The organism is Alistipes timonensis JC136 (assembly GCF_900107675.1).
Classification (GTDB): domain Bacteria; phylum Bacteroidota; class Bacteroidia; order Bacteroidales; family Rikenellaceae; genus Alistipes; species Alistipes timonensis.
Genome location: NZ_FNRI01000010.1, coordinates 57,672 through 112,750, shown reverse-complemented (window position 1 = coordinate 112,750; position 55,079 = coordinate 57,672). Strand labels below are relative to the sequence as shown.

Annotated in this window: 43 protein-coding genes and 3 pseudogenes (1 of these 46 only partly in view); 13 read left to right on the top strand and 33 right to left on the bottom strand. The window is 54.8% G+C overall.

Going from position 1 to position 55,079, the window contains the following annotated elements; all coding sequences use genetic code 11:
* The 4 genes and pseudogenes from BLU78_RS12690 to BLU78_RS12675 form a co-directional block, all read left to right on the top strand.
* Positions 1–333 (top strand): annotated as a pseudogene (locus BLU78_RS12690) (MFS transporter); the annotation flags it as partial.
* Between the two features lie 527 nt (positions 334–860).
* Complete coding sequence (gene metK / locus BLU78_RS12685) at positions 861–2,165, top strand: methionine adenosyltransferase (RefSeq protein ID WP_010266173.1); 1,305 nt, start codon at positions 861–863, stop codon at positions 2,163–2,165.
* A 175-nt stretch (positions 2,166–2,340) separates the two neighbouring features.
* Entirely contained in the window at positions 2,341–3,825 is a 1,485-nt protein-coding gene (locus BLU78_RS12680) for a Do family serine endopeptidase (RefSeq protein ID WP_010266171.1), read from the top strand.
* A 57-nt stretch (positions 3,826–3,882) separates the two neighbouring features.
* Positions 3,883–4,743: a sigma-70 family RNA polymerase sigma factor gene (locus BLU78_RS12675; protein ID WP_010266169.1), complete on the top strand. Its 861-nt coding sequence runs from the start codon at positions 3,883–3,885 to the stop codon at positions 4,741–4,743.
* Between the two features lie 57 nt (positions 4,744–4,800).
* Here BLU78_RS12675 and BLU78_RS12670 read toward each other — a convergent pair whose 3' ends face one another.
* The 9 genes from BLU78_RS12670 to BLU78_RS12630 form a co-directional block, all read right to left on the bottom strand.
* On the bottom strand, positions 4,801–5,607 hold the full coding sequence (locus tag BLU78_RS12670) for a hypothetical protein (RefSeq protein WP_010266167.1): 807 nt from the start codon (positions 5,605–5,607) through the stop codon (positions 4,801–4,803).
* Positions 5,608–5,633: 26 nt separating this feature from the next.
* Positions 5,634–6,296, bottom strand: a complete 663-nt coding sequence (gene ung, locus BLU78_RS12665; RefSeq protein WP_010266166.1) for a uracil-DNA glycosylase — start codon at positions 6,294–6,296, stop codon at positions 5,634–5,636.
* A gap of 237 nt (positions 6,297–6,533) precedes the next feature.
* Positions 6,534–7,283, bottom strand: a complete 750-nt coding sequence (trmB, locus tag BLU78_RS12660; protein WP_010266164.1) for a tRNA (guanosine(46)-N7)-methyltransferase TrmB — start codon at positions 7,281–7,283, stop codon at positions 6,534–6,536.
* Positions 7,284–7,432: 149 nt separating this feature from the next.
* The gene (locus BLU78_RS12655; RefSeq protein ID WP_010266163.1) at positions 7,433–7,873 is read right to left on the bottom strand and encodes a hypothetical protein; all 441 of its coding nucleotides are present in this window, start codon (positions 7,871–7,873) and stop codon (positions 7,433–7,435) included.
* A gap of 4 nt (positions 7,874–7,877) precedes the next feature.
* Positions 7,878–9,317, bottom strand: a complete 1,440-nt coding sequence (locus tag BLU78_RS12650) for a PSP1 domain-containing protein (protein ID WP_010266161.1) — start codon at positions 9,315–9,317, stop codon at positions 7,878–7,880.
* Positions 9,318–9,355: 38 nt separating this feature from the next.
* Entirely contained in the window at positions 9,356–10,714 is a 1,359-nt protein-coding gene (locus BLU78_RS12645; protein WP_010266160.1) for an MATE family efflux transporter, read from the bottom strand.
* A 113-nt stretch (positions 10,715–10,827) separates the two neighbouring features.
* Entirely contained in the window at positions 10,828–12,879 is a 2,052-nt protein-coding gene (locus BLU78_RS12640) for a sensor histidine kinase (protein WP_010266159.1), read from the bottom strand.
* Between the two features lie 151 nt (positions 12,880–13,030).
* Positions 13,031–15,484, bottom strand: coding sequence for an ATP-dependent Clp protease ATP-binding subunit (locus tag BLU78_RS12635; protein ID WP_010266158.1), 2,454 nt, complete (start codon positions 15,482–15,484; stop codon positions 13,031–13,033).
* A 392-nt stretch (positions 15,485–15,876) separates the two neighbouring features.
* Positions 15,877–16,371 carry a metallophosphoesterase family protein gene (locus BLU78_RS12630; RefSeq protein ID WP_020692819.1) on the bottom strand — a complete coding sequence of 165 codons (495 nt, stop codon included), beginning with the start codon at positions 16,369–16,371 and terminating at the stop codon, positions 15,877–15,879.
* Positions 16,372–16,508: 137 nt separating this feature from the next.
* On the opposite strand from BLU78_RS12630, the gene BLU78_RS14145 reads away from it, so the two are divergent.
* Both BLU78_RS14145 and BLU78_RS12625 read left to right on the top strand, forming a co-directional pair.
* On the top strand, positions 16,509–16,670 hold the full coding sequence (locus BLU78_RS14145) for a hypothetical protein (RefSeq protein WP_155836582.1): 162 nt from the start codon (positions 16,509–16,511) through the stop codon (positions 16,668–16,670).
* A 20-nt stretch (positions 16,671–16,690) separates the two neighbouring features.
* Entirely contained in the window at positions 16,691–18,160 is a 1,470-nt protein-coding gene (locus BLU78_RS12625; protein ID WP_229096538.1) for a hypothetical protein, read from the top strand.
* Between the two features lie 52 nt (positions 18,161–18,212).
* Here BLU78_RS12625 and BLU78_RS12620 read toward each other — a convergent pair whose 3' ends face one another.
* Positions 18,213–19,487 carry a replication-associated recombination protein A gene (locus BLU78_RS12620; RefSeq protein WP_010266155.1) on the bottom strand — a complete coding sequence of 425 codons (1,275 nt, stop codon included), beginning with the start codon at positions 19,485–19,487 and terminating at the stop codon, positions 18,213–18,215.
* Positions 19,488–19,803: 316 nt separating this feature from the next.
* Here BLU78_RS12620 and BLU78_RS12615 point away from each other — a divergent pair, with 316 nt between their 5' ends.
* A complete protein-coding gene (locus BLU78_RS12615) occupies positions 19,804–20,112 on the top strand; it encodes a hypothetical protein (RefSeq protein WP_010266153.1) in 309 nt (102 codons plus the stop codon).
* 86 nt (positions 20,113–20,198) lie between these two features.
* Here BLU78_RS12615 and aspS read toward each other — a convergent pair whose 3' ends face one another.
* Positions 20,199–21,953 carry an aspartate--tRNA ligase gene (aspS, locus tag BLU78_RS12610; protein WP_010266152.1) on the bottom strand — a complete coding sequence of 585 codons (1,755 nt, stop codon included), beginning with the start codon at positions 21,951–21,953 and terminating at the stop codon, positions 20,199–20,201.
* Positions 21,954–22,278: 325 nt separating this feature from the next.
* Between aspS and BLU78_RS12605 the strand changes: the two genes are divergently transcribed.
* Positions 22,279–22,725 (top strand): nucleoside deaminase, encoded by a 447-nt coding sequence (locus tag BLU78_RS12605; RefSeq protein WP_010266150.1) that lies wholly within the window; start codon positions 22,279–22,281, stop codon positions 22,723–22,725.
* Between the two features lie 99 nt (positions 22,726–22,824).
* Positions 22,825–23,784: a tetratricopeptide repeat protein gene (locus BLU78_RS12600; RefSeq protein ID WP_010266148.1), complete on the top strand. Its 960-nt coding sequence runs from the start codon at positions 22,825–22,827 to the stop codon at positions 23,782–23,784.
* A gap of 102 nt (positions 23,785–23,886) precedes the next feature.
* Here BLU78_RS12600 and queG read toward each other — a convergent pair whose 3' ends face one another.
* On the bottom strand, positions 23,887–24,822 hold the full coding sequence (gene queG, locus BLU78_RS12595) for a tRNA epoxyqueuosine(34) reductase QueG (RefSeq protein ID WP_010266145.1): 936 nt from the start codon (positions 24,820–24,822) through the stop codon (positions 23,887–23,889).
* A 99-nt stretch (positions 24,823–24,921) separates the two neighbouring features.
* Here queG and BLU78_RS12590 point away from each other — a divergent pair, with 99 nt between their 5' ends.
* Together BLU78_RS12590 and BLU78_RS13890 are read left to right on the top strand one after the other, a co-directional pair.
* On the top strand, positions 24,922–26,589 hold the full coding sequence (locus tag BLU78_RS12590; RefSeq protein WP_010266143.1) for an AMP-binding protein: 1,668 nt from the start codon (positions 24,922–24,924) through the stop codon (positions 26,587–26,589).
* 587 nt (positions 26,590–27,176) lie between these two features.
* Positions 27,177–28,026, top strand: a pseudogene (locus BLU78_RS13890) (site-specific integrase); the annotation flags it as partial.
* Between the two features lie 46 nt (positions 28,027–28,072).
* Here BLU78_RS13890 and BLU78_RS12575 read toward each other — a convergent pair.
* From BLU78_RS12575 to BLU78_RS12540, 8 genes are all read right to left on the bottom strand, one after another.
* Positions 28,073–28,981, bottom strand: a complete 909-nt coding sequence (locus BLU78_RS12575; protein ID WP_244886512.1) for a helix-turn-helix domain-containing protein — start codon at positions 28,979–28,981, stop codon at positions 28,073–28,075.
* A 188-nt stretch (positions 28,982–29,169) separates the two neighbouring features.
* Positions 29,170–32,271 (bottom strand): DUF4906 domain-containing protein, encoded by a 3,102-nt coding sequence (locus BLU78_RS12570; protein ID WP_044106722.1) that lies wholly within the window; start codon positions 32,269–32,271, stop codon positions 29,170–29,172.
* Positions 32,272–32,306: 35 nt separating this feature from the next.
* Positions 32,307–33,995 carry a hypothetical protein gene (locus BLU78_RS12565; RefSeq protein ID WP_010266131.1) on the bottom strand — a complete coding sequence of 563 codons (1,689 nt, stop codon included), beginning with the start codon at positions 33,993–33,995 and terminating at the stop codon, positions 32,307–32,309.
* Between the two features lie 21 nt (positions 33,996–34,016).
* Positions 34,017–35,084, bottom strand: a complete 1,068-nt coding sequence (locus BLU78_RS12560; protein ID WP_026020859.1) for a FimB/Mfa2 family fimbrial subunit — start codon at positions 35,082–35,084, stop codon at positions 34,017–34,019.
* Positions 35,085–35,334: 250 nt separating this feature from the next.
* Positions 35,335–37,104 (bottom strand): Mfa1 family fimbria major subunit, encoded by a 1,770-nt coding sequence (locus BLU78_RS12555; protein WP_010266127.1) that lies wholly within the window; start codon positions 37,102–37,104, stop codon positions 35,335–35,337.
* A 68-nt stretch (positions 37,105–37,172) separates the two neighbouring features.
* A complete protein-coding gene (locus tag BLU78_RS12550) occupies positions 37,173–38,597 on the bottom strand; it encodes a DUF3868 domain-containing protein (RefSeq protein ID WP_010266126.1) in 1,425 nt (474 codons plus the stop codon).
* Positions 38,598–38,609: 12 nt separating this feature from the next.
* Positions 38,610–39,191, bottom strand: a complete 582-nt coding sequence (locus BLU78_RS12545) for a DUF3575 domain-containing protein (RefSeq protein WP_026020858.1) — start codon at positions 39,189–39,191, stop codon at positions 38,610–38,612.
* Positions 39,192–39,630: 439 nt separating this feature from the next.
* Positions 39,631–40,839, bottom strand: a complete 1,209-nt coding sequence (locus BLU78_RS12540; protein WP_026020857.1) for a site-specific integrase — start codon at positions 40,837–40,839, stop codon at positions 39,631–39,633.
* Positions 40,840–41,338: 499 nt separating this feature from the next.
* Here BLU78_RS12540 and BLU78_RS14370 point away from each other — a divergent pair.
* Positions 41,339–41,754: pseudogene (locus tag BLU78_RS14370) on the top strand (plasmid mobilization protein); the annotation flags it as partial.
* Complete coding sequence (locus BLU78_RS14310; protein WP_261797744.1) at positions 41,723–41,848, top strand: hypothetical protein; 126 nt, start codon at positions 41,723–41,725, stop codon at positions 41,846–41,848. The pseudogene BLU78_RS14370 and the gene BLU78_RS14310, both read left to right, overlap by 32 nt.
* 89 nt (positions 41,849–41,937) lie before the next feature.
* On the opposite strand, the gene BLU78_RS12530 is transcribed toward BLU78_RS14310, so the two are convergent.
* From BLU78_RS12530 to BLU78_RS12475, 13 genes are all read right to left on the bottom strand, one after another.
* Complete coding sequence (locus BLU78_RS12530; RefSeq protein ID WP_010266119.1) at positions 41,938–42,399, bottom strand: hypothetical protein; 462 nt, start codon at positions 42,397–42,399, stop codon at positions 41,938–41,940.
* Between the two features lie 82 nt (positions 42,400–42,481).
* Complete coding sequence (locus tag BLU78_RS14245; protein WP_231291007.1) at positions 42,482–43,546, bottom strand: hypothetical protein; 1,065 nt, start codon at positions 43,544–43,546, stop codon at positions 42,482–42,484.
* Entirely contained in the window at positions 43,479–44,303 is an 825-nt protein-coding gene (locus BLU78_RS14240) for a hypothetical protein (RefSeq protein ID WP_231291005.1), read from the bottom strand. Before BLU78_RS14240 ends, BLU78_RS14245 begins: the two co-directional genes overlap by 68 nt.
* A 40-nt stretch (positions 44,304–44,343) precedes the next feature.
* Positions 44,344–44,913, bottom strand: a complete 570-nt coding sequence (locus BLU78_RS12520) for a tail fiber domain-containing protein (protein ID WP_010266116.1) — start codon at positions 44,911–44,913, stop codon at positions 44,344–44,346.
* Positions 44,914–45,076: 163 nt separating this feature from the next.
* Entirely contained in the window at positions 45,077–47,074 is a 1,998-nt protein-coding gene (locus BLU78_RS12515; protein WP_010266114.1) for a TonB-dependent receptor plug domain-containing protein, read from the bottom strand.
* Positions 47,071–47,940 (bottom strand): DUF4249 domain-containing protein, encoded by an 870-nt coding sequence (locus BLU78_RS12510; RefSeq protein ID WP_010266109.1) that lies wholly within the window; start codon positions 47,938–47,940, stop codon positions 47,071–47,073. Before BLU78_RS12510 ends, BLU78_RS12515 begins: the two co-directional genes overlap by 4 nt.
* A gap of 3 nt (positions 47,941–47,943) precedes the next feature.
* Complete coding sequence (locus BLU78_RS12505) at positions 47,944–48,402, bottom strand: hypothetical protein (protein ID WP_010266105.1); 459 nt, start codon at positions 48,400–48,402, stop codon at positions 47,944–47,946.
* A gap of 70 nt (positions 48,403–48,472) precedes the next feature.
* Positions 48,473–49,504 (bottom strand): hypothetical protein, encoded by a 1,032-nt coding sequence (locus BLU78_RS12500; protein WP_231291003.1) that lies wholly within the window; start codon positions 49,502–49,504, stop codon positions 48,473–48,475.
* 30 nt (positions 49,505–49,534) lie between these two features.
* Positions 49,535–49,918, bottom strand: a complete 384-nt coding sequence (locus tag BLU78_RS12495) for a DUF3244 domain-containing protein (protein WP_231291001.1) — start codon at positions 49,916–49,918, stop codon at positions 49,535–49,537.
* A gap of 252 nt (positions 49,919–50,170) precedes the next feature.
* Entirely contained in the window at positions 50,171–51,832 is a 1,662-nt protein-coding gene (locus BLU78_RS12490) for a tetratricopeptide repeat protein (protein WP_143029407.1), read from the bottom strand.
* Positions 51,833–52,269: 437 nt separating this feature from the next.
* On the bottom strand, positions 52,270–52,470 hold the full coding sequence (locus tag BLU78_RS12485) for a helix-turn-helix domain-containing protein (protein WP_010266092.1): 201 nt from the start codon (positions 52,468–52,470) through the stop codon (positions 52,270–52,272).
* A gap of 530 nt (positions 52,471–53,000) precedes the next feature.
* Entirely contained in the window at positions 53,001–54,035 is a 1,035-nt protein-coding gene (gene asnA / locus BLU78_RS12480) for an aspartate--ammonia ligase (RefSeq protein WP_010266089.1), read from the bottom strand.
* 30 nt (positions 54,036–54,065) lie between these two features.
* Positions 54,066–55,079, bottom strand: the 3' end of a protein-coding gene (locus BLU78_RS12475; protein WP_010266085.1) for a glycosyltransferase family 117 protein. 2,193 nt of this gene lie beyond the right edge of the window; only the last 1,014 of its 3,207 coding nucleotides appear in the window; its start codon lies off the right edge, out of view — the gene reads right to left on this strand; it ends in the stop codon at positions 54,066–54,068.

The following is a 55,079-nucleotide window of genomic DNA, read 5'->3' as shown; positions in this document are numbered from 1 at the left end:
GGTGATGCCATGTGGGTGAACGTACTCTCGATGGTGCTGTTCGGAATAGCCATCGGCGTGCTGATCTGCTTCCTCGGAGGGCTGATGGCCGTGGACATCGTGCCCCGGAAGGCGACGGGAGCCGCACTGGGAATCGTCGGAATGGCATCCTACTGTGCCGCGGGAATTCAGGACGTGGCCTCAGGATGGCTTATCGATGCGAACATATCGGTAACGGCTGACGGAGCCAGGCACTACGACTTCGGACCCGTCGCGTTCTTCTGGATCGCGGCGTCCGTGATATCGTTCATACTGCCCCTGTTGAACCGAAAGAAATCGGCCGAAATAGGATAAAAACCATTGACAGAATTCGATACTCCGAAGTCGCCGATTGAAAGGATACCTTACAGATGGAAGTCCGCGAATACAAAAATGTAACGATCCGATAATTCGGATCGTTACATTTTCTTAATCCCGTTTTCGCGAAGAAACCGGGGATTTGTTATTGCATTCGGAGCGATACCTCTCCGTAGAAACGTCTGTCGATGAAAAGGTCGCCGGTCAGCCAGCCCCGGACCCGGACGTTGCGGCCGTGAGGAGCATGCACAGGGCAAAAAAGGAGCTTTTTCATAGAAGGCTGGAATGTTGTCGGAAACAAGGGTAGGAAAAAATCGTTCCATCCGGCCGCCGCAGGATGCGCACATTGTTTTGGATTCTCCGAAATTATACCTATCTTTGCGGTCCCGTCTGTCAAGCGGGGAAATGTGGAAAGATTTGACTGATTGCAAACCACAATAAAAAATCGCTAAAGCAGCACATTTTTTATTTCCAAGCAGCCAATTTTTCCCATTTTATACGTTTAACCATTAAAATGTATGAAAATGGGCTTTTTATTTACATCGGAGTCGGTGTCCGAGGGGCATCCCGATAAAGTTTCGGATCAGATTTCCGACGCAATCCTCGACGAATTCCTGCGCCGCGACGCCAACTCGAAAGTGGCGTGCGAAACCCTCTGCACCACGGGCCTCGTGGTCGTGGCTGGAGAAGTGCGCTCGGAGGCGTACGTCGACGTGCAGGCCGTCACGCGCCGCGTGATCGAGCGCATCGGCTACACCAAGAGCGAGTATCAGTTCGACTGCAATTCGTGCGGCATCCTGTCGGCCATCCACGAACAGTCGTCGGACATCAACCAGGGCGTCGTCCGCGAAGCCGAGGAGGAGCAGGGCGCCGGCGACCAGGGCATCATGTTCGGCTACGCCTGCAACGAGACCCGCGAGATGATGCCTGCGACGCTGATCCTCTCGCACGTAATCCTGAAGGAACTGGCCGTCATCCGCCGCGAAGGCGAGGTGATGACCTATCTGCGCCCCGACTCGAAGTCGCAGGTGACGATCGAGTACGACGAGGCGACGAACAAGCCGCTGCGCGTGCATACGATCGTCGTTTCGACGCAGCACGACGAGTTCATCCTCCCGGGAGAGGGCCGCAGCGAGAAAGAGGCGGAGAAGCAGATGCAGGAGAAGATCCGCGAGGACGTGCGCACGATCCTCATTCCGCGCGTCAAGGCGCGCCTCGAGCGGGCCGGAGACCAGTTGGCGGAGCTGATCGGCGACGACTACATCCTGCACGTGAATCCCACGGGCAAGTTCGTGATCGGCGGTCCCCACGGGGATACGGGCCTTACGGGCCGCAAGATCATCGTCGACACCTACGGCGGCCGCGGCGCACACGGCGGCGGCGCATTCTCGGGCAAGGACTCCTCGAAGGTGGACCGCTCGGCGGCCTATGCCGCGCGGCACATCGCCAAGAACCTCGTGGCGGCGGGCGTCGCAGAACAGGTATTGGTGGAGCTGTCGTATGCCATCGGCATCGCCGAACCGCTGTCGATCTACGTCGAGACCTACAATTCGCCCCGTCCCGAGGCGTTGAAGGGCATGACCGACGGTGAGATCGCCCGCCGCATCGGCAAGCTCTTCGACCTGCGTCCCGCGGCCATCGTGAAGCGTTTCGGGCTGAAAAACCCGATTTTCGAGGCCACGGCATCCTACGGACATTTCGGAAACCGTCCCTATACGAAGACCGAAAAGGTTTGGGAGAACGGCGCCGAGGTCGAGCGTGAGATCGAATTCTTCGGCTGGGAAAAACTCGACGCCGTGGAGCAGATCAAACGGGAATTCGGCCTTTAACGGACGGATACACTGAAAAATCGGGATGTCCGCTCAGGATGTCCCGATTTTTGTGCGAAAAGGACATACTAACCGGACGTTATTGTGCGTTTGTCCTACGAAATTGAAATCTAAACGCATAGCTTATGTAATGAAGTTGCCTCTGATTAATAGAACTTAACCACTTTAATTTATTATGAAAAAGGCATTTTTAATTTTAGGAATCGTCGCCGTGTCGGCCGCAGCCGGCGGACTTACGGCGTGGACCGTTGCGGGCGACCGCAGTGATTCGGTACAATATGTCGAGCGCGAGGTGGAACGCACCCCCGCGTTGGGCGCGCAGTTTACCTCTTATCAGGCCGAGCAGTATCCCGACCTGACCTATGCCGCCGAGAATGCGGTGAAGGCCGTCGTGAACATCGAGGCCATCCAGCAGGTCGAGATGCCCCAGCGCCGGGGCGGTTACGATCCGTTCCTGGAGTTCTTCGGCATTCCGCAGGACTACGGCCGCGGCGACGGACGTCCGCAGTACCGCGAACAGCGTGCGGGCGGTTCGGGCGTCATTATTTCGGAGGACGGGTACATCGTCACGAACAATCACGTGGTGGACGGCGCCTCGAAACTCAAAGTGAAACTCAACGACGGCCGTTCGTTCGACGCCAAGCTCATCGGCAAGGATTCGGCGACGGACCTTGCCCTGCTGAAAGTCGAGGCCGAGGGGCTGCCGACGCTGGCTTTCGGATCGTCCGACGCCCTGCGTCTGGGCGAGTGGGTGCTGGCGATCGGTTCGCCGTTCGACCTGCAGTCGACCATCACGGCCGGCATCGTGAGCGCCAAGGCGCGTCAGCTGGGCGTCATTCCCAACGACTTCCGCATCGAGGCGTTCATCCAGACCGACGCGGCGGTGAATCCCGGCAACTCGGGCGGCGCGCTGGTCAACACGCACGGTGAGCTGGTGGGCATCAATACGCTCATCAAGTCGCAGACGGGCAGCTATGTGGGCTATTCGTTCGCCATCCCCGAGTCGATCGTCAAGAAGGTCGTAATGGATCTCAAAGAGTTCGGCGTCGTGCAGCGCGCGCTGCTGGGCATCCAGTTCCGCGTCGTGGATCAGGACTTCCTCGACGAGGAGGGCAAGGAACTCGGCATCAAAGAGCTCGGCGGGGCCTATGTGGCCGGCGTGATCGAGGGCGGCTCGGCTTCGGAGGCCGGAATCCGCAAGGGCGACATCATTCTGGACATCGACGGCGTGAAAGTCACCGATCCCTCGACGCTCCAGGAGCAGGTTGCCAAACGCCGACCTAATGATACGGTTAAATTGTCGGTAAAAAGAGACGGCAAAGTGAAACAATTTGACGTTACTTTGCGTAATAAGGCTGGTAAAACGGAATTGGTTACCAAGGAGGATGTCGACGTGGTCGAGGCCCTCGGAGGTAAGTTCGCCGATGCGGGCGCCAAACTGTGCCGCGAGCTCGACATCAAGGGCGGCGTACAGGTGGTCGGCATCAAGGCCGACGGAATTCTGGCCCGTGCCCGTGTTAAGCAGGGATTTGTAATTACTCACATCAACGACCGCCCGGTCTATTCGTTAGGCGACATGCAGCGGATGACGGAGAAGGTCACGTCGATCGACGGCGTCTATCCCAACGGACGCTCGGCAAGCTATACGCTGGTGGAGTAGGTGCGGACCCGGGCGGGTTTTTGCAGTGAAATAATTTTTTAGGTAGTTAGAATAAATATGCGTCAATTAAAAATCACAAAGTCCATCACCAACCGCGAAAGCGCCTCGCTGGACAAGTACTTGCAGGAAATCGGCAAGGAGGAGCTCATCACGGTCGAGGAGGAGGTGGAACTCGCCCAGCGAATTAAAAAAGGAGACCAGGAAGCGCTCGAGAAGCTGACCAAAGCCAACCTGCGCTTCGTGGTGTCCGTAGCCAAGCAATACCAGAACCAGGGATTGAGCCTTCCGGACCTGATCAACGAGGGCAACCTCGGACTGATCAAGGCCGCCGAGAAGTTCGACGAGACCCGCGGCTTCAAGTTCATCTCCTATGCCGTGTGGTGGATTCGCCAGTCGATCCTCCAGGCTTTGGCCGAGCAGTCGCGCATCGTGCGCCTGCCGCTGAACCAGGTGGGGTCGCTGAACAAGATCAACAAGGCGTTCGCCCGCTTCGAACAGGAGCACGAGCGCACGCCCTCGCCCGAGGAGCTGGCCACGGAACTGGAACTCCCGAAGGAGAAGGTCACGGACACGCTGCGTGTCGCCGGCCGCCACGTTTCGGTGGACGCCCCGTTCGCCGACGGCGAGGACAATTCGCTGCTGGACGTGCTGGTGAATCCCGATTCGCCCAATGCCGACCGCGGACTGATCAACGAGTCGCTGTCGACGGAGGTGGACCGCGCGCTGGAGACCCTGACGGAGCGTGAGCGCGACATCATCAAATATTTCTTCGGCATCGGCACCTCGGAGATGACCCTCGAGGAGATCGGCGAGAAGTTCGACCTGACGCGCGAGCGCGTGCGCCAGATCAAGGAGAAGGCTATCCGCCGCCTCCGCCACTCGTCGCGCAGCAAACTGCTGAAATCCTATTTGGGATAGTACCTTGCTTTGAGAATGAAAGAATCCGGATGCCCGAGGCGTCCGGATTCTTTTTTTTTATACGTCGTAGTGGATCGTGGTGCCGGTCCCGTCGTAGCCGCCGCCCGAATCGCCGTCGTCGCCGGAGGAGTCCGAGTCCGGGCCGTCGAACGCGGAAACGCAGACGCCGAGGCTGATGGCTGTGACGATCATCCACAGCTTCCGTCCGAAGAACGGCTCGAACCAGATCAGCAGGCCGCCTGCTATGGCGATCAGCAGCAGGACCGTCCACATCCGGGTATTGCGGGCGTTCTCCCGCAGGGCGAAGATCACATATAACCCGGCGAACGCGAGTGCGAGGTAGCCCAGCAGTTTCGAGAGCAGGTACCAGCCCCGGTCGAGGAGGTAGCCCGCCGTCACCTTGTAGCGCTGACCGGAGGCGACCCGGTCGGCATGTTCCCAATCCGCATCCTTGCTTTCGGCGACCAGAAAACCGATTCCCTTGCGGTCGACGTAACGGTAGACCCGGAGGTAGCCCTTGTCCGTGCGGTAGTCGCTCACTTTGTCGTAGCGCTTCCAGAGCGGGGTGGACTGGCTGATGAGGGGGAGTTTTGCCAGTGAGGGCAGCCATTTGTCGTCGCGCTGCGAAAGGCAGCTCGAACGGTCGATCCATTTGTTGGTTGAGAAGCGGAAAAGGGTGGTTTGGACGCCCTCCTTTTCAGCCGTGAAGCCCGTGATGCCCTGCGTTTCGTTGTTGAAGGCCTGGTAGGTGTAATCGTCGGGAACGATGAAGCGCATCGTGGCGTCTTCGTAATCGTGTGCCCGGAGGGCCTGGGGTGCAAGCATCAGCAGCGCTGCTGCGATCAGTAGTGCGAAGTGTCTCATCCGAAGGTCGTTATTTTAAGGGTTTTTTACCACACGATCGGCTCTTTGCCGACAGAGCGGAGGTATTCGTTGGCGCGCGAGAAGTGACGGCAGCCGAAGAACCCCCGGTAGACCGACAGCGGCGAGGGATGGACGGCTTTGAGGATCAGGTTTTGCCCGGGATCGGCGATGGCGCCTTTCCGCTGGGCGTAGCTGCCCCAGAGCATATAGACGATGTTTTGCTTGCGTTCGGCGATGGCCCGGACCACGGCGTCGGTGAAAGTTTCCCAGCCGTGTCCGGCATGCGAGGCCGCTTCGTGGGCGCGGACCGTCAGTACGGCGTTGAGCAGCAGCACCCCCTGCTCGGCCCAGCGGTCGAGGTTGCCCGTCGGGGGTACGGGCGTGCCGGTGTCGTCGGCGACCTCTTTGAAGATGTTTTGGAGCGAGGGCGGGAACGGAACGCCGTCCGCCACCGAGAAGCAGAGTCCGTTGGCCTGTCCGGGACCGTGGTAGGGGTCCTGGCCGATGACGACCACTTTCAGCTTCTCGAACGGGCATTTGTCGAAAGCCCGGAAGATGTTGCTGCCGCGGGGAAAGATGCGCCGTGAGGCATACTCCTGCCGCACGAACTCCGTGAGCTGGGCAAAATAGGGCTTTTCAAATTCGGGGGCGAGGATCTCTTTCCAGTCGGAGGCAATCTTTACATCCATGATATTTCGGAATAGGGGTTTCTGTTCGTTTTCGGTCGGATAAATATAGTGAAAAATTCGGTTAACGCCAAAAACGGCCGATACCCCCCCCCTCCCTCTCCGGGGTGCGGGACGCTCGGGCCGCGCGCTTCACGGCGGCTGTTCCGGCCGGGACGGTCACCGAATCCATCGGACGGTCGCGCTGCGGCTCAGTTCGCGGAATCCGCCCCGTTGCAGCGGCCGGGTGCCGAGGACGGATTACCGGCGCTGCCGTTCGGCTTCGCTGTCCTTTTCCGTTTCGTCGTCGCCCTCCCAGTCGAACCACGGGAAATCGCGGCGGTCGCCGAGCGAGAAGCGCGTGTAGGTGATCGGAAGCCCCATGCCGAGGAAGAGCGTTTCGTAGGCGGTTTTGATCGAAAGCACCTCGTCGGCGTAGCCCGTGCCGTAGATGTCCGGTTCGGATACCTCGCAGGGAAGCCCGAAACGGCGGATCACCTCGTTGGTATAGGCGTAGAGGTGTTTGGAGTCGGTTTTGAGGTTGATGGCCCCGCCGGGTTCGAGCAGGCGGGCGTAGTAAGCCAGATAGACGGGCGAGGTGAGCCGCTTGCGGGCCCGGCGCGTTTTGAGCTGCGGATCGGGGAAGGTGATCCAGATCTCGGCGACTTCGCCTTCGGCGAACAGCGCGTTGATGAACTCGATGCGGGTGCGCAGGAAGCCCACGTTGTGCATCCTGCGGTCGGTGGCGGTCCGGGCGCCCCGCCACATGCGGGCCCCTTTGATGTCGATGCCGATGTAGTTGCGCATCGGATCGCGTTCGGCCAGCGCCACGGTGTATTCACCCTTGCCGCAGCCCAGCTCCAGCACGATGGGATTGTCGTTGCGGAAAAAATCGCGGCGCCAGTTCCCTTTCAACGGGTGGTCGCGGTGGAACACCTCGTCGAATTCGGGTTGTACGAAACATTCGAAACTGAGATTCTCGCGGAACCTCCGGAGCTTGTCTTTGCCCATAAGTGATCAGACAGTTATCTAAGTAGTAATTCGGGGCGATCGCAATGGCGTCGTCGTTGGCTGCTCTTCGCGGCGTACCGCCGCGTTTGCAAATCTGACCCCACCCCGGCCCTCACGCAGGGTGGGAGACGGTGTACGTTGCCGACGGTTCATTCGCTTTTCTCGATGTTCACGCCCACGGCCTCGACCCCGCGGACGGGACGTGTCGGCGTGAGGATGCAGCGGTAGTCGCCGCTCTGTGTGAAACGGATGCGGATGCGGTAGGGTACGGCGACCTCGCGCATCAGCGGTGCCGGGCTTTCGCCGCGGGGGATGACCAGCAGGAACGGCTCCTCGAAGCGGAGCGAGTCGGGGGCGATGGTCGCTATGCGGAGCGTCAGCGTGTCTTCGGCGAAGCGGTCGTTGCACCGCAGGAACACCTCCGCGTCGCGCAGGCTCACGGTATCGGCATTCGGCAGGCGGATTTCGGCGCCCCGTTCCCAACGGAACGGATCGACATCCGTAGCTGCCGACTGGTGGGGCGAGACGCACCCTCCGGCCAGCAGCGCGGCCGCCGTGGCCGCGGCGATATGCCGTGCCGAAGTTCTCACCGTGTTATTGGTTCTGGGGCGTTCCGCCGTTGTTGCCGGTATTTCCGCCTCCGTTGCCTCCATTGCCGCGGCGCCGGCGGTTGTTGCGGCTGCGGTTGCCGCCCTCCCGGTTGCCGTTGTTCTCGCGGGGCGCGCGGGGACCGTTGTTACCCTCGGGATGGTTGCTGCGGGGCCGTTCACCGCCGTTGTTGCCGTTGTTCGGGCGCTGCGGGCGGCGCTGGCGCTCCTCGCGCGCTTCTCCCGAAGCCTCCTGGCGGTTGTTCCCGCCGCCTTCCTGCTGCGGACGCTCGCCGCGGCCCTTGTTGTTATTGTTGCGGCCTCCGCGCTTGTTGCGACGCTTGGCTTGGTCGAAGCGGGTGATGCTGTCCTCCTCGGAGCGGTAGGTAGGCTCTTCGACTGCCGGACGGATGTCGTCGGCGTTCTGCAGCCGATCGACCTTCTTGCCCTGGCGGTTCAGCGCCATGATCTCCCGCACGCGCGAGACAGGCAGCGTGGTGACGTTGGCCATCGCGTCTTTCGACGACGAGAAGGTCATCGTGCCCGCCAGCACGTCGCTTTTGACGCAGAACCATTCGCCCTCGGCGGCTTGCAGCGGTTCGCGCAGCCGCGGGAACTCCTTGCGGGCATCGACGTAGGTGTCGTATTCGTACATCATGCAGCATTTGAGCTTCGAACACTGCCCGGCCAGCTTTTGGGGGTTGAGCGAGATGTCCTGCACGCGGGCGGCGCCCGTGGTGACGCTCGAGAAGCTCGACATCCACGACGCGCAGCACAGCTCGCGGCCGCAGGCGCCCAGCCCGCCGATGCGTCCCGCTTCCTGGCGGGCGCCGATCTGCTTCATCTCGATCCGGATGTGGAACCGCTCGGCGAAGACTTTGATGAGCTCGCGGAAATCGACGCGTTCGTCGGCGATGTAGTAGAAAATGGCTTTGATCTTGTCGCCCTGATACTCCACGTCGCCGATCTTCATGTTCAGTCCCATGTCGGCGGCGATCTGGCGCGAGGCGATCATCGTTTCGTGTTCCAGCGCGATGGCCTCCTGCCACTTCTCGATGTCGTAGGGTTTGGCCTTGCGGTAAATCTTTTTGTATTCGCCGTTGAAAGGGTTGAAGCCCGTGCGGCGCATCTGCCGCGCCACGAGGTCGCCCGTGAGCGACACGACGCCGATGTCGTGGCCCGGCGACGCTTCGACGGCCACGATGTCGCCCCGTTTGAGAGGCAGGTTGTTGGCGTTCTGGTAGAATGCGCGGCGGGTATTTTTGAAACGCACCTCCACGATGTCGGTCGGCACGTTGACCGGATACTCCTCGAGCCAGGGGGTCTCGTGGAGCTTGAAGCAGCCGTCGCAGAGCTTGGCTTCGGGCTCCGAGCCGCAGTTGCAGAAGGCGCATCCGCGGCCCACTTCGGGTTTGCAGGCGCCTGTATGTTGTTTTTCGGTATCCATTGGTGGGTATAATTTGCGTAAAGATACGAAAAAATATTTTATTTTGTCACGTAGAGTTTGCGTATGCTGCGGCGGATGCGCAGGATCATCATCGCGGCGGCGGCCGAGAGTCCGAACGAGAAGCCGAGGAAGAGTCCCGAGGGTCCCATGCCCATCGTGAAGCCGAAGAGATAGCCCACCGGGAGGTTCAGCAGCCAGTACGACACGAAGGCGATGGGCATGATGATCTTCACGTCCTGAATACCCCGCAGGATGCCCACCGAGACGTTTTGAATGCCGTCCGAAAGCTGGTAGAGCGCGGCGAAGACCATCAGCTGCGAGGCGATGGCGATCACCTCGGCATTCGAGGTGAAGAAGGTCGGGATGATGTTGCGCATCGTGATGAAGACGATGGCCGCAAAAGCGTTCCACGCCAGCACGAGGTGGTACGACGCCTTGGCCGCCAGCGACAGTTCGCCGATGTTGCGCGCCCCGTAGCAGTGCGATACGCGGATGGTGGTGGCGGCGCCGATCGACATGACGATCATGAAGGCGCAGTTGCCGATGGTCGTGGCGATCTGGTTGGCGCTCATGGTCTCCTTGTTGAACCATCCCATCATGATCCCCGTGCCGACGAAGGCCGAGGCTTCGAGGAACATCTGCAGCGAGATCGGCAGGCCCATGTGCAGCAGCTTCCTGACCGTGGCCCACGAGTAGTTGCGGGGTGAGAATCCGTCGAGATATGCGCGGTATTTGTGGCGGCTGTAGAAGTAGGCGACCATCAGGATCGGGGCGATGATGCGCGACATCAGCGTACCGAGGCCCGCACCTTCGGCGCCCATCTCGGGGAATCCGTAGCGGCCGTAGATGAAAACCCAGTTGAAACCGATGTTCGCCAGGTTGGCGACGATCGTGACCGCCATTTCGACTTTGGTGTTGCCCACGCCCTCGAGAAACTGTTTGAAGGTGAAGAACAGCATGATGAAAGGCATGCTGTAAACCAGCATCTTGTAGTAGGGAATGGCCATGTCGACCACTTCGGCGGGCTGGCCGAGGTGGTACAGCAGCGGGATGGCGGCATACTGCACGACGGCCATCGCCAGGCCCAGCGCCCCGTAGAAGAGAATGCCGTTCTGCAGCAGGCCCGCCGATTTTTCGCGGTCGCCCTGGGCGTAGAGTTCGCCCACGAGGGGCGTCATGCCGAGCGCGATGCCGATGGCGGCGATGAAGAGGATGAAGAAGACCGCGCCGCCGAACGACACGGCGGCCAGCGGCGTGGGGTCGTCGCCGCCGTAGCGGCCGACCATCAGGTTGTCGGCTACCTGCGTCAGTATTTGCCCCAACTGCGTGAGCACCACGGGCAGCGCCAGTTTCAGGTTGGCCTTGTACTGGTCTTTGTATGTCGCGAAACTGTACATTCGATTCGGGTTTTAAGGTGCAAAGATAGGTATTTCCGGCGGGAATGCAATCGAACGCGCCCTCCCGGGGCGTAAAAACCGTCGGAAGGGCGCGGAAAGGTCTGTGCCGGGGATCAGTAGGGCAGGCTGATGCGGATACAGCAGCCTCCCTCGTACTCGGGGCAGACGTGGATGTCGCCGCCCAGGCGGGTGACCACCAGCCGGCAGAGGTAGAGCCCGATGCCCGTTCCGGGTTTGAAGGGATCGACCTTGGTGAAGCGTTCGAAGACCCACTCCCGTTTTTCGGGCGGGATGCCGATGCCCGTGTCGCTGACGCTGATGCGCAGCATGCGGTTCGTCCGGTCGTCGTGGCAGGCGAGGGTGACGCGCCCTGCGGCGGTGAATTTGGCCGCGTTCTGCAACAGGTTGTCGATGACGCGCGTCAGGTAGACCGCATTGGTCGGCACGACGCATGAACCCCCCCCCTCTATCGACTCGAAACTATATTCTACGGATGGATTTGCGTTCAGCGCCTTTTGCAGTTCCAGCCGTTCGGCGCAGATCAGGCAGACGTCGGTCTCGGCCAGCGGAAGGAGTTCCTCGGTGCTGATGAGTTTCGAGAGTTCCAGCATGTTTTCGAGCAGCGATGTCAGGGACGCGGTGCTTTTCCGTATCTCTTCCTGATACAGATGCCGGGTTGCGGGGTCTTCCTCGGTCAGCATCAGTTCCGAAAAACCGTTGATGGCGTTCAGGGGCGTGCGTATCTCGTGGCACATCGAGTTGATGAACGCCGTCTTCATCTTCTCGCTCTCCTGGGCGCGGCAGCTCTGGCGCTGCGCCTCCTCGTGGGCGGCGTGCGACAGCCGTTTCGCCCGTTTCAGCCGCCGGACCATGATGCCCAGATAGACGCCCCAACCGGCCAGAAGCAGCAGGACGATGCCGCTGGCGATGAGCAGGTGACGTTTGTTGCGCATCGCCAGCCGGGCCTTTTCGAGCTCGAGGCGGTCGACGTTGAGCAAGGTCTGCATCTCGGCCAGGTTCCGCTGCGCTTCGTCCATGCGGTTGTGATAGCGGTATTCGTTGCCCTCCCGCACGGCTTTGAGCGCCTTTTCGTAATTGCCGGCCGCTTCATACATGTGCGACTGCGCCATGTAGATGGAGCCGAGGTCCGCCTTTTTGCCGGTTTGGGCATAGTAGGTCAGCACCGAATCCACATAGGCCGCGGCCCGTTCGTTGTCGCCTGTGCATTGGTAATAGCGGGCGCTGGTCCTGTAAATCTCCTCGCGGTCGTTCCGCTCCCGGGCCAGCCGCATGCATTTGTCGTAATATTCGGAGAGCTGTTCCCGCGGAATGAGGTCGAGCAGGAAGACCATCTTGCCGTAAATCCGCATCGGGTATTCCGTCGTGTCGCGGTGGGGGCGGTCGAAACGGGTGTCCATCGCTAGCCACGCACGGTGCAGGGCGAGGCATTTTTCGAGTTCGCGGGCCGCCCGCCTGTCTTCGGCGTATGAATAGAGGTCGCTGAGCTCCTCGCGGCAGAGTTTTTCGAAATGGACGCGCTCGTCGAGCGGGTATTTTTCGAGCTTTTCGAGCGCCTGTTCCACATAGGGAATCGCATACGGAATGTTGCCGTAGGCCTCGGCGGCGATCGACTGATAGTCGATCGAAAGTCCCGTCAGAAATTCCATTTCGATCAGCTCTTCGGGCGTGAGGTCGCCCGGTTTCTTTTCCCGGAGTTTCGCCAGCGTGTGATCCGTCGCTTCGAACGAATTGGCGGCGATCATCTGTTTCCAGAGCCAGCAGGTGTTGAGCGATGCGCGGAACAGGGCGTGGCGGGGTTCGGGAAGGAGGCTGTCGGCCAGGCGGACATATTCCAGGGCCCGTTCGGGCTCCCGGGATGCCAGGTTTTGCACGAGCCGGTCCAAGGCTTCGCGGCAGCCGTAGTCGTCGCCGGCCTCGCGGGCTTCGGCGAGCGCCTTCTCCCAAAAGGAGACGGCTGTTTCAAAGCTGTCGGTGCTGAGGTCGGCCAGTTGAACGTAAATCTGTTCCCGTTCGTCTGCGGTGCGGGCGCCGGAAAGCGCCGTTTGCAGACTGTCGGTTGCCGGGGATGCGGAATGCGCCGTCAGGGCGGCGCAGATTGTCAGGAATACGGCCCCGGAGAGGGCCTTCGAGATAATCGGGCGCATAACGGTTTCAAAAAGGCGTTTGAAGAATTTTGCAAATTTAACAATAAATATAAAAAACAGCCCTATTTTTCGTCGAAAATGATCGCGGGAAGACCGAAAAACAGGGAGACAGGGAACATTTCCCTGCCTCCCTGGGGAGTCACGATGCGGGTCAGGCCACGCGCAGTTTCACGCCGTGGGCTTTGTCCGATTCCACGACCACGGTGTCGCCCTCGTGGAGCTTGCCGTCGATGATCAGCGCCGACAAAGGTTCCTCGACGTTGTCCATCAGCGTCCGCTTCAGCGAACGGACGCCGTAGCGCGATTCGTAGCCCATGGCCGCCAGGCGGCGCTTGGCGCCTTCGGTGATCTTCACCTTGTAGCCCAGCCGCTTCGTGCGGTTGAGCAATCCCTGAAGCTCCAGTTCGATGATACGCTCCACGTCGCCGATCTCCAGCGTGCGGAACAGGATGATGTCGTCGATCCGGTTGAGGAACTCCGGGGCGAAGGTCTGTTCCAGCGCCTTGCGGTACTCGCTCTGGGGCGTCAGGTCGGCCACGGCGCTCTTCGAGGTGGTGCTGTAACCCACCTGCACCGATTTCCGGACCACGTCCCGCGAACCCACGTTCGAGGTCATGATGATGATCGTGTTGCGGAAGTCGACCTTGCGTCCCGAGCCGTCGGTCAGGTGCCCTTCGTCGAAGATCTGCAGCATGGCGTTGAAAACCTCGGGATGGGCCTTCTCGATCTCGTCGAAGAGCACCACGGCGTAGGGCTGACGACGCACGGCCTCTGTTAACTGGCCTCCTTCGCCGTAACCGACGTATCCGGGGGGCGAGCCGATCAGGCGCGCCACGTTGTGTTTCTCGCCGTACTCGCTCATGTCGATACGGATCAGTCCGCGGTGCTCGTCGAACAGCCATTTCGACACCTCCTTGGCCAGCAGCGTCTTGCCCACGCCCGTGGGACCCACGAAGAGGAAGACTCCGATGGGGCGGTTCTCGTCTTTCAGGCCCGCGCGCGAGCGCCGGATCGTCCGCGAGATTTTCTCCACGGCCTCCTGCTGTCCCACCACGCGCCGGGCGAGGTGTTCGCGCAGGGTTTGCAGGCGGGTCATCTCGCCGCCCGAGATTCGCTCGGCCGGGATGCCCGTCATTGCCGTGATGACCTGCTGGATGTGCTCCGCGGTGATATTCACGGGGTTGTCCTCGAGCGAGCGCTTCCACTCGGCGCTGGTTTCGCCCAGTTTCGAGCGCAGCGCGATCTCACGCATGCGTGCCGACGCGGCTTTCTCGTAGACCAGCGCTTCGACCGCTTCGCGGCGTTCGCGCTTGGCCTCGCAGAGCGCCGTCTTCATGGCCTGCAGCTCCGCGGGCTCGCGCACCGACTGCAGGTGGGCCCGCGCTCCGGCCTCGTCCATGACGTCGATGGCCTTGTCGGGGAAATAGCGGTCGGTGATGTAGCGTCCGGTGAGGTTCACGCACGCCTGCAACGCCTCCTCGGTGTAGCGCACCTTGTGATGGCGCTCGTAGTGGGGAGCGATGTTGTGCAGGATTTGGAGCGTCTGCTCGGGCGTCGTGGGCTCGATCACCACCTTCTGGAAACGCCGTTCGAGGGCCGAATCGCTCTCGATGTTCTCGCGGTACTCGTCGAGCGTCGTCGCGCCGATGGTCTGCAGTTCGCCGCGCGCCAGAGCCGGTTTGAGAATGTTGGCCGTGTCGAGGCTGCCCTGCGTCGAGCCGGCGCCGACGATGGTGTGGATCTCGTCGATGAAGATGATCGTGTCCTTGGCCTTGCGCAGTTCGTCGATCAGCTGTTGCATGCGCTCCTCGAATTCGCCGCGGAATTTCGTGCCCGCCACGAGCGACGAGACGTCGAGCGAGAAGAGCGTCTTGTCGGCGATGGTGTAGGGCACCTCGCCGCGCGCCATGCGCAGCGCCAGCCCTTCGACGATGGCGCTTTTGCCGACGCCGGCTTCGCCGATCAGGATCGGGTTGTTCTTCTTGCGGCGCGAGAGTATCTGCACCACGCGCTCGATCTCCTGCTCACGGCCCACGACGGGGTCGATCTTGCCCTCGCGGGCCTGCCGCGTGAGGTTCACGCCGAATTTGTCCAGCAGGTGCGCCGACTCCTTCTCGGACGGTTTGTTCTCCTCGCCGAAGTCGAGCATGCGGACCTGTATTTCGGAACGGAAGTCATCGCCCACGGAGAACTTCTGCAGGTCTTCGGCAACGGTTTCCGGGGTTACGTGATACATCTCCAATACGCGCGCGGTAGCGGTCGTGCGGTCTTTGACGATAGCCAGCAGCGCATGGGCGGTCGAGACGCTCCGGGTCGCTCCCGACGTGGCGAGCAGCTCCTCGGTGAAATCCCGGAAGAAAGCCTCCGGCGAGAGCGACGTTTGTGTTTTGACGGAAATTATCTCGCGTTCGATGCGCAGGCGTACCTGATAGAGCTCCCAGTCTTTGAGACGGGAGGATAAGAGCTGGTAGGCAAGCGAACCCTCTTCGCGGAGCAGTTCCAGCGTGAGAAAGTCCTTCAGCGAATGCGTCATACCTGCCTTCGTCGTGTTGAATGCCGAACGGGCTATGATGCCCTCCAGTGTTTTTGAAATTTTCAGTTGCATGTTGCGTCGTCGTTAATGAATTCGCTATACTAACGGCGAAGCGTATGTGATTATTGCGAGAGCGTTTTTGTTCGGTGTGCGAACTGCCGCTGTTGATTATTAGGATGTTCCGTGTTTCGGGCCCTTCCGCTCCGACCCTAAGGACTGGGGCTGTAAGCTGTTTATCAGCCGATTATGGACGGTATTGGGTTTTTGATGACCGAAAGTGTTCAGTCAGGGCCGTTTTGTGGGGTGTCCCGGCGGAATGCGTTATTTATTACTCTGGTTATCAGTGATGTCCGTCCGGTGTATGTTTCCGGCTTTTTGGGGTATATAAATTGCATTCAGGTAGGAAGGTAGCTGAAAAAGCCGGGGTAAATTAGCTCTTTCCGCTCACGGAAAATCCGATTTTTCTATTTTCGCGGCCATTCGCCGACCTCCATGTCACGCATTTCCGCGCCGTCGATCACCAGCCGGACGGCGGTGCGGACCTTGTGGAACCCGAACTCTCCGGCGGCTCCGGGATTGACTGCCAGCAGGTCGTAAACGGGGTCGTAGGCCACTTTGAGGATGTGGGAGTGCCCGGAGATGAAGAGCTTCGGGCGCACGGACTGGATTTTGGCCACGGCGCGCGGATCGTAGCGGCGCGGATAGCCTCCGATGTGGGTCATCAGCACCCGGACGCCCTCGCATTCGAACGAGAGGAACTGGGGGTAGACGCGGCGTGTCATGCCGCCGTCGATGTTGCCGCTCACGGCTTTCAGCGGTTTGAAGGCGGCGATCCGGTCGGCCAGCTCGATCGATCCGATGTCGCCCGCATGCCAGATTTCATCGACCTCCCGGAAGAAATTCATCAGGGTTTCGTCGAAGGTGCCGTGGGTGTCGGACAGGATACCGATGCGTTTCATGGGGTTCGTTTTGGGCAAAGGTAACGATTTTTCGGCATTCGGATATATGTATGATCGTTTCAATTTAATGTACGATTGTTTTAACCCGCCTCCGGCGGCTTCCCTAAATTTGTCCGTATACCTAAAACTTCAGCCTTATGCAGTACAGATTGACCCCACCCCATGCCTCGGGGGACCGATATGCGGCTCCTGCCGTTACGATCGCAGAGGTGGCCGTGGAGCGCGGTTTCGCCGCATCCGCCGATTACGATGACCTGACGCTTCCCGAGCTCGGCGTCGTGGACGAAGACCAATGGTAAACCCGATGAACACGACAGCCATGAAAAAACTGACTTTCCTTGCAGGTGCGGCCCTGGTGTGCGCCCTGGTGTGTCCGGGTTGTTCCGGGGACGGATTCGATGAAATGAACGGGGCGCCCGACGCCGGGAATCCCGATACTCCCGCGCTCGGGGAGGGTATCCGTACGCTGACCGTCGGTATGGCGGAGCTCGGCGCACCCGGGACCCGGGCGTCGTTCGGCGACGAAGCCGGCGGAAAACTTCCCGTGTTCTGGGATGCGGAGGACCGGATTGTCGCTTACGAGACGGTCGGGGAGCACGCTGCCGGGCACGCCTATAAACTGGTCGGCCCGGGAGGTTCCGGCAGCGGCACGTTTGCCTATGACGGCGGTCAGACGCCTCCGTCGGCCATTGCTGAGATTTATTACCCCGCGGAGCTGGCCGGGACGAATTTCGCCGTGCCTGCGGTGCAGACCTATACTCCCGGCAGTTTCGATCCCGCGGCCCATGTCATGCGGGCCGAGGTGGGCAATCCCGGCGAGCCGATCGTCTTCGGGAGCCTGGTGTCAGTCGCCTGCCTTCGGCTGACGGGCGACGGCGAAAGGGTGACTTCGGTGCGTCTGGACCTGACGCCTTCGGGCGGGGCGACGGCGAGTTACACGCTTTCGTGTCCCGACGGCGTGACGCTTTCTGCGGCGGAGTCGGCATTTTACATTGCGGTAGAAGGCTCGGCAACTCCCTGCGACGCCGTCTTTACCGTCTCCGTGGACGGGGTGGAGACGATGGTTCAGAAGACCACCTCCGCCAAGACCTTCGCAGCTTCCACCGTGGTGCGCCTTCCGGTGGTCGCCTGTCAGCGGAATCTCTATCAGATAGCGGACTACTGGCCCGATGACGACGCTCCCGTAGGGATCGTTTTCTCGGTTTCGGACGGAGGTTTGCATGGAAAAATGCTGTCGCTGACTGAGCAGGCCGGAAACTGGGGCGCCCAGGTCTCGGAAGCGACTGCGGGAGTAGCCGGGATGCGCGTCGAACCGGAGGACAGCCGTTTGGTAACCCGTAGTCTCATTGACAAGTACAAGGATGAACCGGGGTTTGCCGATACCTACAAAGGGTTTTATTGGATATATAATACGCTCAACAACGGAAATCCGGACGGAGCATGGTATGCGCCGTCGCGTCCGGAGCTGGCCGAGCTGTGTGCAGCGATGAGCGGTCTGGATTGGGCAGAGGTTAAGAGGACGTGGAACTATACGGCTGATAAAACGGTCATGCCGGGTTGGGAGGAGACTTCTGCCGCCCGTACCGCATTTAAGCAAAAGGTCGAGGCGAAAGGAACGACGCTCAATCTGTATGGACGTCTCTCGTCCACTTGGGAGAATGGGGACGGTAAATCCGCATGGATGCTCTGTTTCCAGTATGAAGCGGGCGGGCTCAAATACAACGGTTGTTTCTGTGTTATACCGAAAGTCGGTGCGACCAACCGGATGCGTGCCGTAAGGACATTCTGATTGGATGATCCCGAAACTGAAGCGGTCCGCCCAAAAGGCGGACCGTTCTCGTTTACTTGTATTTGTCTTTCCAGAGCTGCGCCATCCGTTCGGCGATCTTCGCTTCGGTGGCGTTCTGGGTGTCGGGTTCGTAGAATTTTGTCCCCGAGAGCGATTCCGGCAGGAATTCTATTTCGGCGAAATGCCCTGCGTAGTCGTGGGCATATTTATATCCTTTGCCGTAGCCCGCCTTGTCCATCAGCTTCGTCGGGGCGTTGCGCAGGTGCAGCGGCACCGGACGGTTCGTCGTGTCGTGCTCGACCAGCGCCATGGCTTTGTTGATGGCCATGTAGGCCGAGTTGCTCTTGGGGCTGGTGGCCAGGTAGATCGTCGTCTCGGCCAGCGTGATGCGCGCCTCGGGCATGCCGATCTTGTGCACCGTGTCGAAGCACGCGTTGGCCAGCAGCAGGGCGTTGGGATTCGCCAGCCCGATATCCTCCGAGGCCAGGATCACCAGCCGCCGCGCCAGGAACCGCGGCTCCTCGCCGCCCGCGAGCATCCGTGCGAGGTAGTAGATCGCGGCGTTGGGGTCGCTGCCCCGGACCGATTTGATAAAGGCCGAAATGACGTCGTAATGCTGTTCGCCGTTTTTGTCGTAGAGGGCGATATTCTGCTGAAGGCAGTCGGTGACATACTGGTCGGAGATCGTCACCTTGCCGTCCGTGGCTCCGACGACGATGTCGAGGATGTTCAGGAGCTTGCGCGCGTCGCCGCCCGAGAATTTGAACAGCGCGCCGGTTTCCGTGACCTCGATGTCGCGTTCTTTCAGCTCGGTGTCGGTCGTCAGGGCACGGTCGAGCAGCACTTGCAGGTCCTTGTCTTCGAGCGATTTGAGGATGTAGACCTGACAGCGGCTCAACAGCGGGGAGATCACCTCGAACGAGGGGTTTTCCGTGGTGGCGCCGATCAGCGTGACGACGCCCTGTTCGACGGCCCCCAGCAGCGAATCCTGCTGCGACTTGTTGAAACGGTGTATCTCGTCGATGAACAGGAACGGCGGGCGCTGGTCGAAGAAGCGCTGCTTGCGCGCCGACTCGATCACCTCGCGCACGTCCTTCACGCCCGACGTGACGGCCGAGAGGGTGAAGAAGGGGCGTTCGAGCTGTGTGGCGACGATCTTGGCCAGCGTGGTCTTGCCCACGCCCGGAGGTCCCCAGAGGATGAACGACGGGACGTTGCCCGTCTCGAAGAACTTCCGGAACACTCCGTTTTTACCCACGAGGTGCTCCTGCCCGATATATTCGTCTATCGTGCGGGGGCGCAGGCGTTCGGCTAAAGGTGCGGACATGGCAGGTTCGATATTAATAAGAGCAAAGATAGGAATTTTTCAAAAATTAATTCTATATTTGTCGGACATACTGACAAACACGGAAAGTGTAAGTCTGTTCCCGAATCGTGAACGTAGGAAATTCACTTGGGTTGGGAGTAGGCAAACATCTTGCCGCGTCGTATCCGTATTCTGCGGGTATAGGCGTGGGAGCTGTCGCTTATTTTATACCCAAAGGTATCCTACGACCTACGATTCTGAAATGGGCTTCGGCACCACGCTTTCTTTTTTATTTATGCCGCCGGGGTGCGGGTGGCGGAAAAAATCGAATGTATTTATGGAAAAAGAAAAGAAGGTTTACTCCGATGATCGTGGAGGACAGACGATTATCGTCAATCAATCGGAGAGAAAACGCTCCAATGGATTGGGCACCGCCGGTTTTGTGTTGGCTTTACTCGGATTGATTTTCAGCTGGGTCCCCGGTTTGGGCTGGGTGTTGTGGCTGTTGGGACTGATATTCTCGTTCGTGGGCATTTTTCGAGCTCCGCGCGGTTTGGCGATTGCCGGACTGGTAATGTCGTGTATTGCGCTGATTATTTTAATTGTTGTGGTAGGGGCGATAGGCTCGCTCATTGCCGTCATATAGTTCTTGAGAATAGACCTCTTTTATGATTTCACCCCTGCCGCAGGTTGCGGCAGGGGTGAATTGATTTCGGTCGGGGAGATTTTGCTTTACTCCTCCGGCTTCCGCAGTTCCAGATACAGCTCGTCGAGCTGCGACTGGTCGATATAACCCGGGGCGTCGAGCATCACGTCGCGGCCGGCGTTGTTCTTCGGGAAGGCGATGTAGTCGCGGATCGACTCCGAGCCGCCGAACAGCGAGCACAGACGGTCGAAACCGAATGCCAGGCCGCCGTGAGGGGGCGCGCCGTATTTGAAGGCGTTCATCAGGAAGCCGAAGCGCTCCTGAGCCTGCTCCGGCGTGAAGCCCAGCAGTCCGAACATCTTGGCCTGAAGGGCCGAGTCGTGGATACGGATCGAACCGCCGCCGATCTCCGTGCCGTTGCAGACGAAGTCGTAGGCGTTGGCCCGCACGCGGCCCGGGTCGCTGTCGAGGTATTGCACGTCTTCGAGTTTGGGCGCGGTGAAGGGGTGGTGTACGGCGTAGAAACGCTGGGTCTCGTCGTCCCACTCGAACAGCGGGAAATCCACCACCCACAGCGGGGCGAATTGCTGCGGGTCGCGCAGGCCCAACTGCTGGGCCACTTCGAGGCGCAGGGCGCACAACTGCGTCAGCGTTTTGAATTTCTTGCCGCAGAGGATGAAAACCATATCCCCGGCCTTGGCGCCGCAGCGTTCGGCCATGGCGCGCACCTCCTCGGGGGAGTAGAACTTGTCGATCGGCGACTTCACGCAGCCCTCCTCGACACGGATCCAGACGAGTCCCTTGGCGCCGATCTGCTGCCGTTTGACGAACTCCGTCAGGGCGTCGATCTGCTTGCGGGTGTACGCGGCGCAGCCCGTGGCGGCGAATCCGGTGATGTACTCGGCGTCGTCGAATACGCTGAAACCGTGCCCTTTGGCAAGGTCGGTAATGTCCGCGAACTCCATGCCGAAGCGCAGGTCGGGTTTGTCCGAACCGTATTTCTCCATCGCTTCGATCCACGGCATGCGGCGCAGCGGCTCGGTCAGCTCGATTCCCATGACGTGTTTGAACATGTGCTTGGCCCAGCGCTCGAAGATCTCCAGCACGTCCTCCTGCTCGACGAACGACATCTCGCAGTCGATCTGTGTGAACTCCGGCTGGCGGTCGGCGCGCAGGTCTTCGTCACGGAAGCAGCGCACGATCTGGAAATATTTGTCGTAGCCGGCGACCATCAGCAATTGCTTCAGGGTTTGCGGCGACTGCGGCAGGGCGTAGAACTGGTTGGGCGACATGCGGCTCGGCACCACGAAATCGCGGGCTCCTTCGGGGGTCGAACCGACCAGGCAGGGGGTCTCGATTTCGAGAAATCCCTCGGAGTCGAGGAAGCGGCGAATCTCCTGGGCCATCTTGTGGCGCAGGATCATGTTGCGCTGCAGGGGCGGACGCCGCAGGTCGAGGTAGCGGTATTTCATGCGCAGGTCGTCGCCGCCGTCCGAGGTCTCCTCGATGGTGAAAGGCGGCACCTCGGCCTCGTGCAGGATGACCACCTTCTGCGCGGCCACCTCGATATCGCCGGTGGCCATCTTCGGGTTCTTCGACTCGCGTTCGATCACCTTGCCGACCACCTGGATCACCCACTCGCGGCCCACCGAGCAGGCCGTTGCGCGCGCTTCGACGGGGGAGTGCTCCTCGATGACGACCTGGGTGATGCCGTAACGGTCCCTCAGGTCGATGAAGGTCATCGCTCCGAGGTTTCTGACTTTCTGCACCCACCCGGCCAGGGTGACGGTTTCGTTGACGTTGCTGGCCCTGAGGCAGCCGCAGGTATGGGTTCTGTACATTTGGAAAAAATGTTATGTTGTTCGTTTTGTTCTTGTAACCCGCAAAGTTAGAAAAAAGGTTCCGGATTCGGAAAGGAAAAGTCCAAAAAAACGATGGCGGGACGTGCCGGATGCACGCCCCGCCGCGGGGTCATTACGAAATTGTCATTGCGAGGAGCGCAGCGACCGGCAATCTGATTGCATGTTGTAATCTTACGGCGCATTCATCGGATTCCCGCGCTCGCTTCCGTTCGCTCGGAATGACGTTTTCGCGGTTGCAGACCGTAATTTCATTCTTTTTCCGGGAAAGGTGAGCGATAATTCTTATTTTTGCAGAAAAAATGCGATGGATCAGCACGAGAACGACGAAAAATTCATGCGCCTGGCACTAAACGAGGCGCAAAAAGCGTTAAAAGAACAGGAGGTGCCCATCGGGGCGGTCGTCGTGGCGGGCGGAGCCGTCATCGGACGTGGCCACAACCTCGTGGAGACCCTCGCCGATCCCACGGCGCATGCCGAGATGCAGGCCCTTACGGCCGCTGCCTCGACGCTCGGGGGCAAATACCTGCAGGATTGTACGTTGTATGTGACCGTCGAGCCGTGCATCATGTGCGCCGGGGCTATCGGATGGGCGCAGGTCAGCCGCGTGGTGTGGGGCGCCGACGACCCGAAGAAGGGTTACCGCCGTTACTCCGAGGGGGTGTTCCATCCCAAAACCACCGTGGCACGGGGCGTGCTTCGGGAAGAGTGCGAAGCGCTGATGAGCGATTTTTTCGCGGGTTTGCGCGGATAGATTTGGTTAAAAAGGATTTTTTTTTATACTTTTGCATCCAACGCATTTCCGGGAGGGGTGCATGAACTGAACAATTTAAAAAACGTATAGGAGAGAACAATGAAAAAGTTATTCGTATCGGTAATCGCGCTGTTGGCGGCGGTATCGCTCTCGGCGCAGGATCTCACTGCAATTTACAACGAAGCTGCGGCCGCTTACGGCGCCAAGAATTACGCCGGCGCTGCCGCGAAGTTCGAACAGGTGATCGACCAGGGCTTGGACAATGAGGATGCTGCGTCGCTGGTGGCTACGGCCAAAAAGACGCTCCCCAATTGCTATTTTTATCTGGGCGGCGGAGCCCTGAAAGCCAAGAATTACGACGAGGCCCTGAAGAATTTCACCAAGTCGGCCGAGCTGGCCGAGCTCTACGGCGACATGAACCAGATGGCCAAGGCCAACGGCTGGGTTGCCAAGATGTACCAGATACAGGGCGGCGACGCTTTCAACAACAAGGATTATGTGACGGCCGCCGGTATTTTCGAGAAGGGCTACAAGGCCGACCCCGACAATACGGACATGGCGCTGAATCTGGCGATGAGCTACTGCGAGATGTTTATGAACACGGGCGACATGGCGCAGTACGAGAAGGGTATGGATGTCTACGAAGCGATCGCTGCCAAGACGCACCCCAAGTATGCCGAGGCTGTTGCCAAGGCCAAGGAGATGATGACGCTCTACACCAATAACATGGTTGCCAAGCTGCAGGAAGCCAACAATTTCGACGGCATCATCGCTGCTGCCGACGCCATGCTGGCCAAGAATCCGGCAAGCGCGCTGGCTGAGAAGGTCCGCCTGCAGGCCTATGCCAACAAGAAGGATTTCAGCAAGGTGATCGAGCTGGCGGACAGCGCAGCCAACGCACAGACCGATCCCGAGGACAAGAGCCTGATGTACTACCTGCTGGGCGCCGCTTACAACGCCAAGGAGATGAAGCCGCAGGCTATCGCCGCTTTCCAGAAGGTGACTGCCGGTCCCGCTGCCGAGAGCGCCAAGGCCGCACTGGCCGAGCTGTCGAAATAGTTCGCGGGCAAACAAGCCATACGGCGGGTTCCGGATTTCCGGGGCCCGCTTTTTTCATGTCGGGCGGTGCTGGGGCGGGAGCGAGGGGCGGGGCGGCCGGTTTCAGCGTTCCGATGGTTCGCCGGGGGCGGAGTTCCGGCGGATGTTTTCCCGGATGCGGGTCAGTCCGCTGCGGGTCAGCGGCGTGCGGCCGCAGAGGGCTTCGAACGCCGCTTCGTCCATCCCGAGCCATGTCGCGGCATCCATCGACAGCGGGTCGAATACGGGGTCGAACGCCGCGTTGCGGTGGAGCGGTGCGCGGAGGTTCCAGGGGCAGCAGCTCTGGCACGCATCGCAGCCGAAAATCCAGCCGTCGAGGTCCGCATCGCTCTCCGGGACCTTTTCGATGGTGCGGCACGAGATGCAGCGCGCGGTGTCGATGGTCCGGTCCGGGGCGACGGCCCCCGTGGGGCAGGCCTCGACACATCGGCGGCACGAGCCGCAGCGGTTCTCCCCGAACGGAGTGTCGTAGGCGTCGGCCTCGTCGGTGAGGATCAGCTCGCCCAGCAGGACATAAGTGCCGAACTGCGGCGTTACGAGCAGCGATTGGCGTCCGATCCAGCCCAGTCCGGCCTCTGCGGCCAGTTGTTTCTCGGCCAGCGGCGCCGTGTCGACGAAGGCCCGGCCGCTGAGACCGGGATGCGCCGTGCGCAGGGCGTCGAACAGTTGCAGGAGCATCGTGCGGATGGTCGTATGGTAATCCGTCGTGCAGGCGTAGGAGGCGACTTTGGTGCGGTGTCGGGCCGGGTAACCCTCGCCGGCAGCGTTTTTGTACGAAACGGCGCAGATCACCGCCGTGCGGGCCCCTTCGACCAGCAGCCGGGGATCGAAACGCTTCTCGGTGTTGCGCTCCATGTAGCCCAGCGACGACTGCCCGCCGCGCGCCAGCCATGCCCGGAACCGCGCTTCGCCGTCGGCCAGGTGGCGGCACGGCGCGACGCCGCAGAGGTCGAAACCCGCTTCTGCGGCAAGTTTTTTGATGTTCAGAAAGTCGAGCATGCTGTTATTTTGTCTCAAAAATAGTGTTTTTTCACCGGAATTTAGTAATTTCGCCCCGGACTTTTGCGTTATCTGAACGCACAAAAATATGAACGTACTATGACGATCAATACATTGTACGAACTGGCCCGCAACAGCGTGGAGAAGTTCGCGTCGAAAATCGCCTTCTCGATGTTCGAGGGTGAGGACGTGACTTACGCCGAGGCGGGTCGTCGTATTGCCAAGGTGCAGGAAATCCTGACCGGTGCGGGGCTCCGCGCCGGGGACAAGGTGGCCCTGCTGAGCAGCAACATGCCCAACTGGGGCGTCTGCTATTTCGCCGTGACCTCGGCCGGCATGGTCGCCGTGCCCATTCTGCCCGATTTCTCGGGCGAGGAACTCGACATGATTATCGAACACTCCGAGGCCAAGGCGCTGCTGGTTTCCGACAAACTTTTCACCAAACTCTCCCGCGAGACCATCGAACGGCTCAACGTCGTGGTCCGTACCAAGAACCTCGGCGTCATCGCCCAGCGGGTCAGGGAGGAGGGTTCGACCGGCATCCCCAAGCCCGACGACATCGCCGTGATTATCTACACCTCGGGCACGACCTCGAAGCCCAAGGGCGTGATGCTGACCCATGCGGCGTTATGTGCGCAGGTCACCATCTCGTCGTCGATTTTCCCGGTAGACGGTGACGACACGTTCCTCTCGGTGCTGCCCCTGTCGCACACCTACGAATGTTCGATCGGTATGATTTATCCCTTCTCGATGGGCACCCGGATCGTCTACCTCGACCGTCCGCCCACGGCCTCGGCGCTGATGCCCGCGCTGCGTGCGGTCCGGCCCACGGTGATGCTGATCGTGCCGCTGGTCATCGAGAAGATTTACCGCCATCAGGTGCTTGCCAAGTTCAACTCCACGCGCTTCTGGCGCACGCTCTACCGCATCGGGTTCCTGCGCCGCTATCTTAACCGCATGGCCGGCAAGAAGCTTATGAAGCTCTTCGGAGGCCGTCTGCGCTTCCTCGGCATCGGCGGGGCGAAACTCGACGGAGGAGCCGAGAAATTCCTGCTCGAAGCCAAAGTGCCCTATGCCATCGGTTACGGGCTGACCGAGACCGCGCCGCTGTTGGCCGGAGCCGCTCCCTCGATGGTGCGTCTCGGCTCGACGGGCCCCCAGGCTCCGGGCGTGCAGCTGCGTTTGGAGAATATCAACCCCGAGACCCGGCAGGGCGAGATCGTGGCCCGCACGCCGAGCGCCATGGTGGGTTATTTCAAAAATCCCGAGGCCACGAAAGAGGTTTTCACGGCCGACGGCTGGTTCCGCACGGGCGACCTCGGGGAGTTCGACAAGGACGGATGGCTCTACATCAAAGGCCGTCTGAAGAATATGATCGTGGGGCCCGGGGGTGAGAACATCTATCCCGAGGACATCGAGACGGTGCTCAATTCGCACGTCTGCATTGCCGATTCGATCGTCACGGAGCAGGAGGGACGCCTCATAGCCCTCGTGCATTTCAACCGCGAGGAGATCGAGTCGATGATCGACGACTGGCGCGAGGAGTGGGAAGGCAAAAAGGAAGCCTGGGAAGCCAAGACCGAGCAGTTGAAGAAGGAGATCATGGATTTCGTGAATGCCAAGGTCAACCGTTTTTCGCGCATCTCGGAGGTGGTCGAGGAGAAGGACGATTTCGTCAAGACCCCTACGCAGAAGATCAAACGATTCCTCTACAACAAAAGTAAAAAGGACGGTAAAACCCCCGATCAGCCCGCTGCCGGGAAATAGCCCGCTTAAGAAGCGGCCCGCCTAAGAGGCGGGTTTTAGGGGTTGCGGCACTACCTTGCTATCAGTGCCTTATTTCCGCTCCCGTATGCCGCATTGAAAGATTCCGACTCGATGCCGGAGCCGTTAAGCGACGGACCGGCTAAAAGCGCGAGCGGAGGGGACGGTTTGCTTGCAAACCCGCGAATAGTCGCCCGGAGCCAGCGTTAGACGGTTTGTCGCAGGCAGAGGCATCCGTCGGAGAGTTTTTGGTACTTTTTGCGGCCAAAAAGTACATAAAGCCTTCGCATTGAAGATGCGATAAATCAAACCCCCGCTTCAAAAGAAGTCGGGGGGGGGTAGGTAATCGGAAGTGCAGAAAAGAGTAAATATCTTGCTTTCAGGTATTTAATTCTCTCTTCTGCATATGCTCCGAGCAATAGAAAAGCAAAATCGGGCAGGTTTAACGGTGAGTTGTGTTACTTATCCGTTACCTGTCCGAAATGCTTTGATTTGCATTTAAGGCAGTATTTTTCAGTTTATTGCATCGAATTTCCGCATAACAAATAACTTGACTTAGCGTTTAACAAGTCCTCAAAGTTCAGGTTATTATGCAACGCAGCACTTTCAAAGTCCTTTTCTACGTGAAAAGGCAGTCCGAGAAATCGGGTCAGGTTCCCGTCATGGGTCGTATCACGATCAATGGCACGATGTCGCAGTTCAGCTGCAAACTCACCGTTCGCTCCACCCTTTGGGATGCCAAAGCAAATAAAGTTGCCGGTAAAAGTCTCGAAGCCCAGCGCATCAACGAGAAGCTGGAGAATATCAAGACCAATATCGGCAAACAGTATCAGCGTCTCTGCGACCGGGATTCATACATAACGGCCGAAAAGGTCCGCAACGCCTTTTTGGGTTTGGGTGATAATTGCCGTCTTTTGTTACAAACCTTCGACGAATACCTTGCAAAATTTCAAAAGCGCGTGGGTAAGGATCGCAGTATTTCGACATTTAACAATTACAGCAAAGCTGACCCATGCCGATATTCACACAGACGACAATGGGGATTATTGGATCATCGACAAGCGGCAAAAGACAGGTACACAGTTCCGTGTCAAACTCCTTCCTATAGTCGAAATGCTCTACAAGCGTTATAAGGATACATACCGCACAGGGGAGAAGGTTTTTCCGCTTAAAGGCACTTATAAAACCCTGAACATGTCCTTACGGCATGTTGCCAGACATGCTGGATTGTCGTTCAATCCGACAATACACATGGCGCGGCATACCTTCGTCACGACGATTACGCTTGCACAGGGCGTACCGCTGGAAACCGTATCGAAGATGCTGGGACATAAACATATCACCACGACCCAAATCTACGCCCAAATTACCAATGACAAGATCGGCCGGGATATGGCGGCGTTGAGCGAGAAACTCGACAGCGTCTTCAAAGTCGTTTCATACAGGTGTATGGCCTCCTTGTATTTCTCCATGCTTTTAGGCGATACTATTTTGCCGTTCTCCGCTTTTTTCTTCCCAAACTGGCGTGCAGTTCCGGCTCATGCTCTTTCAGGTATTGTCTAAAGCATTCAGGATGCAGGCCGAACTCGGCGGCGACCTTCGCTGTTGTAAGTCCGCCCTCCTTCAACCGGGCTATGGCGTCAGCGTATTTGGCTGCCGTAGCAGGGTTATATCTTCGCACGGATGACCAGTCCACAGGCTTGTCTTCCTCGTAAGAAATGCCTTTTCGCTTATAAACCAGGTCCTTGTGCCATGTGTGCAGGTATTCATGGAATCTCTTGCGCGACACGCCGGTCAGCTTGGCGATCTGCGAGGCGGACATGGGCGTCGTGCTGTACAGACGCACTGCCTCGGCATACTTTTCCACCGTGGCCGGCGACGGGGCATGGACAGTCCCGCGACCGGTTATCTCCCCTTTTCGTTTTCGACTGACAGCCTCCTTGCGTATCTTGATGCGATTTTCAACCAACTCCTTGTGGTAGAATACCAAGTGTTGTTTCAATCCGGTGTAGGAGACATCGCAGCGTACGGCGGCATCCTGCACCGTGATATAACGGTCGGCGCGCAAAAGTTCCACCGCCTCGGCATACTTTTCCTTGCACCGCGGACGCGTTCCTCGCGGCAGGTTATCGTTCAAACCCAACCGCTGCCGTTCCCGCTCCCGAAATTCCAGCACGTCGGGATAATGCGTGCGTAACTGCCGGGCGAGGTTCGTACCGTCCAATCCGAATTCACGGGCAATCTGCGATACGTTGCATTCGATATATTCCATGCTGTCGCACGCCGCAATAGCCTCCTTGTATTTGGCGTGTGTTTCGGGACGCTGTCCGCGTTGACTTATTTTTATACTGTCGGCTTCCTCCTGACTGCATTTGATACCATTGCGTTTCAGCATCAAATGACGATGGTAAATACAGATATACCGGGTGAATCCGCCGAGAGAAACTCCACACTGCCGACATATCTCGACATAGGAGAGGTCGGTGGCAGCATATAACTCCAATGCAGAGCGATATTTCGTCTCAGTATCCGGCTTGCAATCTCTTGTCTGCCTGCATTTGCGGTCTGGCATGGTAGCTTCGATCACTTCGTCGAGCTGCTGACCACCGGACGCACCGCGAAGCCATTGCAGTTATAGTAGTCCCCTGACGGAGCTATGATGGACGCCTCCGGAGAAACGATTCTATTATTCCAATCGCCTTCGGTCACCGGATCGTTGCGGCGGAACTTCAGGTGGTAAGAGTTGGTCGCATCCTTCGCCTTGCCGGTCCAGGCAAACCCCTCGGGTTTCTCTGTCCCACCCGGATATTTTACTACCTCGGCCTTACCGTCGTAATCCCGATAGCCGGTGACGGGAAAAATGACGGATTGAACTTTTCTCGGGTCCGTATAAAATTCCAGCACCTCACTGTTTACTGTTTCAAGATCGTAATAATCTGACAGCATGTTGCTCTCGATCACATCGTACCAATATCTCGGAAGTGTCGGAGCCGTATGTTTTCCGGGAATTGTGAACCCGGTGAAAAGATCGCCGGGGCCCACCCGATATCCCGGGGGACAGGGGTCATAGACCGTCTTCTCGTCACCGATCGACCACAGGTCGGGATAGGATTCGTTCGTACTGTAAAACCCTTGTGTGAAATCGGACGGATTCTTGGGCTCTCGCGGAGCATTAAGCCATTTGTCCGGATTCTTGACAAGCACATCGAGACAATCCTTAGCGTGTTTTCGGTTCTTGTTGTTCGAAAATACCTCCGGTTCATTGTAAAGCCGGGGAGGATTATATTCACCCCCTGTACCATACGGAGTTCCGTCGTGAGTCCATCTGGCTTTGTTTCCCCAAATCGTGTTTGTCCCGACGAACGGGTCCTTGCGCCCCCACTGATAGTAGGGATGATCGCCTCGGGGAACGGCAAAATGGGGATATTGCACGATCGTCCTCGTTATCTCGCGGTCTCCGACCCTGAATCTAATCTCACACTTGCGCCGTTTATAATATCGGATCGGCTTGTTTCCGGAACACCATCCGAGATTGACTGGCATCACATCGAATGCTTTCTCTTCATGGTTGAGAATCCGGATATGCTTCTCGAAATCGAACCCGAAACGGGTAGCCCAGATGTGCCAGCTCCAGACAGCCTTCGTATTCCCTAATTTATCGTAAGGCGCTTTTCGTTCGTGGACTACATAATCGTCTTCTTTCGCCTTGTTATCGATCAAGGCGATCACGGCATTCCCCTCCTGTATGGTACTTATTTTGAATTTTATCCCTCCTTTGCCGCCGAAAAGAGCGGGATCATAAGCGATCTTATCCGGTTCGACAAGATCTTCGGCATCCTGCCAGATAAGTTTCACGCTTACGTTGGATGATAGGTCTATTCCTTCATTGTCTTTGATATAGGGAGCCCCGATCTGTTTGTTGAGATGGTTTACCATGTGCGGCGAAGAATAGGCAGCCGTGTTGTCGCCTTTACCCGAGATCGCATTTCCATACACGAGGGGAAAACAATACCACCCGGGAGCACCCACCATGTAGCAGTTGGCGGTATTCTCGACCGCACTCCCTCCGGTTTCGTTGGAAAGGTTATGCGGGGCGTTTTCGCTGCCTTCCTCGGTCTTAGGGAATAGACTGTTGATTGTGACGGTAGTCGGTTCCGTCATGGAGGCAACGAATGTATATGGCTTGTGTGACTTGTCCTCGCTGAGCGGGCCCACGGTCGTCGTGAGCCATCCGGAGGTCGTGTTGTCTACCTCCCAGTTATCGGTCTCGTCATCGTGAGAATAATAGGTATAGGTGATTTCCGGTTCTATCCATACATTGGTTGTCCCGTCTGTCTTAAAACTGGACACAGTGATTACATTCTGATCTTCGAAAGTATGACCCGCATTAGGGAATGTGGTGTAGGCAGGGTCGGGTGAGAAAAATTTACCCTGATAGTTCACATCCTCGGGGTAAGTGGCATCCAGATACTTCTCGGAATACTCGATGTGCCAGTCCACGTCGTTGCCGTAGCCTTTGAACCGCATCGTGATCTTGTAATGGTGATTGCGGATCAAATCGAAATTATTCACCGCATCTTTTCCGAGCATGAACCGGTAGATGATCTTACCCTGCGATTCATATTCAGGCCGTTCGGCGACATAATATCCCTCCACCTCGAGGTATGTGCCGTTTTCGACCCCGTCAAATTTCTCGGAATCGATTATCCCGTCTCCGTTGGAGTCCTGAAGTTTGGATTTGTCTTTATGTGTTCCCTGCATGTTCTCATAGCAGGGAAGCGCCTTGGCTCCGTCGTCGTGGAAACCGGCGACACCCCATACCTCAGACGGAGAGAACCTGGGGGCCGTTTTCGTCACCCGGGGCCACGCACTGTGAGATTCGCCGCTCCCGTAGGTGATGGAATAGTCCGACGTGCCGAGTTCGATTCCGTCATCACCGACGTGCGAGGAGGTTCCGAGAAATGCACCCGATGCCACATGTTTCAGTACGGCATTTTTTATATAGACCGTGACGCCGTCTTTCAGATTCGTTCCGTCGAAATCGACAGTAACTTTCGATACCGCCCTGCGCACCCAGGAATGCAGGCTATTCCGGTCCGGGGTGACGGTAATGGGTTCGTCGGTTTCAAAATCCTCATTGTCGGGAGCGGAAGCGTTTTCTGCGTAACCCTGTCTGAACACGCCGAACATCTCCAGGTCATCCTCGATCCTGTCGTTCCAGTCGAGCCGGAACTTTCTGAGGAGCTCGATAGATGTTACCTTCCCGAGGTCGCTTTTCTGGTTATCGCATATATTGGCGACGGCATAGACATAATAACGTCCGGTCCGTACTTTCTTTTTGAACGTGACATGTTCGTGCGTAGAGCCGTCGGAAGGTGCGGGCGTGAAATTTACCTCTCCGCAATATTCGTTTATGCGTTCTCCCTCGGAATTGAAGAAGAAAACATACAGCGATTTTATACCCGTGTATTTCGTCCCCACGGGCGCGTCTTCGGCTCGTGTCTGCACGTTCGTCGGCACAAGGGGCTTGTAAATCACCTCGCCCCGGATTTCGACCTCTGCATCCGGAATTTCCTCAGTCTCGTATATAAGGTCGTCCGTGCATCCGGCGAGTGCGACAGCCGCAGCCAATGATGCCAGGATTATCGAAAAAACGATGCTATATTTTCTATTATGCTGTGACATGATTGCTCGTGAATTTTACGATGTAAGTTGCAGACTCACTCCAGGTATTGCACCCATTCTCCGAGTATGGCTTTTCTTTTTTCCACGGTATCTCCTTCCGACCAGGGGTACCGGTTGCCGAGGATGTCGAACCAGAATCTCGGGTTGATAGAGTCGTGATCGTATCCCGGCCAATTATATTTTACTGCACTGTATTCCAATCTGTCCCATTCGTTCAGGGTACGGCAGCACTTCAACCTGAGCTCCTCTTCGAGCCATACGTGCTGCTTCAGATCATTGAGGTAATAATCCCAGTTTACAATTTCATATCCGGTTCTTCCTGCGGGATAGATCAGGTATTTCTTTCGGTTTTCTTTGCCGAAAATATGGTCGAGGTTTGCAACAGTCCTTTCGTAATCCGCATATACGAGCAGATACTCTTTGCCGTTGATGCTCACGAACTTTCCATGATTGTCTTTCGGACCGAGATATAATGGAACTGCTGTCGCTGGGTCGTAATAATTACCGTCATACCAGCAATCCCTGCCTTGGCCGTCCTTACCTATTATATATCCGGTGAATTCCTCGCGCTCCAGACCCAAATCGGGATCGAGTTCTACCGATGTGAAGGGGATGACATCGACTGTCCACTCGATGTCTTTGCCGTTCGCGGTGACGTCGAATTTATACCAGTTGTTGCGGGCGATGTCGAAGTATTGCCCGGGGAGCACGCCTGCCGGCGGGGTGTCGGAATAGCGGAAATCGACATACCCCTCGGCCTCGCGTCCTCCGGTCTCGACGCTCCCGACGGTGAAACATATCCTAATGCGCGATCGGCTGTCGACCGGCTCCCCTTGGTCATCAACATTCCTGTATTCCGGCACATACGCCACGAAATGCCCGGTTTGCTCGTTCTTTGTCAGCGTCAATGCAATATCGGCCGCGTCATCGGGTATATTCACAGACGTGTAGTCGGTAAACCATGAACCGGTGACATACTGTTTCTCCTCCGTGACGTTTGCCGGAGCCTTGTAACCCTTGCTGCTGGAATGGGTCAGCGACACGGACGTAACCACAGGGACATCCTCGAAATCCTTAAAAATGACATTCACATCGACCTTGGCATAGGCGCGGAGAAGGTGCAGGGTGCCGATATCGGAAACCTCCTTCCCGTCTATGAAGTCCGGCACGCCGCGCTCGAATTCCTTCACCCCGTACATCGGGATGAGATTTTTGTCCGAGAGCTGAGTTTTTTGCTGCGAAAACCCGAACTCGGCAAAGGAAGCGGCGCAAAGCTCCTCTATGGTCATTCCGGGAGCGGGATCGACGTAACTGCCCCAGTTGGCCAGGAACACGAAGCGGCAACCGGTGGTCAGAGCGCCTTTTACCTCCTCCGTATCCTTCAATCGCAGGCGAATCGAATATTTTTTATCTCCCAAGTGATAGATGCTGGCAACTTCCAATGCGCTGACGGGCTTGTTGTTCAGCCCGTAAAGGTAACAGCGGAAATCTCGTTGGGGCAGGTCGATGAAATTTTCCAGACCGCTTCCCGGGTTATATTCCCCATCGGCGGGGGTGGCTCGCGTCTTTCCATAAGCCGCGCCTCCCATATCGAGGGTGAAAACAGCTTGAATACTGCTCTCAACTTCCGGCAAGGATTCTTCCTGACTGCTGCACGCCACCATAAAAGGCAATGCGAATGCCGCCAGGCAGACTGCAATGCTATGTATAATGTCCGGTTTCATCAGTCCAATCCTTCTTCCCGTTTATTCGATCTCGACGTTACTCAGCACCACCCGCCAGGAATGAATCAGTATGTAGCTGCTGATCCACTTGTTGTTCTCGTCGAGGAAGAATGTCATCACATAGTCGTCCTCGCGGTCCAGAAACTCCTGGTCGTCCATCGTGCGATTGTACTCCTCCTCGTAATAGTCCTTCGCCAGCAGCGCATGGTCTATCACGGGAACGCGGGCCACAGTCTTGCCCTCTCGGTCGGTGATGGTCAGGAACATCTTTTCGCGATGCGCTTCCATCATGCGTCCTACGGTCAGGTCGGCGATGGCGCCCTTTACATGGATGATGGCGCGGGGTTCGTCTTTACCCAAACCGGCCTCGCCGTTCTGCATTTTCCAAGGGCGGTAGGTGATGTTCTCATCTTTCAGCAACCCGTTGTCATGAGCCATCAACCCGTTCTCGTCCTCGATGCGGAAGTCGAATTGATTGACATCCACATCCTCTCCCGAGAGATGATGCAGTATGACGCGAATATGGTTGGTGTTCTTGGTCAGGTACATGGTATAGTCGTAACTGCCTCCGTTCTCGTCGGAAGGCAGCGACACATCCAAAGTGCCGTGAAAGAGACGGTAAAGCCTTTCTTTGCTGTAAGCGCCGGACTCGTCATACCGGCGGTTCAGCGCGCACTGCAACTGCTCGATGCGGGTCTCGCCGACAAGGGCTTCGGGTACGGAGAAGGACTCCTCGCGCTCGCCGTCGTTCCGCAGACCGCACCACGCCAGCAACCGGTAGTCGCCGGAGGGCAGGTCGAGCAGCATCGAGTAGTCTTCCGCCGTCGACGGATCGATCTGTTCTTCCCGCTGCCATACCAGTACGCCCGATTGGTCGAAGGCATACAGGTGAACCGAAGAAACCTCGCTGGCGAAAGCGTCCGCCCACTTCAGGTTCATGTCGTAGCGGAACCGGAGCCGGTAATACACCGAACAATCGCCTTCATCTTCGTAAAGCCAGTTGCGGCTGCATGACGGAAGAACCAACAGGCAGACCGACGCCGCGCAGACCTTGGCCGCCACATTCCTTATCAATTCCCGTATATCCATATCGTTTACGCTATCTTGGTTGTATAGTTCTTTCCTTTTATATATGGTGTGCGGAACTTCCGCATTCGGATTTTCTCGTCAAGTGGGTTACCCGTCTTTTGTTCGGGTCTCCGATGCCGCACCTCCCTTGTGTACCGGTGGGCGGGTACTGTATTTGCTGTTCTGTTTTTATTAATATGTGTGGGAGACGGGAGCCGCCTCCCACACACATGATAAGTATCAGGAATGCCTTCAGGCATTCGGGTTCAGATTACCATTCCAAAACATATTCATTAGAGACAATGCGCCAGGACAGAATATTGATTTCAGCCGCAATGAAGTGGTCGTTGGGGTCGGGCTTCTCGGGATAGATTACCTGATCAGGATCATAAACAGGCGTACCGAGACCGGCGATCTTTGTCACCTTTGTATCATAGATGTGGTTGCGGACTACACCCTTGGTAGCGTTCTCGCCCTCGCCATGATGAATAATCTCGTAGTAATAGTAGGTCATACCGTTCTTCCAGACCAGCGCCCGGTCAATCATATACTCGCCAGTATTATCATCCTTGTTCTTAAGCATGCCGTTGATTGTTTCGGCTGTAATACGGTCTGTGTCATTTTTATCCGAAGAGGCATACCATGGTTTTTGGGCAGCGACATCCGTCAGCTGGGCATATACATAGCAGTTGCGCGCTTTTTTATCTTCACTGCTTGGCTCGGATGGAGTCTGGTCTACAATTAGAATCTGAAGATCTTTCGCGTCAATCAGGTTTCGCTCTGTTACAGTGCTTTCTCCACTACCCGTTGTAGTTTCACAATAGTAACTACAGCCATTGGTTGTCAACTGAGAAAGGATACTCTTTTTCAACTCGGGGAGGTTTTCATCCTCGTTCTCAGACCATTTATCGGCAAAGTGGGAACCCAAATGTCTTACAATAGTGAAAGGTGTTGTACCGTCTGCCTTACAAAGAGTACCCTTGAGGATAACCTTGGTGCGTTTGATAGGGGATAATGCGTCATAATCCGCAGCATTCTCATTGGTATACAATGGAGTGCCAATGGCAGTATTGATAGCTTCGTAAGAATCATAGCCATTCCTGGCATCCTTAGAATTGATGGCCCAGAAACTGCGGTGTGCAAATGCGCCCTCACCGTTCCACCAATTACTTGACCATGCGGTGGGATTAATGGCCTTGACCAGTCGGCCTTCATTGGTTTCTGCGGTCAGATTCCAGCCGTTGAGTTTTAAGTAAACTTGCTCGTTTCCAACCTTTAGAGGATCACCTTTCTTATCAATCAGTGCCAGTTTATCACTGATAGCGGAATTTACCGCATTACCCAAGGTGACCTTGACTTTGGCCACGCTGCGCTCGACATAAATGGTAACCGGATTTTTCTCGGCCTCTTTTGATTCCTTTTGCAGATGTTTAGACTCGATAGGGACAGCACAGATCTCTGTCTTATTATCTCCTCCATATACAGAATTGAACATCACGAATTTGCCTTTTGCAGTAAAACTGGTGGCGGCATAATCAGCGACCTCTTTTTTTAGGTCGGCAAGGCTTTTTGATGCAGAACCCAACATAATCTCACCGGTATCATCTCTGGGAGGATTGAGTACAGCCGCAATTCTCTGCGGAAGTTTGTCTCCGTTTTTGGTACTGATGACAATCTTGGCTGCAAGCACGCTCTCGATATCATCGTCGTCTTTGTCATCTTTCTGCGTTCCGTCTTCGGGAGACCAGTCGTAGAAGTTTACATAGCTGCCGTTTAGAAGCTTAACGTTAGCAATGGCACCGTTCGCGGTGAAGAAATAGAAACGGACTTGTTCAACATGGTTTTCGTTTTCATCTCCATCCTCGTAACCGCTTGCGGCACGAGTACCTGTCGCATCAGAGGACATCAGATTTACGGTCAGGTAGCTGGTATTGGCCTTACCGTTGCCTACATCCTTTTCGTCCGGAGCAATCTCCTCCTGCGAGCATCCTGCCATAAACAGGGATGCCAGCACAGACATAAATAAAAAATTCCTTTTCATGTCGATAAGTTAAAATTGTTTGAAAATATGTTTCTTCTCTTTTGACCTATATTATTATTGGTTTGATGTCATTTCCGCCTTTTGTCCAATTCGTCGAGCGTCCTGCCGGCCTGCTCGAGTCCCATCCCTTTCGCCTTATTCAGATAGCGGTATGCTGTGTCGTAATCGCCTTCCCGCACGGCAAGCGCTCCGCGTGCATAGACAGCCTCGGCGGAGTCGCCGGCCTTGTCGAGATACCTGCGCGCCGTCCCGAAATCGTCCCGCCGGATGGCGGCGTTGGCGGCGTTCAGATTGGCTGTTTCATCGTTCGGGAACATGCGCACCGCCGTTTGGAAGACGTCCGTGAACTCGTCCGTGCCGGGTTCATATTGTCCGGCAACGAGGTAGAACTCGTTCAAACTCAATTTCTGCGGCCGTTCCGCCATGATGCGCTTGATTTCATCCGCGTCGCTGAACGTGCGGATGTTGTAGTCGATACGATAGTCGGTATGGCGCAGTGCGGGATAGAAATTATGCAGCATGAAGCGGTATTCTTCCGGGTAGGTGCGCTTGATTTTCCACTCCTTGGCGTCGGGTTCCATGTCGCTGTCGATCAATGCCAGAATCTCCGCACGGTGGTCGATGTTCGATTGTTCCACGTAACGGCGCAAGCCTGCCCAATCCTCGGGCTCGTAATCGGTCTGGATGACGTTATCCGCAAAACTGTATAGCTGCCCGATGTGCTTTTTGAGCGCGGCGGTACGTCCGATGGCAAGTTCCGTGTTGTGCTTGTAGGGGCTCTCCGGCGAAGCGTATCCCTTCAGCCACACGGAAGTAATGGTGACGTCCTTGTCATTGCGCACGGAGTCGATGGTCGCCTGAATCTTGCCTAATTCGACCGTGTTCCGGCGATAGTCGGGATAAATCACCGTCTGGTCCACAGGGAAGTCGATGTAGGCCGATCCGGACAGCGACCGGCTCTTCATGATTTCCGCCTCGGGCTGCACGAATACCAGTTCGGGGAAAAACGCCTCGGTATGGCGTCCGAGCGTCCCGTCCTGTCGGGCCAGCAGCGTGTTGCAACAGCCGTAATCGCTGCGGTGAAGCGACAGCACGGCTCCGTTCATCCAGTCGGCATAGGACACGATGTTATGGTATGCGATGCCGTCGGGCTTCTCCGACGCTTTGTAGCTCATTTCGTCCTTGTCTGTGAGCATACTCTCGCCGTTCCGCACGTAGAAATAGTAGCGTCGGCGTCCGTAGATGCCTATGGAAGGCAGGTCGAGCGAATCGCTTCCGTTTACCAGTCTCGGGGTCAGCAGCACGGCGCGGTTGCCCTCCACGGCGAGGTCTTTCAGACCGAGATTCATATCCACCGCGATGTATGCGCCGCTGCGCTCCATCTTCACGTCGCTGACGCTGACGCCGTCCACGACGGTCTGCTTCGAATTCTGGGCTTCCGCCGTCAAACCGGCGCCCAACAGGAGTATCAGGATATACGATGTCTTTTTCATCTTGCACGCGAGTTAGAATACATACACTAAATTGACGGCCGTCTTGGTAGGGCCCACGTAGTGATGCGGTTTGTCGGTCTCGATCTTTTTGCCGCAGCCGGTGCAGCGGAACCGGTCGTATCGGGTATAGGAGTAGCCGATACCGATTTCGGCTTCGAGGTTCCAATGGCGCCCCAGTATCCATGCATAGCCGTAGGCCACGCCCGCGCCGACGAACCAGCCCTGATAGCGCGTGTCCTTGAGTTTGCGGGCATCGGTGCCCAGAAAATTGATTTTGCCGTCGATGCCGCCGATGTTGTATTGCCCGCCATGCACGTGTATACCGAAAAAATGTCCGCCAAAACGGTCGCACAGCCAATAGCGGGCTTCAGGCTGCATGGCCCAGTGCTTCCAGCGGCGGTCGTGAGAAAGGGTCCACGCATTGAACTGACCCGTGATATCCAAAGTCCATTTCGGGGCAAGGCTAACTTCGATACCAATGTTCGGGTTGAGAAAGCCGTCAGCGAGCAGATTTGTCTTCAACGCTACATCTTGCGCCTTAACGCTCGAAAACAGCGTCAGCATAACAGCTATGACAGTCAATTTCACTCTCATATCCATTCGATGTTACAGTATGTTCGTTTTATATATTCAGATGTATATCCAATCACTTCTCTTTTTAAGAGAAAGACAATGACCATATTGCCTTATTCTTAGAGAGTTATAGTTAAAGATTGTCAGATTTGCACAACAAGTTCCCATATCCGCTTAACATCCGGCTCGATTTATTCTTGAAAACCGATTTTTTTCATCGGTTTTCATTGACGTTTTCAACTTTTTCACTAATTTTGCAACTGTACGCTATTTCTCTTAAAAAGAGAACATTACGGATTGCACAACTGGCTGGATGCTATTTTCATTTGTTCGAAGAATAATTTTTTTAGTTGTCGGAGATTCTTTGTTTGCTGCATTTTCATTAATTTTGCATGTGTATGTTATTTCTCTTAAAAAGAGAACTTTACAACTGCTCGACAAAACCCGGCGCCCTCATCACTTATAAAGATTTCAATATCTGGCTGTTGGCTTTATCCACGGCGGACGTATCCAGTGAAGCCAAATAGATTCGTGTGGTTTTCTCGGAATCGTGTCCCAGCGCCTCGCTGATGGTTGCCAGCGGAACGTTTTTACTCTTGGCGATGGAAGCCCATGCGTGGCGGGCTACGTAACTCGTCAAGGGTATGGCCAGTCCCAGTTTTTCACCGAGCTTTTTAAGCTTTTCGTTGACCTGATGTGCTGCATTCTTGTACTGCCGGCGTTCATCCGTATCCACGTTTTTTATTATCGGCAGCAGATAGGGACTTCCGCCCGTATCGTACTTGTCGACAATGTCCTGCATCGGTCTTTCCCATTTGATGAAAAGCAGCTGGCCCGTCTTCTGCCTGCGATACGAGAGGATGCCATTTTGCAGGTCCTTCTTTTTCAGATAGGCCATATCTACGAACGACATTCCGCGCGTGTAGAACGAAAACATGAAGATGTCCCGGGCGAAGTCCATAACCGGGAACAGCGTCAGATCGAGTTCCTTGATCTGACGGATGATTTTCAGAGGTACGGCTCGTTTGACGGTCTTGTCGATTCCTGTATAGACATGTTTGAAAGGACTGCGCTGCCCGGTCAGTTCCTTTTCGACGGCACGGTTGTAGATTGCCCGCAATCCCCTCATATAATAAGACGAGGTATTCGGACACGCATCATTCGCATGCAGAAAGATTTCATATTCGACCATCAGATTGGATTCCACCTCGTCCAGCGGTACGTCTTTCTCCCCGCGAAACCGCCCGAAACTGTTCAGAACGGTCGTATAACGCTCGGCAGTACGTGTTCTGCCGATTTGTTTCAACTGCCCGACAAGTTCACGGCCGAACGACATGAATCCTCCGGTGTCTGCTGATGCGAGGAAGCATTCCGCCACCTCTTCGGCCGTATAGTTCCGGGCCGCCCGTTCGAAGCGGGAGATGATGCCTTTGAAGCGTCTGACATCTTCCGCCAAAGCGCTTTTCAAAGAAACCAGATAATTCCGGCGACCGTTTCCCGTACCCGGAGGAAAGACGATTTTCGCGTTTGCCGTATCCCATTCATGCGGGTAGAGTTTGTACCCGGGATTGATTTGTCGTGCCATACGGTTATGAATCACCTGATAAAATACAGTGCCCTCCTTCGTCGGGATGGTAGAAGCACGGACTTTCACTTTTACTGTTGCCATATGATTTGTTTTGATTTCGGCCAATAAAAAAACCTCCATTTTTTTAATGAAGGCTTATATTTCTATTTTTGTGTATTCTAATCCATTCGGGATATCGAATTTCGATGTATGGATCATCGCTTGAAAAAGTCTGATCTACAGCCTTAACCCGCTTCCAGAACAAACTCCTCGCCATTTCACCCATACCGCCTGATGCAGCGTGTCGAGAATCCGTATCGAGCCTTTCAACCGTTCGCTCACGACCGCTCCAGTCCGTTCGGCGGGCTTTTTTTCATCTCCAGACGGTTGTAATATTGCATCGGGAACCGACCCGGCCACAAGACCCGTAACGGAGAACTTCCGAAACCATCGGTAAAAATTTACTGCGGCGGACCTTTACCCTCGTCAGAGGGTAGCGAGGTGTACCTTTGTCCGACAAACTGCGTTTTGTCCGACAAAGGTGCTCGCTCTGCGAGGCTGGGTGGCGTTCCCGAGTCACGCTACTAAAACTACCAGACTGATGACAACCACGAAAAAGAGGATCGGACACCCGATAACGACAGATCCCAGAGTCTACAGGCATAATTTCAAACTCACCACGGAAGAGAATATCCGCTTTAAGCAGATGCTTTGTAAGGCAGGATTGGAGCATAACTGCAGCCGTTTTATCGTAAAACGCATCTTCAAAGAGGAGTTCGTCTTCCTCCGACGCAACCTTCGAAGACGCAATTCGTCGCCCGCCTGAACGATTTTTATTTCCAGTTTCAGAAACTCGCCAATAACTACAATCAGGTCGTAAAGGTCATCAATGCCCACTTCTCCAACGTCGCGATCCCGCATCAGATCGCCATGCTGGAACAATGCACACGCGAGTTGAAGGCCTTGAGTAACGAGATTCTGAACCTTGCGAAACATACTGTGGAGTGGTTGCAAATACGACCTGCTGGGACAATTCGCCGACGATGGCCCCATGTCGCAGGAGGAGTTCGAAGCTCTGCGCCGCAACCTTTCACGCAAGCGAAAGCCATAGCGCAAACGGACTATATCTCGCTAAATGAACAGGCCGGACATTTATTCCGGCCTGTTGCTAATGTGAAGTGTGCGTCATCAATGGAGGAGCTATAAAAGAGCAATGTCCTCCGGGAGAATATTAAAAACCCACGAGAAGTTTAATTGATCGCTATGACTATATTTTTTCGTATATAGCCGCCAAAAAGATTCATTGAAGAATTGTCTTCCCTCTGCGTTCCGGTCTACATATTTCCATATTTTCAGTAATTGGCCATCTTTGGAACAGATACTTATACACCATTCTTGTTCCGGCTTACCGTTCCACGCATCGTAAAATGTGTCAAAAGTGGGTTCTCCTAAATATTGAAACGGATTGAAGCTATGAACTAATACCGAATCTCCGGGGTCGACAACAGCATCAGTATCAATGAACGGTGATGTAGTAATAATTAGAATCTGATCGGTATTGTTTTTTGCATACCATGAAGTTGCATGCGTAGCCACCCATTTCTTCGGGTCGCATGATATGCTAATTAGTGTAATCGCAAATATGAAAGCAATCTTTTTCATGGCATTTGTAAGTTACTTGTCTTTACTTTATTACAAAAATATAAATGTTCAGGGATTATTCCCTGAACATTTAAAATAATTGTCAGTTACCACAGGTCATTTCAAGCTGCGCGCCTTGATTGATTGCAAATGGAGAGTTTATGGTAACGGACTTATTGGCCCGAAAGGTCAGTTTCGCACTATTCGTTACAGTAACATTCCGCGTAAGAATATTATTCCCTGAAAAAACGAAAGACGAAGAAACCGTTTTGTCGGTATAAAAGGCATCATGCGTCAAATCTCCGGTATCAGGTTTGGGGACATTCGGGGTAATCCCGTTGTCCGTAAATGCCTTTTCGATCTCATCAGCCTTTTCGGGATATTTTTCGTACATTTTTGCGACTAATCTGTCATAGGTATCGACCCCAACGACCAAACAATCATATATCTGCTTCTTAGTTAATACTTTATCCTTTTGCAAGTCCCAAAACACATGAGGTTTAAGCCAAGTATGCACATCCGGATAATCATCCAAAAGACCTGACGGATTGTATTTTTCATAGGCCCGGATATGTCCCATTGAGTAACCCCACATTTCACCAACTCCGCAAAGTTCTGCATTCTTACCCGTCCCGTTTCCATAAGAACCGTATGTCATAATATAGCTGATATACTTCGCCCAATGCGCACTTCCTACTTGACTGAAATGACTGGCGTGGGACAACTCGTGATTTACAACGTCATAAACCTTCCGGTAAGAGTGTCCACCTGTTCCTATCGTAATATCAGGTAAAACCTTTTTTAGCATTTGATTCAGCACCGTTGCAAGAGTGCCGTAACCGATATTGATAAAAAAGTTTTTCCACGATGAATTACCGTTATACCCAATAGGATGTACGATTCGGCGCAACATAGGTGTCGAGGATGTCGTCCAGCGTTTGAAAACCCAAATTTTAAGATTACGGGGCGGTTTGGCAATTCCTGTCTCCTCGTACATTTTATAGTAATCGTAGGTTGCATTATTAACAGCCGCCCAATCCCAAGCAAAACTTCCAGCATTTATATCGCGTGAGTGTCCTCGGTTACTATGCCAACCCATATTAAGATTGGCCCGTGCAATCGGCCCCCCCCCAATTACCCCAGATGTCAAAACCTTTCCTGTTGTCAAAAACAATCGCGTAATGCGGTCCGAATCTGAATTTGCTGTCCATGGTATAATGGCCGCTTTCGTCCGTAAATGTCGTAGACCATTTAATAAATCTATGGCATCTGATTTTTACTCCTTTTACCGGAACAAAAGCACCCGCATAATCATCGTAAACTCTGATAGTTCCCTCCGGTCTGCGTTTCCCGCGAGTTTCCGGTTCCTGTTCTTCAAGGGGGTAGCCAAGACTTAAAAAAGCAGCTTCCTCCACATTTATAATACCCCCGCGAGTGGGTGAGATTGTTTCATCTTCTGCCGGAATATAGCATTCTTCAATCACCTCATAAGGTATTTCTTTGGGAAATGCGAAGTCTGGCTTTACGGTTGTATACAACCAAGTAAAACTACCCTCCGGAATAGTCGTGTCTTGATAAACCGCATCTTCCGGAAGTTCGATATTGAGCGGATAGTCGAACAGTTCGAGGTCATAATCGTTTTTCAGGGCAATAAGTTGTAAACTGTCCTGCGGTAAGAATCTGACGTACAAATCCGTCGGTTCAATAGTCTTAGAAACATTATACGAATCGTAAACTCCCTGTATGACATCAACCGTGTACGGATTCGGTAAAAGTTCATATTCTACCATATCACTTCCATCCGAACGGGTTTTTGCGAGTGCCGGCGCGTTGGAATTATCATCGGTCATAATGTCTGTTTCGTCTTTGGTACAAGAGGACAGCATCACAGCCAATAATAATATCACCGAATATATTTTCTTCATAAAACAGTTTTATGTAATTCCGTCAAAATTCAATGATTTCCTATTTCCCGGCGGCTTTTAATTGACTTTCCAATGCAGCGACGCGCGCGGTTAATTCCTGAATGGCGCCCGTCAGAATCGGGATAAGGGCGGAATAATTGACAAGACGGTCGCCCTCTTCTGTCATGGCGACTGCTCCGGGAATGATAGCTTCTAATTCCTGCGCCAAAAAACCGTATTCCTCCACACCGCTTTGCACGGGACGAATATTGAATCTTTCGTATTCGCTTTCATCCCTCCAATGATATTTCACGGGATTCAATTTCAGCACCATATTCGTTGACGGGTTAGATTGTGCAGGCGCTATGTTAATGGAAAAAGCCGACCGGGAAACGGGTGTCGTTTTCAATGAGCGAATATTGGTTTTCAGTTTTTCATCCGAGGTCTGATACATCGTGCGGCAATAAAGGTCGATATACAAGGACCTGTCGCTATCCAAAAACACAAGTTTATTGGTTGTAGTAGACATACGGGGATCGGCTGCATGAATGTGCATTTTGATACCGTTCTGGTCCGTGGACCCCCAATAGTGCGCCCATCCCGCCCAACTCGTCGTATAGGTTTTATACATACCTCGTCCTACGGTGAGTTTAGGTCATTTGGGCCATGCAGTTAATCGTAACTGAAAGAACAAACAGAATGGTGAAGATCGTTTTTTTATAAGACAAAATTTTAAGGGTTAAAAGTTATTTTGAGGTTTGGAAATTGGCGTTGTGAGTATTGTGGCCAGACGATCATTTTCCGAACGTGCGGGTATATGAAACCGACGGCATGATAGGTATCAGCACCGTTGCTTTATAGGTTCCGCGGTAGGGGTAAATGCTCACGGGGTTTTTGTGCCATGTGGCGTTGATGATCGAGAACTGCCAGTTGCGCACGCCGTTGCGCTTGCGGCGCTCCATATTGTAGCTGACATCGGCGCGGAAATAGTTGCGCATCCGCATCGTGGGATAGGCCGTGATGCCGATGATCGGATTACCGTCCGTATCCGGATAGCTTTCGTTCGTCAGGCGATACGGAAGCCCGGAACGCCATGCAACATTGAGTGAAAAGGTATGTTTTCGGCCCGGCCGCTTCACCACGTCGTAGCTGACGAACGCATTGAAATCGTGCGGTACGTCATACTCAAACGGGTAGGTTACGCCGTCCGAGCGGCGGCGGGAATCGGTATAGGTATAGGAAGCCGTCAGGCTCAGGCGTTCGGTCTGGTACTGGAGCATTGCTTCAATGCCGAACGCTCGTCCCGTGCCGTAGATGAATCCACCGTTATTCAGCAGAAAATCGTCGCTGTCGTAGATCAGCGGCAGGTTGCGCATCCGTTTATAATAGCCCTCCAGCGAGAGGGTCAGGTTTTCGTGCAGCTTCATCCGTCCGCCGAGCGATACCTGCCATGCGTGTTGTAACCTGCCGTCCCGAAACGGAGTCCAGAAGTCGATCGGCATCGAGTAGTAATAGCGGTTGAACTGAACGAGCGCCTGGGAATTGATCGTACCGGAAATCCATATCGCATTGTCCCGGCCGAAATCATAAGATACCTGGGCACGCGGCTCGATGGCATATCTTGTCTGTTCCGAATTGTCATAGATCGCGCCCCGCACGCCCACGTCGGCCCGCCAGCCGCCCCATTGAAAGCGGTTGTTCAGGAACAGCGCCCCCGAAACAAGCAGCTCGGAAGAATAGCCGCGGTCCTTGTGCTGTCCGTTGATGATGCTTTTCGTGTGCATCGGTTCGAACCGCTGGTGCGAAAACGTAACTCCGTATTCCAACGTCCAGACATGCGAAAGCCGTTGGTCGAACGTCATGCGTGCTCCGAACTCGTGGGTTTTGAAGGTCGTTTCTCCCCAATTCTTATATTCATCGTCCTTGTATTCTGCTTCCTGGCGGTTTTGCAGATAGGTATAGTAGGCCACTACCGAGGACCGCAGGTTTTCGTTCCAACGCGATTCCATCCGCATGGAGGCCGTCGTGTTGCCCCATCCGAAGCTGTTTTTAGCCTGTTTATCTTTGTTGCTCATGTGGTCGTCACCTGAATAGACGCCGAGCGAAAGCGTATGATTCCGGTGAATGTCGTAAGTCAGTTTCCCCGTTATATCGTAGAAACCGTATCGTATATCGTTATCGGCGATTGCAAGCACCGCTTCGGGAAAGAAGTAACGTGCTGAAATGAGGTAGGAACCCTTATCGCGTTTGATAGGCCCGTCGAGGGTCCCGGCCAACGACAAGGTTCCCACCGTGAGCGACTGGCGGTGATCCCGTCGGTCGCCCTCGCGTGTGCGAATCTGCGTCAAGGCCGAAAGCCGGGACCCGTAGGCGGGCGATATGTAACCTTTCGACACCTCGGCCGATTGGACCGTTTCGCCGCTGAATATCGAGAGGATGCCGTAGGCATGCGCCTGATTGTAAATCGGCACGTCGTCGTAAAGAATTAATGTTTGGTCGTTGCTGCCGCCGCGTACCAGCAGACCCGACATGCCGTCCTTTCCGGCCGATACGCCCGGAAGCAGTTGCAGGAATTTGAATATGTCTTTTTCGCCCGCGAACAACGGGGCGTATTTAAGCTGCTCGATGTCCACGGCGATATTGCCCGTCTGCTTGTAGACCATCAACGGCCTGCGGGCGGTGACGACTACCGAATCTATCGCTTCGGTGCGTGAAATGCTGTCGGCGGGAGTTTGCGCCGTAAGTAAGGCGGGAATGCAAAGCGCCAGACAGCCTGCGAGCAGTTTCCTCATAATTCGGGCGTCGTGTAATAGTTATATCCGGCGAAGATGCCGATACCGTTGTCGATGTTCGAGTAGACCGTGATCTGCTCGATAAAGGGATTTTCCTGAGCACTTTCCCCCGTATTCAGCTCATGTTTATATCGGGAGCGCATATAGCGGTCGTAAGTATCGGACGCCGCAATAATCTGAAATGTGTGCCTGTTTTCAACGGCTCCGAAAACCGAGAAGCGGAGCGGGAATGCTGCGCTGAGATTTTCGCGGGCGACACGCAGAAAATATTCGAAATCTATGGTGCTTCCTTTTTCGTCGGATTCGTAGGCGTCGTTCGCGCCGTTCACCTGATCGACAAATACAGAAGTCGTATAGAACGCATATATATCTTTTTCTCCGTTATTGTCCCGTTCCGTACCCCGGAGCCAGATAGCTTTGGCATCCACGCCTGCAGTAAGGTCCGTCATGTCGAAATGCCGATACCATCCCTTTTGGTGCGCGAACGATATGCGGGCTGCGGGCGCTTCGGGAATCGTCGTTCGGGCAGATAACTCTCCATAACCGGGGACCGATACAACAAGACGGTAAGAGCGCCCGGCAGCAGCCCGGAACGTTGTTTGGGTCGTGCCCTCCGGATCGGCCGGACAGCGCACAACCTCGGTATTATCTTCGTAAAGGCGGATTTCGGCTTCCCCAACGGGAGTAAACCCGCTTTGGGCCGAGTAGCTGCGGCTCCAATGCAGGCGTACCGCAAAGGGTTCCTGCGGCGAGATCAACGCATTGACAACCACGCGGGGCTTAAAATCCTTTTCGCCGAACGAATAATCGACCTCGCAGGCCCAGCAGATAAAAACTACAAAGAATACCGAAATGCAGCGCAGCATGGTTTATTTAACCTTAATTATCAACTTATCTCCCTTACGGCTTTCCGGACTGCATTCGTCATAATAGCCGTAATCAAGACGTAGCACGATTTTTTTACCGGACGTGCCGCCGCTGATATTTACTCGTAAAGGAAGTTGCAGGACATCCTTATTCCTGAAATTGAAAACCTGCTCGCTGAGAATGAAATCACCGCCGGGTTTTGCCGCGGATAGATTCTCCTCGACAATGACCTTTACCGTCTGTTTGGGATGAGCTTTGGCTGCAAAAGCATTGCGTGTAACCAATAAATCCACCTGCGCACCGGGTCCGACAGTTATTTTCGTAACAGGTTCAACCCAGCCCTCCTGCGATGGATCGTTATGCAGGAAATAAAACATGTCCTCGAAGCTCCAAACATGTTTTTCATCGTTGCAAGAAATGAATCCGATGGTAAACGCAAGCAAGAAAAGAATCTTTTTCATAATAAATTTTAGAGTGTGGAATAATCAAGGAAACAGAGAATTATGTCCCTGTTTCCTTGATATGGAATAGTTAGATACATTCGGGAACCGGCAGGTAAATTCCTTGGCAGCAATTAATATCCGTAACAACTCCGCAATTACCCATCTCACGGCTTCGTGCCCTATGTACAATGCAGTTGAATCCGCTCGGCATAGGTACTTCCGTAGGGGTCATGTTGAATTGACCGTTTCCGAAACCGATGGTCGCATACAGGTTCTTTGTGGATTCCGTTTTCGAATAGTTATTTCTGTATGTTTCGAAAGAAATACGTTTCCCGGCGATGGTTAAATCCCAATGCAGATTCTCAATATAAAAGCGGTCATTGTATGTATTCCATCCTATCAGGGTCTTCTTCTTTTGTCCCGAAACATGCACCTGAATAGCAAAGGAGGTGTTATAGTATTTCTGTCCATTTACCTCTTGCACAGCAGAGTGACGCAATACGTTGGTGCGAGAGAAAACTTTGTACTTTTTTGTTTCACGACGGCGATCCGTATACTTCTGCGAAATCTCTCCTCTGGTCTGGGTTTCATCGAATACAGGCGCAACATATCCTATTTCTTCAACTTCAACAGCCCTTGTTTTTGCATCGGTCTTCTCGATAGTTACGGATTCCGCGTTCACGGTATGTTTGACATCACCGACATAAAAAACTCCATTAATGTCGGCAATGCTGGCATAACCGACAGAAGTAATAACAGGCATCAGGCGGTCATTATCCATTTTAAGATAGCCTGCGCAGGTTTCAAGAACCGCTTGGTACTCCTCCGGAGTTTCACAGGCGATAATATCATCCAACATACCATCCGTGAACGAACGCCACGAGGTGAAATTATGCGCTTTCTCGAAAGCGTGCAGAGATTCTTCCGAAGTCAGCGATTCCAAAGTGTTCAGGCAAACTTCACCTGATGAAAAATGCAGTGTGCCGTCAATGCAGACAATATCACCCCCGACGCCCATTTCCTGCGGTTCCGGTGCTGTCTGTTCAGGGGTCGTTTCTTTCGTGCAGGCAAAAGCGACAGCCGCAAGACCTGCCAGTAAAACGATAGAAATATGTTTCATAATCATAATTTTAAAGGTAAATCTAAGAAATTATTCGGTAAACTCGATCTGTCCGGTGTAAATCGTACCGTTTTCATATTCGACGGTAATCAGATAAACCCCGCAGTCGAGGTCCGACACGTCGAGTGTCGCAGTCTGATCCCCGAAATTCACCATTTCCGTAAGATAGGTTCCATTGCCGGAGATCGTAACGAATGCTCGGTCGCAATTCTCCGGAGAGTGGAGCGTAATGGTGTTGCCATCCGGAGAAAGCACCGCATTAATCGGCGGCATGACGCTGCGCGGACCTTTAACCGTCATTTTCTTTTCCAGATAAACGGACGTGGTTTTCGGCCGTTTCCGATTTGCATACGCTTCAAAGCAAATTCCGGCTCCGATGCAACACAGCACAAGTAATAAAAGTAATTTTTTCATGTGATAAGATATGTGGGTTAGACAATAGCAAAGTTAGGCTTTCGGTTTCTTCCGATAGCAAAATCAGCGCCGATAAAATCTATCACATGAAGTCGATAAATGGTTGATATACATAGAAATAGAAGTTGCGAGAATTGCATAAATCTCGCAGTTTTTATAATACACACAATAATCACCTGAAAGCCAGATTGTTATGTGTTATATTTTGAAGGTTTATTCAGTAGGGGAGGGATTTGTTTGATAATCAGAATGTTATTGCATTTTCTGGATGAAAAAGTCCTTTTCGGCCGAATCCGATGCCGCAATTCGGGCTTTCAATCTTGATTTGCGGTTGTAGACATTCGATACCGAATCGCCGATTATAACGCTGATGATTTGCGCCGAGAATCCGGCGTAGATGTAACATAGCAAATCCATATCCGCAGGTTTGAATTTCGGGAACTGCTTCCGCAGTTTCACGATGATATTGTCATTTACCGTGTTTACGATCTCCTCCAATTCTTTTTTTGTCGCGGGATTGGATGCAAGGTTCGTAAAGAAGTTTTTCACCTGTTTGTAAATAACCTCCTGCTGGGCTTTTGTATTGTTCCGTTCATAGAACGCCCGGCCGAGTTGGTCGAGGAACTCGAAGCGGGACAACACCAATTCTTTAAGTTGCACCTCCTGTCCCTCCTTGACGGCAAGATGTTCGAGGATGCGGTTTTTTGATGCCCGGATGCTGTCAACGGCCAACATGTAGCGTTCAACCTGCTGCTGTTTTCGTTTCATGCGTTCCTGATAGTAGTAGATCAGGAAAATTGCGACGGTGCAGATCAGCAGTCCGACAATATATTCAAAGTAAGTTCGTACTTTCAGGCGGTAACTCGCAAAAGCAGTTTGCTCTTTATAATATTTTCCCTCGGCGGCGGTTGCTGATTGAGATACCACCATGCGGGATACGGAATCGCTCAACCAGATATATTCATTGATCGAATTGGCTGCTTCCTCTGAATTTCCGGATGCCAATTCAATTTGAATAGATAGATATGCCAGTTGTGCATCGTCCCGAACATCCTCCGCCAACTCCGAAGCGATATTGAAATAATATCGTGCGCTGTCTATCTTGTGTTGCAGATAATAGACTTTGGCCAATACTCTATATTGATAAATTGACAGACCATCTGGAGCGGTCCGCTCAATTTCCTTTACGGCCTGCAAGGCTTTTGGATAATCGCCCTCATTTACATAAATATCCCCCAAATTGCTTAAACAAGCAATAACCATATCGTTATCTTCCTGCTGTGCGGCTGCTTGCAGAGCTTGCGAATAGTATTTTACGGCATTGGCGTTATCGCCCAAACTGGAATAGGCATTAGCGATATTAAGTGTCGCATTATTCATAAACGCGGGATTGCGTAGTTTTTCCCAAGCGCCATAAGCATTCTGATAATATTCCAGCGCTCCGTTAAAATTCATCTGCTCGGAATAGACCTCCCCGATACGGGAGTATACCAAACCCAGGTAATAATTCTTATGCGCCGCGAACGCGTATTTTTCCGCAGTCAGATAATAGCGCATAGCTTCCTGATAATCGTCGCCGTTTTGATAGATTCGCCCATAGTGATAGTTAATCAGAAACTTCACCGAATCCGAACAAATCCGGTTGTCGTAATACCGGTATGCAATGCGTATCAGCGAATCATCATCGGCATCCACATAATTTTTATCGAGTGCCGCGGAATACAAGAGTGCGTATTTTGCCCGCGTGCTGCGCCGCAGAATCCGGTCGGGGTCAATGTTCTCGATGATGCGCAACGAGCTGTCCGGTTCGATGCGTAACAATCTTGTCGCAATAGACAATTCTTGCTCGATTTGCCTGTTGCTGCCACAGCCACATAGAAGAAAACCTGTTAAAAAAGATAATAAGTATTTCATAATTGCCAAATGTCATCATAAAAATATAGATTTTTTTGACATCTATATCTGAAAGAAAAATTATATCGAAAGATTCTTAGATTTAATAATATATTGACTTGCCATTTTATCATCGATATATTTTATTCATCTTAAATAAAAACAAAAGACGAGTACAAGGTTCAGCACTTTGTAATCGTCTCAGTTGTTATTTTGCTATAAAGAATATTACTTAATTTTATTACCCTTGATGCTTTTCAGTATAATTTACCTATCGCGAAAATTTTCCGTATTTTGCAAAAGGTTCTTTGAAACGCGGTATTTCAGCGCAACAGACTGAAAACAAACCGTTGCCTTTTTGTTACCTACTATCCTATGCAAAAATGTAACGACCTTATGAATCTAGTCGTTACATCATTATGGTATCGTACTTCAAAAGAAGCGGGGGGGGGATTTTATTAGTCGAGTTCGTTGAAAAACTCTTTCAGCGAGGTGCCGTAATAGTTGCAGAGTTTGGAAAGCGTGCTGACAGTGATATTGTATCGGGCTGTTTCGATCTTGCCGATATGTACGCCCGTATCTTCATAGACGGTTTCCTGCGAAACACCTTTCTCCGCGCGCAGTTCTTTGAGCCTGCCCGCTATTGCTTCTAAAAGCATTGTATCGCGCCACGGTTGTTTCATCGGGACAAAGAAACGAGTGACCTGAATAATTTTGTAATGATATATACATCATTATCCGGGAATTTTGTTTATCTTTGTCGTATGAGATAGCAGATACCGGGCCGGAATGGTATGCGGCGGAACAAAGGTGTGAGTTGCGTCACTGAGTATTGAATTCTTCAAAGTCTCCTTTGCCCGCCGCTTTTTTCGACAGAAATAGATAACCCCGCACCGGAAAGTGCGGGGTTTTTCAATATGGAGCGAAGTATAAGATGTTTCAGCTGTTCTTAAACTCGCCTCTGAATGTGTTGCAAGATCATGGCTTCCGATCGGATTGCCACGGCATCTGCGATGCCTCGCAATGACGGAAAAGGCGCAGATGAGGGTGGAAAGCGTCCTGACATTCCGTCGCGCCCTAAAATCCGGCTCTTAGCAGGGCCGAGCGATGACGGAAAAAGCGCAGAACCGGATGAAGAGCACCCCGAAGCAACTACCGCCCCCCCCCTAAATCCGGCTTTTTAAGCCGGCTATTTTAAATAGATGCCGTGGGCGGCGCATTCGGCGATCATCTTCTCGGGCCAAGTGCTGACCTGCACCTCGCCGATATGGGCGCAGCGCAGGTAGAACATGCAGAGGCGCGATTGTCCGATGCCGCCGCCGATCGAGAGCGGCAGACGCCCTTCGAGCAGCATCCGGTGAAACTCCATCTCGCGCCGCTCGGGACAGCCGCAGATCGACAACTGCCGTTCGAGAGCCTCGGCGTCGACGCGGATGCCCATGCTCGACAACTCGAGGGCGCTTTCCAGAACCGGGTTCCAGACAAGGATATCGCCGTTGAGACCTTTATATCCCCCTTCGGTCGGGGTGCTCCAGTCGTCGTAGTCCGGGGCGCGTCCGTCGTGGCGCTGGCCGTTCGACAATTCGGCGCCGATGCCGATGAGGAACAGCGCGCCGTATTTGCGTGCGGCGGCCTGCTCGCGTTCCTTGGGCGTGAGCGCGGGGAACTCCTGTAGCAGCTCCTCGGCCTGCAGGAACGTGATCCGTTCGGGCAGGATGGGCGTGATGTGCGGGTAGAGTTCGTAAACCTCCTCCTCGACGGCTTTCATCGCCTCGTAGATCGTCTCGACGGTTGCTTTCAGGAAGTCGAGGTTGCGCTCCTCGGGGCGTATCGTGCGCTCCCAGTCCCACTGGTCGACGTAGAGCGAATGGATGTTGTCCAGCTCCTCGTCGGCGCGTATGGCGTTCATGTCGGTATAAAGCCCGTATCCGGGAGCGATCTTGTAAGCCCCGAGTTTCATGCGTTTCCATTTGGCCAGCGAGTGCACCACTTCGGCACGGCGGTCGCCCAGGTCGCGGATCGGGAACGACACGGCGCGTTCCACGCCGTTGAGGTCGTCGTTGATGCCCGTGCCCGAGAGGACGAACAACGGGGCCGTGACGCGGCGCAGGCGCAGCGTGCGGGAGAGCATGTCGGGGAAAATCTCTTTGAGGTAGCCGATGGCCTGCTCCATGGTTTCGGGAGCGAGTTTGGCGGTATAGTCTTCCGGAATGAACAGCGGCATAGTTTGAATTTTTTTGGTCCGTAAAACGGGTTACAGCGAAGTGGAATCGGTTTTGTCGCCCGCGTCGATGAGGTTCTCCTCCGAAACGCCCAGCGAACGGTAGTAGGTGTTCAGTTCGGCGAGGACCTCCTTGCGGCCCGCATAGCTGGCCAGGTAGTAGACATCGCCCAGCTGGTCGAGCTTTTCGTCGATGATGCCCGAAACCATGTTTTCCTGATCCCCCTCGAAGCGGAGATAGTGCTCGATGTACTCGATCAGCGTTTGGGCATACTCCCTGAGCAGTGCGTCGCCCTTGTCGGCGGCCTCCGCGTCGCCCATCGCCGCGGCGGCGTAGTAGGCTTCGAGGAAGGGATAGGTGTTGGTGTCGGTGAAGCGCACCTGCGAGGTCGGCATCCGCTCCAGCCCCAGGTCGAGCAGCTCGACGGCCTCGGCGACGCGGTCCTGCCGCAACAGCTCCTTGGCCACACGGGCGAAGGCGTCGCGTGCGTGTGAGGCCGAGAGGTTGTATTGGATGAAGTAGTCGACATAGACCCTCGGATCGGAGATATTGCCGTAGCGGAAGGTCTCTTTCAGCAGCGGAGCCGCATAGTCGGGGTCAATGCGCCCGATCTCGTAGGGGTTCTGCGCCGGGGTGAGAATCGGCACGAGACGGTAGGCGTAGCCGTCGAACTGGAGGTAGTCCATCAGCCCGAAGTCCTGCAGGATATAGACCTGCGTGAGGTAGATCGGGCGTTTCCAGTCGAAGTTGGCCAGCATGTCGAGGATCATCAGCTGGTTTTTGTCCAGCGAATTTTTCTTCAGGTTGATATACACCGTGTCGACCATCTTGTCGCGGTCCTTCTCGGCCACGATGCCCGAAGCGATGGCGTTCTCCTTGTTCACCGGCAGCGCGATGCGCTTGGTGGGGATGTAGTCGGTCATCGAACCGTCGGAGAGTTTGATCTGGCTGCGCGGGTCGTCGCTGCGCACGAAATCCATCACCTCGCGGATGTCCACCGTGCGGTCTACGCTGTTGGTGACGTAGATCATGTCGTTGTTGTAGGT

What these genes read in the sequence shown, in the direction of transcription:
- BLU78_RS12645 (WP_010266160.1), bottom strand. Translation starts at nt 10,714, where the DNA reads ATGTACAGTTTCGCGACATACAAAGACCAGTACAAGGCCAACCTGAAA.
- BLU78_RS12600 (WP_010266148.1), top strand. Translation starts at nt 22,825, where the DNA reads ATGAAAAAGTTATTCGTATCGGTAATCGCGCTGTTGGCGGCGGTATCG.
- BLU78_RS12500 (WP_231291003.1), bottom strand. Translation starts at nt 49,504, where the DNA reads ATGAAACATATTTCTATCGTTTTACTGGCAGGTCTTGCGGCTGTCGCT.
- BLU78_RS12485 (WP_010266092.1), bottom strand. Translation starts at nt 52,470, where the DNA reads ATGCTTTTAGAAGCAATAGCGGGCAGGCTCAAAGAACTGCGCGCGGAG.
- BLU78_RS14240 (WP_231291005.1), bottom strand. Translation starts at nt 44,303, where the DNA reads ATGAAGAAAATATATTCGGTGATATTATTATTGGCTGTGATGCTGTCC.
- queG (WP_010266145.1), bottom strand. Translation starts at nt 24,822, where the DNA reads ATGCTCGACTTTCTGAACATCAAAAAACTTGCCGCAGAAGCGGGTTTC.
- BLU78_RS12490 (WP_143029407.1), bottom strand. Translation starts at nt 51,832, where the DNA reads ATGAAATACTTATTATCTTTTTTAACAGGTTTTCTTCTATGTGGCTGT.
- BLU78_RS12635 (WP_010266158.1), bottom strand. Translation starts at nt 15,484, where the DNA reads ATGCAACTGAAAATTTCAAAAACACTGGAGGGCATCATAGCCCGTTCG.
- BLU78_RS12545 (WP_026020858.1), bottom strand. Translation starts at nt 39,191, where the DNA reads ATGAGAGTGAAATTGACTGTCATAGCTGTTATGCTGACGCTGTTTTCG.
- aspS (WP_010266152.1), bottom strand. Translation starts at nt 21,953, where the DNA reads ATGTACAGAACCCATACCTGCGGCTGCCTCAGGGCCAGCAACGTCAAC.
- BLU78_RS12520 (WP_010266116.1), bottom strand. Translation starts at nt 44,913, where the DNA reads ATGTATAAAACCTATACGACGAGTTGGGCGGGATGGGCGCACTATTGG.
- BLU78_RS12620 (WP_010266155.1), bottom strand. Translation starts at nt 19,487, where the DNA reads ATGTCCGCACCTTTAGCCGAACGCCTGCGCCCCCGCACGATAGACGAA.
- BLU78_RS12640 (WP_010266159.1), bottom strand. Translation starts at nt 12,879, where the DNA reads ATGCGCCCGATTATCTCGAAGGCCCTCTCCGGGGCCGTATTCCTGACA.
- BLU78_RS12515 (WP_010266114.1), bottom strand. Translation starts at nt 47,074, where the DNA reads ATGAGGAAACTGCTCGCAGGCTGTCTGGCGCTTTGCATTCCCGCCTTA.
- BLU78_RS12510 (WP_010266109.1), bottom strand. Translation starts at nt 47,940, where the DNA reads ATGCTGCGCTGCATTTCGGTATTCTTTGTAGTTTTTATCTGCTGGGCC.
- BLU78_RS12575 (WP_244886512.1), bottom strand. Translation starts at nt 28,981, where the DNA reads ATGCTGAAACGCAATGGTATCAAATGCAGTCAGGAGGAAGCCGACAGT.
- BLU78_RS12590 (WP_010266143.1), top strand. Translation starts at nt 24,922, where the DNA reads ATGACGATCAATACATTGTACGAACTGGCCCGCAACAGCGTGGAGAAG.
- BLU78_RS12560 (WP_026020859.1), bottom strand. Translation starts at nt 35,084, where the DNA reads ATGGATATACGGGAATTGATAAGGAATGTGGCGGCCAAGGTCTGCGCG.
- BLU78_RS12630 (WP_020692819.1), bottom strand. Translation starts at nt 16,371, where the DNA reads ATGAAACGCATCGGTATCCTGTCCGACACCCACGGCACCTTCGACGAA.
- BLU78_RS12570 (WP_044106722.1), bottom strand. Translation starts at nt 32,271, where the DNA reads ATGTCACAGCATAATAGAAAATATAGCATCGTTTTTTCGATAATCCTG.
- BLU78_RS12530 (WP_010266119.1), bottom strand. Translation starts at nt 42,399, where the DNA reads ATGAAAAAGATTGCTTTCATATTTGCGATTACACTAATTAGCATATCA.
- metK (WP_010266173.1), top strand. Translation starts at nt 861, where the DNA reads ATGGGCTTTTTATTTACATCGGAGTCGGTGTCCGAGGGGCATCCCGAT.
- BLU78_RS12550 (WP_010266126.1), bottom strand. Translation starts at nt 38,597, where the DNA reads ATGAAAAAGACATCGTATATCCTGATACTCCTGTTGGGCGCCGGTTTG.
- BLU78_RS12625 (WP_229096538.1), top strand. Translation starts at nt 16,691, where the DNA reads ATGAAAAAACTGACTTTCCTTGCAGGTGCGGCCCTGGTGTGCGCCCTG.
- BLU78_RS12605 (WP_010266150.1), top strand. Translation starts at nt 22,279, where the DNA reads ATGGATCAGCACGAGAACGACGAAAAATTCATGCGCCTGGCACTAAAC.
- BLU78_RS12555 (WP_010266127.1), bottom strand. Translation starts at nt 37,104, where the DNA reads ATGAAAAGGAATTTTTTATTTATGTCTGTGCTGGCATCCCTGTTTATG.
- asnA (WP_010266089.1), bottom strand. Translation starts at nt 54,035, where the DNA reads ATGCCGCTGTTCATTCCGGAAGACTATACCGCCAAACTCGCTCCCGAA.
- trmB (WP_010266164.1), bottom strand. Translation starts at nt 7,283, where the DNA reads ATGGGCAAAGACAAGCTCCGGAGGTTCCGCGAGAATCTCAGTTTCGAA.
- BLU78_RS12615 (WP_010266153.1), top strand. Translation starts at nt 19,804, where the DNA reads ATGGAAAAAGAAAAGAAGGTTTACTCCGATGATCGTGGAGGACAGACG.
- BLU78_RS12505 (WP_010266105.1), bottom strand. Translation starts at nt 48,402, where the DNA reads ATGAAAAAGATTCTTTTCTTGCTTGCGTTTACCATCGGATTCATTTCT.
- BLU78_RS14145 (WP_155836582.1), top strand. Translation starts at nt 16,509, where the DNA reads ATGCAGTACAGATTGACCCCACCCCATGCCTCGGGGGACCGATATGCG.
- ung (WP_010266166.1), bottom strand. Translation starts at nt 6,296, where the DNA reads ATGGATGTAAAGATTGCCTCCGACTGGAAAGAGATCCTCGCCCCCGAA.
- BLU78_RS12675 (WP_010266169.1), top strand. Translation starts at nt 3,883, where the DNA reads ATGCGTCAATTAAAAATCACAAAGTCCATCACCAACCGCGAAAGCGCC.
- BLU78_RS12540 (WP_026020857.1), bottom strand. Translation starts at nt 40,839, where the DNA reads ATGGCAACAGTAAAAGTGAAAGTCCGTGCTTCTACCATCCCGACGAAG.
- BLU78_RS12565 (WP_010266131.1), bottom strand. Translation starts at nt 33,995, where the DNA reads ATGAAACCGGACATTATACATAGCATTGCAGTCTGCCTGGCGGCATTC.
- BLU78_RS12680 (WP_010266171.1), top strand. Translation starts at nt 2,341, where the DNA reads ATGAAAAAGGCATTTTTAATTTTAGGAATCGTCGCCGTGTCGGCCGCA.
- BLU78_RS12495 (WP_231291001.1), bottom strand. Translation starts at nt 49,918, where the DNA reads ATGAAAAAATTACTTTTATTACTTGTGCTGTGTTGCATCGGAGCCGGA.
- BLU78_RS12650 (WP_010266161.1), bottom strand. Translation starts at nt 9,317, where the DNA reads ATGGATACCGAAAAACAACATACAGGCGCCTGCAAACCCGAAGTGGGC.
- BLU78_RS12670 (WP_010266167.1), bottom strand. Translation starts at nt 5,607, where the DNA reads ATGAGACACTTCGCACTACTGATCGCAGCAGCGCTGCTGATGCTTGCA.